The organism is Shewanella sp. ZOR0012 (assembly GCF_000798835.1).
Lineage (GTDB): Bacteria > Pseudomonadota > Gammaproteobacteria > Enterobacterales > Shewanellaceae > Shewanella > Shewanella xiamenensis.
Genome location: NZ_JTLE01000094.1, coordinates 4,146,264 through 4,202,445, shown reverse-complemented (window position 1 = coordinate 4,202,445; position 56,182 = coordinate 4,146,264). Strand labels below are relative to the sequence as shown.

Annotated in this window: 44 protein-coding genes; 25 read left to right on the top strand and 19 right to left on the bottom strand. The window is 46.7% G+C overall.

What is annotated here, in order from left to right:
* Both L976_RS20135 and L976_RS20130 read right to left on the bottom strand, forming a co-directional pair.
* Positions 1 to 1,112: NADPH-dependent assimilatory sulfite reductase hemoprotein subunit (locus L976_RS20135; protein ID WP_047540788.1), on the bottom strand; the 1,112-nt coding region annotated here is incomplete at its 3' end.
* A 74-nt stretch (positions 1,113 to 1,186) separates the two neighbouring features.
* A complete protein-coding gene (locus tag L976_RS20130) occupies positions 1,187 to 3,007 on the bottom strand; it encodes an assimilatory sulfite reductase (NADPH) flavoprotein subunit (protein WP_047539591.1) in 1,821 nt (606 codons plus the stop codon).
* Positions 3,008 to 3,429: 422 nt separating this feature from the next.
* Here L976_RS20130 and L976_RS20125 point away from each other — a divergent pair, with 422 nt between their 5' ends.
* The 3 genes from L976_RS20125 to L976_RS20115 all read left to right on the top strand — a co-directional run bounded on the left by L976_RS20125 (position 3,430) and on the right by L976_RS20115 (position 6,994).
* On the top strand, positions 3,430 to 4,956 hold the full coding sequence (locus L976_RS20125) for a Re/Si-specific NAD(P)(+) transhydrogenase subunit alpha (RefSeq protein WP_047539590.1): 1,527 nt from the start codon (positions 3,430 to 3,432) through the stop codon (positions 4,954 to 4,956).
* 11 nt (positions 4,957 to 4,967) lie between these two features.
* A complete protein-coding gene (gene pntB, locus L976_RS20120) occupies positions 4,968 to 6,452 on the top strand; it encodes a Re/Si-specific NAD(P)(+) transhydrogenase subunit beta (protein WP_047539587.1) in 1,485 nt (494 codons plus the stop codon).
* A 155-nt stretch (positions 6,453 to 6,607) separates the two neighbouring features.
* The gene (locus tag L976_RS20115) at positions 6,608 to 6,994 is read left to right on the top strand and encodes a hypothetical protein (protein ID WP_047539585.1); all 387 of its coding nucleotides are present in this window, start codon (positions 6,608 to 6,610) and stop codon (positions 6,992 to 6,994) included.
* 60 nt (positions 6,995 to 7,054) lie between these two features.
* On the opposite strand, the gene L976_RS20110 is transcribed toward L976_RS20115, so the two are convergent.
* The 3 genes from L976_RS20110 to hldE all read right to left on the bottom strand — a co-directional run bounded on the left by L976_RS20110 (position 7,055) and on the right by hldE (position 9,942).
* The gene (locus tag L976_RS20110; protein WP_037421701.1) at positions 7,055 to 7,534 is read right to left on the bottom strand and encodes a TetR family transcriptional regulator; all 480 of its coding nucleotides are present in this window, start codon (positions 7,532 to 7,534) and stop codon (positions 7,055 to 7,057) included.
* 153 nt (positions 7,535 to 7,687) lie between these two features.
* Positions 7,688 to 8,515: a hypothetical protein gene (locus L976_RS20105; protein WP_047539584.1), complete on the bottom strand. Its 828-nt coding sequence runs from the start codon at positions 8,513 to 8,515 to the stop codon at positions 7,688 to 7,690.
* Positions 8,512 to 9,942 carry a bifunctional D-glycero-beta-D-manno-heptose-7-phosphate kinase/D-glycero-beta-D-manno-heptose 1-phosphate adenylyltransferase HldE gene (gene hldE, locus L976_RS20100; RefSeq protein ID WP_047539582.1) on the bottom strand — a complete coding sequence of 477 codons (1,431 nt, stop codon included), beginning with the start codon at positions 9,940 to 9,942 and terminating at the stop codon, positions 8,512 to 8,514. The genes L976_RS20105 and hldE overlap by 4 nt, the downstream gene beginning before the upstream one ends.
* Positions 9,943 to 10,044: 102 nt before the next feature.
* On the opposite strand from hldE, the gene L976_RS20095 reads away from it, so the two are divergent.
* A complete protein-coding gene (locus L976_RS20095; RefSeq protein WP_037421862.1) occupies positions 10,045 to 10,971 on the top strand; it encodes an LpxL/LpxP family Kdo(2)-lipid IV(A) lauroyl/palmitoleoyl acyltransferase in 927 nt (308 codons plus the stop codon).
* Positions 10,972 to 11,123: 152 nt separating this feature from the next.
* On the opposite strand, the gene L976_RS20090 is transcribed toward L976_RS20095, so the two are convergent.
* Positions 11,124 to 12,848 carry a potassium/proton antiporter gene (locus tag L976_RS20090; protein ID WP_037421709.1) on the bottom strand — a complete coding sequence of 575 codons (1,725 nt, stop codon included), beginning with the start codon at positions 12,846 to 12,848 and terminating at the stop codon, positions 11,124 to 11,126.
* A gap of 620 nt (positions 12,849 to 13,468) precedes the next feature.
* Here L976_RS20090 and L976_RS20085 point away from each other — a divergent pair.
* The 3 genes from L976_RS20085 to L976_RS20075 all read left to right on the top strand — a co-directional run bounded on the left by L976_RS20085 (position 13,469) and on the right by L976_RS20075 (position 18,585).
* Entirely contained in the window at positions 13,469 to 15,754 is a 2,286-nt protein-coding gene (locus L976_RS20085) for a nitric-oxide reductase large subunit (RefSeq protein ID WP_047539581.1), read from the top strand.
* 188 nt (positions 15,755 to 15,942) lie between these two features.
* Positions 15,943 to 17,499 (top strand): nitric oxide reductase transcriptional regulator NorR, encoded by a 1,557-nt coding sequence (gene norR, locus L976_RS20080; protein ID WP_047539579.1) that lies wholly within the window; start codon positions 15,943 to 15,945, stop codon positions 17,497 to 17,499.
* A 171-nt stretch (positions 17,500 to 17,670) separates the two neighbouring features.
* Positions 17,671 to 18,585 carry a L,D-transpeptidase family protein gene (locus L976_RS20075; RefSeq protein WP_047539578.1) on the top strand — a complete coding sequence of 305 codons (915 nt, stop codon included), beginning with the start codon at positions 17,671 to 17,673 and terminating at the stop codon, positions 18,583 to 18,585.
* 91 nt (positions 18,586 to 18,676) lie between these two features.
* Here L976_RS20075 and L976_RS20070 read toward each other — a convergent pair whose 3' ends face one another.
* Positions 18,677 to 19,504: an N-acetyl-ornithine deacetylase gene (locus L976_RS20070; RefSeq protein ID WP_037421721.1), complete on the bottom strand. Its 828-nt coding sequence runs from the start codon at positions 19,502 to 19,504 to the stop codon at positions 18,677 to 18,679.
* Between the two features lie 159 nt (positions 19,505 to 19,663).
* Between L976_RS20070 and L976_RS20065 the strand changes: the two genes are divergently transcribed.
* Together L976_RS20065 and L976_RS20060 are read left to right on the top strand one after the other, a co-directional pair.
* Positions 19,664 to 21,079: a M16 family metallopeptidase gene (locus L976_RS20065; RefSeq protein ID WP_047539576.1), complete on the top strand. Its 1,416-nt coding sequence runs from the start codon at positions 19,664 to 19,666 to the stop codon at positions 21,077 to 21,079.
* Entirely contained in the window at positions 21,076 to 22,584 is a 1,509-nt protein-coding gene (locus tag L976_RS20060) for a M16 family metallopeptidase (protein WP_047539574.1), read from the top strand. The genes L976_RS20065 and L976_RS20060 overlap by 4 nt, the downstream gene beginning before the upstream one ends.
* 5 nt (positions 22,585 to 22,589) lie before the next feature.
* On the opposite strand, the gene L976_RS20055 is transcribed toward L976_RS20060, so the two are convergent.
* Positions 22,590 to 23,441 carry a polymer-forming cytoskeletal protein gene (locus L976_RS20055; protein WP_047539572.1) on the bottom strand — a complete coding sequence of 284 codons (852 nt, stop codon included), beginning with the start codon at positions 23,439 to 23,441 and terminating at the stop codon, positions 22,590 to 22,592.
* Positions 23,442 to 23,646: 205 nt separating this feature from the next.
* Here L976_RS20055 and zapE point away from each other — a divergent pair, with 205 nt between their 5' ends.
* Positions 23,647 to 24,852: a cell division protein ZapE gene (gene zapE / locus L976_RS20050; protein ID WP_047539570.1), complete on the top strand. Its 1,206-nt coding sequence runs from the start codon at positions 23,647 to 23,649 to the stop codon at positions 24,850 to 24,852.
* A 51-nt stretch (positions 24,853 to 24,903) separates the two neighbouring features.
* On the opposite strand, the gene L976_RS20045 is transcribed toward zapE, so the two are convergent.
* Positions 24,904 to 25,896, bottom strand: coding sequence for a LysR family transcriptional regulator (locus L976_RS20045; RefSeq protein ID WP_047539568.1), 993 nt, complete (start codon positions 25,894 to 25,896; stop codon positions 24,904 to 24,906).
* A gap of 136 nt (positions 25,897 to 26,032) precedes the next feature.
* Here L976_RS20045 and L976_RS20040 point away from each other — a divergent pair, with 136 nt between their 5' ends.
* Positions 26,033 to 26,992, top strand: coding sequence for a sodium-dependent bicarbonate transport family permease (locus L976_RS20040; RefSeq protein WP_047539566.1), 960 nt, complete (start codon positions 26,033 to 26,035; stop codon positions 26,990 to 26,992).
* 46 nt (positions 26,993 to 27,038) lie between these two features.
* On the opposite strand, the gene L976_RS20035 is transcribed toward L976_RS20040, so the two are convergent.
* A complete protein-coding gene (locus tag L976_RS20035) occupies positions 27,039 to 28,010 on the bottom strand; it encodes a GGDEF domain-containing protein (protein WP_047539564.1) in 972 nt (323 codons plus the stop codon).
* 57 nt (positions 28,011 to 28,067) lie between these two features.
* Positions 28,068 to 30,932: a bifunctional [glutamate--ammonia ligase]-adenylyl-L-tyrosine phosphorylase/[glutamate--ammonia-ligase] adenylyltransferase gene (gene glnE, locus L976_RS20030; protein WP_047539561.1), complete on the bottom strand. Its 2,865-nt coding sequence runs from the start codon at positions 30,930 to 30,932 to the stop codon at positions 28,068 to 28,070.
* A 254-nt stretch (positions 30,933 to 31,186) separates the two neighbouring features.
* On the opposite strand from glnE, the gene L976_RS20025 reads away from it, so the two are divergent.
* From L976_RS20025 to L976_RS19990, 8 genes are all read left to right on the top strand, one after another.
* Complete coding sequence (locus L976_RS20025; protein WP_047539560.1) at positions 31,187 to 32,176, top strand: hypothetical protein; 990 nt, start codon at positions 31,187 to 31,189, stop codon at positions 32,174 to 32,176.
* 15 nt (positions 32,177 to 32,191) lie between these two features.
* Positions 32,192 to 33,091: a DUF350 domain-containing protein gene (locus L976_RS20020; RefSeq protein WP_037430257.1), complete on the top strand. Its 900-nt coding sequence runs from the start codon at positions 32,192 to 32,194 to the stop codon at positions 33,089 to 33,091.
* 4 nt (positions 33,092 to 33,095) lie between these two features.
* Positions 33,096 to 34,820 (top strand): polyamine aminopropyltransferase, encoded by a 1,725-nt coding sequence (locus L976_RS20015; RefSeq protein WP_047539558.1) that lies wholly within the window; start codon positions 33,096 to 33,098, stop codon positions 34,818 to 34,820.
* A 78-nt stretch (positions 34,821 to 34,898) separates the two neighbouring features.
* Positions 34,899 to 35,312, top strand: coding sequence for a YjfI family protein (locus tag L976_RS20010; RefSeq protein WP_007645549.1), 414 nt, complete (start codon positions 34,899 to 34,901; stop codon positions 35,310 to 35,312).
* A gap of 11 nt (positions 35,313 to 35,323) precedes the next feature.
* On the top strand, positions 35,324 to 36,013 hold the full coding sequence (locus tag L976_RS20005) for a PspA/IM30 family protein (RefSeq protein ID WP_047539556.1): 690 nt from the start codon (positions 35,324 to 35,326) through the stop codon (positions 36,011 to 36,013).
* 146 nt (positions 36,014 to 36,159) lie between these two features.
* Positions 36,160 to 36,813, top strand: a complete 654-nt coding sequence (locus L976_RS20000; protein WP_047539554.1) for a hypothetical protein — start codon at positions 36,160 to 36,162, stop codon at positions 36,811 to 36,813.
* A gap of 107 nt (positions 36,814 to 36,920) precedes the next feature.
* Positions 36,921 to 37,250, top strand: coding sequence for a hypothetical protein (locus L976_RS19995; RefSeq protein ID WP_037421772.1), 330 nt, complete (start codon positions 36,921 to 36,923; stop codon positions 37,248 to 37,250).
* Positions 37,251 to 37,396: 146 nt separating this feature from the next.
* Positions 37,397 to 38,221 carry an ion transporter gene (locus tag L976_RS19990; protein WP_037421864.1) on the top strand — a complete coding sequence of 275 codons (825 nt, stop codon included), beginning with the start codon at positions 37,397 to 37,399 and terminating at the stop codon, positions 38,219 to 38,221.
* Between the two features lie 52 nt (positions 38,222 to 38,273).
* Here the strand turns inward: L976_RS19990 and L976_RS19985 are convergent, their stop codons facing one another.
* Complete coding sequence (locus L976_RS19985) at positions 38,274 to 39,785, bottom strand: CYTH domain-containing protein (protein ID WP_047539552.1); 1,512 nt, start codon at positions 39,783 to 39,785, stop codon at positions 38,274 to 38,276.
* Between the two features lie 231 nt (positions 39,786 to 40,016).
* Here L976_RS19985 and L976_RS19980 point away from each other — a divergent pair, with 231 nt between their 5' ends.
* The 4 genes from L976_RS19980 to putA all read left to right on the top strand — a co-directional run bounded on the left by L976_RS19980 (position 40,017) and on the right by putA (position 46,208).
* Complete coding sequence (locus L976_RS19980) at positions 40,017 to 40,697, top strand: TIGR00153 family protein (protein ID WP_037421779.1); 681 nt, start codon at positions 40,017 to 40,019, stop codon at positions 40,695 to 40,697.
* A gap of 25 nt (positions 40,698 to 40,722) precedes the next feature.
* Entirely contained in the window at positions 40,723 to 42,012 is a 1,290-nt protein-coding gene (locus tag L976_RS19975) for an inorganic phosphate transporter (protein ID WP_080612413.1), read from the top strand.
* A 195-nt stretch (positions 42,013 to 42,207) separates the two neighbouring features.
* Positions 42,208 to 42,756, top strand: coding sequence for a TIGR04211 family SH3 domain-containing protein (locus L976_RS19970; RefSeq protein WP_037421868.1), 549 nt, complete (start codon positions 42,208 to 42,210; stop codon positions 42,754 to 42,756).
* 257 nt (positions 42,757 to 43,013) lie between these two features.
* Positions 43,014 to 46,208 (top strand): bifunctional proline dehydrogenase/L-glutamate gamma-semialdehyde dehydrogenase PutA, encoded by a 3,195-nt coding sequence (putA, locus tag L976_RS19965; RefSeq protein ID WP_173944672.1) that lies wholly within the window; start codon positions 43,014 to 43,016, stop codon positions 46,206 to 46,208.
* A 53-nt stretch (positions 46,209 to 46,261) separates the two neighbouring features.
* Here putA and L976_RS19960 read toward each other — a convergent pair whose 3' ends face one another.
* From L976_RS19960 to L976_RS19945, 4 genes are all read right to left on the bottom strand, one after another.
* A complete protein-coding gene (locus L976_RS19960; protein ID WP_052184040.1) occupies positions 46,262 to 46,987 on the bottom strand; it encodes a LemA family protein in 726 nt (241 codons plus the stop codon).
* Between the two features lie 141 nt (positions 46,988 to 47,128).
* Positions 47,129 to 47,983 carry a hypothetical protein gene (locus tag L976_RS19955; RefSeq protein ID WP_047539548.1) on the bottom strand — a complete coding sequence of 285 codons (855 nt, stop codon included), beginning with the start codon at positions 47,981 to 47,983 and terminating at the stop codon, positions 47,129 to 47,131.
* Entirely contained in the window at positions 47,983 to 49,581 is a 1,599-nt protein-coding gene (locus L976_RS19950; RefSeq protein WP_047539545.1) for a hypothetical protein, read from the bottom strand. Before L976_RS19950 ends, L976_RS19955 begins: the two co-directional genes overlap by 1 nt.
* 22 nt (positions 49,582 to 49,603) lie before the next feature.
* The gene (locus L976_RS19945) at positions 49,604 to 51,163 is read right to left on the bottom strand and encodes an OmpA family protein (protein ID WP_047539543.1); all 1,560 of its coding nucleotides are present in this window, start codon (positions 51,161 to 51,163) and stop codon (positions 49,604 to 49,606) included.
* Between the two features lie 349 nt (positions 51,164 to 51,512).
* On the opposite strand from L976_RS19945, the gene L976_RS19940 reads away from it, so the two are divergent.
* On the top strand, positions 51,513 to 52,247 hold the full coding sequence (locus L976_RS19940) for a DUF599 domain-containing protein (RefSeq protein ID WP_037421785.1): 735 nt from the start codon (positions 51,513 to 51,515) through the stop codon (positions 52,245 to 52,247).
* Positions 52,248 to 52,341: 94 nt separating this feature from the next.
* The gene (locus tag L976_RS19935; RefSeq protein WP_011623867.1) at positions 52,342 to 52,521 is read left to right on the top strand and encodes a helix-turn-helix domain-containing protein; all 180 of its coding nucleotides are present in this window, start codon (positions 52,342 to 52,344) and stop codon (positions 52,519 to 52,521) included.
* 51 nt (positions 52,522 to 52,572) lie between these two features.
* Here L976_RS19935 and cyaB read toward each other — a convergent pair whose 3' ends face one another.
* The 3 genes from cyaB to L976_RS19920 form a co-directional block, all read right to left on the bottom strand.
* Positions 52,573 to 53,172: a class IV adenylate cyclase gene (gene cyaB, locus L976_RS19930; RefSeq protein WP_047539541.1), complete on the bottom strand. Its 600-nt coding sequence runs from the start codon at positions 53,170 to 53,172 to the stop codon at positions 52,573 to 52,575.
* A gap of 52 nt (positions 53,173 to 53,224) precedes the next feature.
* A complete protein-coding gene (gene cydC / locus L976_RS19925; RefSeq protein WP_047539539.1) occupies positions 53,225 to 54,976 on the bottom strand; it encodes a heme ABC transporter ATP-binding protein/permease CydC in 1,752 nt (583 codons plus the stop codon).
* Positions 54,973 to 56,182, bottom strand: a 1,210-nt coding sequence (locus tag L976_RS19920) for an ATP-binding cassette domain-containing protein (protein WP_047540784.1), incomplete at its 5' end; no start/stop codon positions are given. The genes L976_RS19920 and cydC, both read right to left, overlap by 4 nt.

Here is a 56,182-nt window from a genome sequence, read left to right as displayed (position 1 = left end):
GTTTGTAAGCTCTTACCCGGCAAGTCTTTGATACGGCCGCTTTCGATAAACAGGGTTAAATGCCACTTACCATCGACACCTTCGACCCAGCCGTAACGATCGCCGCGATCGCCAATCACTACATCGCGCTTAGGCTCAAATTTAACGCCGGCACGGGCTTCCACTTCGGCTTTAAACTTTTCATAGCCATGATCGACGATAGTGTACTTAAGGCGCGAACGCTTACGGTTGGTACGATTACCCCAGTCACGCTGCACTGTCATCACAGCTTCGGCAAACTTCATCACATCTTCAGTTTTGATAAAACCAAAGTCATCGGCCAAGCGTGGGAAGGTTTCTACCTCTCCGTGGGTCGAGCCCATGCCGCCACCTGCGGTCAGGTTAAAACCGACTAATTCGCCATTTTCAGCCACGGCAATAAAGCCTAAGTCGTTAGTGTAGACATCAACATCGTTATCAGGCGGTACGGCCACGGCCATTTTAAACTTACGTGGTAAGTAGGTTTTGCCGTATACAGGTTCTACGGTTTCGTCTTCGGTGGTCAGTAACTTCTCTTCATCTAACCAAATCTCGGCGTAAGCACGAGTGTGCGGCAGCAGATGATCAGACAGCTTTTTCGCCACTTCATAGGCCTGCGCATGCAGCTTAGATTCCACCGGATTCGGGTTACACATCACGTTACGGTTAACGTCACCACAGGCAGCGATAGAATCCAGAGCCTCACGGTCCAAACCTTGAATAATGGTCTTGAGATTACGCTTTGGAATACCGTGGTATTGGAACGTCTGACGCGTCGTTAAACGAATACTGTTAGAGCTGGTGAGCGTCGAGGCAATTTCATCTACGCCTAACCATTGCTTAGGTGTACACACACCGCCAGGCACGCGGGCACGTAACATAAAGCTATATAAAGGTTCGAGTTTTTGCTCTTTGCGCTCGTTACGCAAATCACGGTCATCCTGCTGATAGAAGCCGTGGAACTTGATCAATTGCTGATCGCCGTCGCTAAAACTGCCCGTCACCGAGGAGTCTAATCCCTCTTTAATGGTGCCACGCAGATAATCACTGTCGGTCTTTAGGTATTCGTTTAATGCTAACTTTTGCTCACTCATGGCAACTGCCTCTTAAAATTCGGTCGGCGGCAGTATCTCAGTGGATACTGCTCTCTATCTTTGGGATCGATTAATTAGTACACGTCTTTTTGGTAACGTTTATGACTGCGCAGGGTCTCGAAATATTCTTCCGCCGCCTCGCTAGACAGTCCGCCAAACTCCACCGCAACCGCTAATAAGGCTTGGTGTACGTCTTTAGCCATACGCTCGGCATCACCACAAATATAAAGATGCGCGCCGTTTTGCAGCCATTGCCACAGGGCTTGCCCCTGCTCTTTAATGCGGTGCTGCACGTAAATCTTATGGGCTTGATCCCGTGAAAATGCCACATCGATACGGGTTAAATCGCCGTTTTTCAGATACTGTTGCCACTCAGTTTGATACAGGAAGTCCTGCTCAAAATGCGTGTTGCCGAAGAATAACCAGTTATCGCCCTCAGCGCCTTGTGCCACGCGCTCCTGCATAAAGGCGCGAAACGGCGCAACCCCGGTGCCAGGACCAATCATGATGACCGGCGTTTGTGGATCTTCAGGTAAACGGAAATGCTTATTCGGTTCAACATACACTTTTACTTCGGCGCCTTCCTGCGCCGAGGCTAAAAAGTGCGATGCACCGCCAAAACGCGTTTGCCCTTGATGTTCATCTTCCACCAATGCCACGGTTAAATGCACTTCCGTATCAACCTCACTCTGGCTCGAGGCGATGGAGTAGAGTCTTGGCGTTAATGGGCGTAATAATTCCACTAACTTGTTTGCATCGAGATTAGCGTCAGGCTTGAGCTTGTAATTAGCCACTAAGTCTGCAAACTGATGATGTAAGATAAACTGACGAACCTGCTCTTTATCTTCGCTAATAGCAAGTAGCTCAGGACTTGCGGACAACTCGGCCCAAGTTTTGACTAAACCAGGATACAACTGCGTCAGTTCTTTCTTCTCGATCAAGGCTTGCTTGAGGCTGATTGACTCATTAGCGACAGTCACCTTGGTATCGGCCGCTAACCCTAAGCCCGCTAAAATCTCATCGACTAAGGTTTCGCTATTGCTAAACCACACCCCAAGGGCATCACCGACTTCATAGCGTAAGCCTGATTCACCTAAATCAATTTCAACGTGGCGCACATCTCTGTCTGAACCGCGTCCGGTGATCTTTTGGCTCACCAACACTTCGGCACTGTAAGGGTTTTGCTTAGTAAATTCGCTCTCGCTGGCAACTTGCGCCGAAGTTGAATTAATTTCATTCAGTGCCACCACATTAGCCGTGGTTTGAATGAGTGGCTTAACCGCAGTAAGCACATCGGCGTGCCACTGTCCGGCCGCAGCATCATAGTCCACATCACACTCAACCAACGGCAATAAGGCTTTAGCGCCTAATGCCGAAAGCCGCGCATCAAAGTCTTTACCGGTTTGGCAGAAGAACTCATAGCTCGAATCACCCAAAGCCAACACTGAGTAATGTAAGTTGTTTAATTGAGGTGCGCGTTTTGATGCTAAAAACTTATGTAATTCAATCGCATCATCCGGCGCTTCACCTTCACCATGGGTACTGACCACCAGCAATAACAAAGTTTCTTGCTTGAGCTGGCGCACATTGTATTCACCCATGGAGGCTAAATTCACGCTATAGCCCTGTGCTTTAGCCTTTTCGGCCAAGGCTTTGGCAATGCCACGACCATTGCCGGTTTGGCTGCCATAGAGAATAGTTACAGTCTGCGCTGCCTGTGTATCAGACACTGGCACTAGCTGGGCTTGATTCCCTCCCGCATTGGCCGTTGCGGCTAAATAACCACTCACCCAAGCAAGTTGCACGGCATTTAATTCCGCGGTGAGTTGTTTCAGCTTGTCGACCTGCGGTTGCGACAGGGGTGAAGCCAGTGATGAAAGTTCTTTTAACAACATGAGACGGCCCTATGACAGTGTAATACCCAGCAGATTAACGTGGATTTGGAAAAGCAAAAAAGAATAAAATTTGATTTTTAATTCCATTTTGGAATATACAAAGTGCAAAAATTAAGCTACAAAAGTGTGCACTGGTTAAAACTTTTTGATACGACCAGTGCAGAATCGACTAGCTTGAGCAATATGCGCTTGTGTCAAACCAAAGTATTGCCACAATGGTACGAGCCTGCAGTACAGTGACCTTTTGTTGCTCGCTAAGAAGTTTGTTTTAAAAAAACAAATTTTATACCAAGTTTGAATGCGCTAACTAACTGCCACAATTGAACAGACGAGTTCATTCTTATCGCGGCCTAGCCCTACCTAGGTTTAGCTCAAGGGAAGCACTCAGGCGGAACGATTATATAAACCATCAGGGAGTAATCATGCAGATTGGAATACCGAGAGAGAGTCTCGTCGGTGAAACTCGGGTCGCCGCGACTCCAGCCACCGTCGAACAGCTTAAAAAGCTCGGCTTTGAAGTTGTTGTTGAGGCCAATGCTGGCTTACTGTCTAGCTTTGACGATGCCGCCTTTGAAGCAGCTGGCGCGAAGATCACGACAGAGGTTTGGCAAGCGGATCTGATTTTTAAAGTCAATGCACCGACCGATGCTGAAATTGCGCAAATTAAAGAAGGCGCGACCTTAATCAGCTTCATCTGGCCCGCTCAAAATGCTGAGTTGGTCGAGAAACTGTCTAAACGCAACATCAATGTGATGGCGATGGACATGGTGCCACGTATTTCCCGTGCCCAATCCCTCGATGCTCTCTCTTCTATGGCAAATATCGGCGGTTATCGCGCCGTAGTTGAAGCCGCGCACCACTTTGGCCGTTTCTTTACCGGACAAATTACCGCCGCAGGTAAAGTCCCTCCGGCCAAAGTGCTGGTGATTGGTGCCGGTGTGGCAGGCCTTGCAGCCATTGGTACCGCAGGTTCTTTAGGGGCTATCGTTCGCGCCTTCGACACGCGTTTAGAAGTGGCCGAACAAATCGAATCCATGGGTGGCCAGTTCCTTAAGCTGGACTTCACCAATGAAGATGGCAGCTCATCGGACGGTTACGCTAAAACCATGTCGGACGAGTTTATCGCTGCCGAAATGGCGCTATTTGCCGAGCAAGCCAAAGAAGTCGATATCATCATTACTACAGCGCTGATCCCAGGCCGTCCTGCACCTAAGCTCATCACCAAAGCCATGGTCGACAGCATGAAGAGCGGCTCTGTGATTGTCGATATGGCAGCACAAGCGGGCGGTAACTGTGAATACACCCAGCCTGGCGAACTCTTTGTCACTGAGAATGGTGTAAAAGTCATCGGCTTTACCGATCTTCCAGGCCGCTTGCCTGCACAATCGTCTCAGCTTTACGGCACTAACTTAGTCAACCTGATGAAGTTAATGTGTAAAGAGAAAAACGGTATTGCCAGCATCAGCTTTGATGATGTGGTCATGCGCAACATGACAGTCGTGAAAGAAGGCGAAGTCACCTTCCCGCCACCACCTATTTCGGTGTCAGCTGCCCCTGCGAAACCTACCGCTAAGGTGGAAGTGAAATCTGCTCAAGCCAAAGCGCCTTCAAAACTCAAGTATATTCTCGCCGCCCTTGGCGCTGCGGGTTTTGCCGCAGTTGCCTCGGTTGCGCCAGCCGAGTTCTTATCCCACTTTACAGTTTTTGTCCTGTCCTGCGTGGTGGGCTATTACGTGGTGTGGAACGTATCCCACTCACTACATACGCCTTTGATGTCAGTGACTAACGCGATTTCAGGCATTATCGTGGTCGGCGCCTTGCTGCAAATAGGCCAAGGTTCAACCTTGGTCACTGTGTTGGCGTTTATCGCCGTGCTGATCGCCAGTATTAACATCTTCGGCGGTTTTACCGTCACTCAGCGCATGCTGAAGATGTTCCGTAAGGATTAAGGGGGTATAACGTGTCTCAAGGACTGGTAACAGCAGCTTACATCATTGCCGCCGTGCTCTTTATCTTCAGTCTCGCTGGATTGTCGAAACAAGAAACGGCCAAACACGGCAATTTATTTGGTATCACAGGTATGGCTATCGCCCTACTGGCGACCATTTTTAATCCAGACACCAGCGGTGTCGCGTGGATTATTGTCGCCATGGTGATTGGTGGTGCCATCGGCGTGCGTTTAGCACTTAAAGTCGAAATGACGGAAATGCCTGAACTCGTCGCGGTGCTCCACAGTTTTGTGGGTATGGCCGCAGTGTTAGTGGGCTTTAACAGCTTTATCGACTTACACCCAGAACAAGTATCACAAGTGGTTGTGGCCGTGGGCGGGGATATGAACTCCACTCTCGCAGCAGTGCAGAATGCGCTGAGCGAAGCGGCAAAAGCGGCTGAAAACGCCCATATGACTGGCGCAATGCTCAACATTCACTTAGTGGAAGTCTTCCTCGGGATCTTTATCGGCGCGGTAACCTTTACCGGTTCTATCGTCGCTTTTGGTAAATTACGCGGATTAATTTCATCTAAACCGTTGATGTTGCCGCATCGCCATAAGCTAAACCTCGTCGCTGTATTAGTATCACTTGCCCTATTGGTGTACTTCGTGCAAACAGGTGGCACTATGCCAGCACTGCTGCTGATGACCTTAATTGCCTTTGCTTTTGGTTGGCACTTAGTGGCTTCTATCGGTGGTGCGGATATGCCGGTTGTGGTGTCCATGCTGAACTCCTACTCAGGTTGGGCTGCAGCGGCAGCAGGCTTTATGTTGTCGAATGACCTCTTGATTGTCGTTGGCGCATTAGTCGGCTCATCGGGTGCGATTCTGTCTTACATCATGTGTAAGGCGATGAACCGCTCGTTTATTTCGGTTATCGCAGGTGGATTTGGTACCGATGGTGTAGCCTCCTCTGGTGATGAAGAAATGGGCGAATACCGCGAAACCAACGCCGAAGATGTGGCGGATATGCTGAAAAATGCCTCTTCCGTTATCATCACCCCTGGCTATGGTATGGCAGTGGCACAGGCGCAATATCCAGTGGCTGAAATCACCCAAAAACTGCGTGACCGCGGCGTAAAAGTACGCTTTGGTATTCATCCGGTAGCGGGTCGTTTACCTGGCCATATGAACGTACTGTTGGCTGAAGCTAAAGTTCCCTACGATATCGTGCTTGAAATGGACGAAATCAACGAAGACTTTAGCGATACCGATGTCGTGCTGGTGATTGGCGCGAACGACACAGTCAATCCTGCGGCGATGGAAGACCCGGGCAGCCCAATTGCGGGCATGCCAGTGCTTGAAGTATGGAAAGCGCAAAACGTGATTGGCTTTAAACGCTCAATGAACACGGGTTATGCGGGTGTACAAAACCCTCTGTTCTTTAAAGACAATACCCAAATGTTGTTCGGCGATGCTAAGGCCAGTGTTGAAGCGATTTTAAAAGCGCTGTAATCCGTTTAAGCACTGAATCACTCGATACAAAACTCAAAGGGAGCCATTGGCTCCCTTTGCTTTTTAGAGGGTTTTATTGCGCTAGGCTTCACATACTTTTAAGCCTGCTCAGCTAGTCTCTGCGCAGTTTATCGCTTCAGGTAAAAGGAGATATCATGCTGCTTGGATTATTTATGCTGTCGGCAATATTAATCAAAACGTCGTTATTAGGGCTGGGTTGGATATCAATTGGTATCGGCGTTGGGGGTTATCTTTTTTGCCGTTTTTACCACATTAATCTTGCAGACCTCCTGGTCAAAAAATTTAGACGGCTTTTTATCAGTGGGGCGATATTACATCTGCTGCTGTATCTCGGCCTTATCGTAAAACTCTTCCTGATCGATAGCCTAGAGGATATTCCAGCCTTTTTAATCAGTCATTTGGTATTCCATCATGCACTCTGCGCACTCATTGCAGCCGCCCTTACCTTTATGGCGATTGGTGTTTACCTTAGCCAACAAAAGCTAAAGCAGGCAAATATCACTTCCCCCATCGCGAACTAATTTAGCCCCTAAAAGCCAAAAGGAGCCACAAGGCTCCTTTTGATAGCAATTCATTTTTGATTATGCTGCTTTAGCAATATCAAAATTAGATAACAACATCACAGCTGTACGGCCGAGTAAATGATTGATGGTACGATCGCCAACCAATCCTAATTCTGCAATGGCTTGCTGACGTGCAGTGCTTACCGCTCTAAACAGAGTGATTTCATTATTGGTGCCGCCACAGAGGCTGAAGAATAATCTTAACACTGCGCGGTAATGCTCTTCTTGCATCGCTTGCATCCAAGAGGTTTCTAGCGCTTCTTGGCTAGAGAAGTCGAGCGCAGCAACAAAAAGATTGCCAATACGGCTGTCTAAGCGAATTAAAAAGTCGTTCTTCCGCGGAAAGTGGTGACTAATACCTGTGCGGCTAATCCCCGTTGCTTCAGATAACGTGGTATAAGACATAGTCTCAAAGCCAATAGTCAAAATTTGTCTTAACGCTTCATCCATAATCTGATTGATGGTCTGCTCAGTCTGTACTCGCGAGCGCTTAGCCATAATAAAGTCTCCCACTGTTCTTTTTGTGGGATAGAGCTTACCAAAGCCTTTCAGGGATTACTGCTGTTTAAAAACGTGAAACAAGTGTATTTCACTTTTGTTCAGCTAGGGTTCAGTTTTAAACAGAGGATTTCATTGCTTTTGTTTACATATTTATAACATTGAATTTTGTACTAACCAGTCGTGTGCTTTTTGCTCCCCCATTAACAATGTTAGGGTAGGCGTTAAATAATGCCCAAGATCGGATTTACGCCAAAACAGGTATTCTGGCAGGGGTTGTAGCACGGTATCACTAAAAGTTCGTTGTATTAAACTCGAATATTCACGCAAAACCTGCGGTTCAATTTGTACCATTTGAGGATAAAAATCGGCTACAAAATCACGATAGTGAGTATATTGAACGATTTGAGTGACCTGATATTTATTTAACACCTGTATCATCATTGGCGCAGTCCAGTGTGACATATATTGCGAACTTGTAAGCGCCGCTAGGTTGCGCCGATGATACTGCTGCCAAGCTAAATCAAAATTGCCTTTAGCATTGGCAATACACCAGATGAGATACAGATCCGCTAACCATTCATGCTGATAAGGTGTTAATTCCTTAGGTAATAAACTCCCCTGCAACGCCAAGTTTTCAAGGTGGCCTAGTTCATGCCAAAGGGTTAATTGTGCTTGTTCTTTTAGATCTAATTGGTAGGTAATACCATCAATATTGGCCAGTTGGATCTCTGGTGTTTCTTGCTCATTGACGAGTATTAGGCCGGAGAAATGACTATCTTCAACAGGTAATACCATGGCACTGCGAAGCCCAAGCTCTGTTTTAAACTGAGCCTCGCTGTGTGGGAGCTGTTCACGAACCTGAGGTGGAAATGTTGCCAGACACTGACTCAATTGCGCTAAAGGACAAAGTAACGCCTGCTTATCGGCAATAGGCACCCAAGTTAAGCTTGATATCAGAGTCAGTGCAATTAAACTCACTGTTTTGCCATGATATTTTGGATAATCGCCGTAGTAGAGATACCGTCTTCAAATCCCAACACTTGCACTTGGCCGCCCGCAGCAATGACCTCGGCGCCACCCGCAATATCTTCAACCTTATAATCACCACCTTTCACTAAAAGATCCGGTAGTAATCTGGCGATGATCCGTTGTGGTGTATCTTCACTAAAAGGCACCACCCAATCGACGGCTGCTAATCCTGCCAACACCGCCATACGTCTATCCACTTGATTAACTGGGCGACCTTCGCCTTTTAAGCGTTTGACTGAGGCATCGTCATTCACGGCCACGATCAATCTGTCGCCTAAGGCTTTGGCTTGCTTGAGGTAACTGACGTGTCCCGCGTGCAAAATATCGAAGCAACCGTTGGTCATCACCACTCGTTCACCACGTAATTTGGCTTGCTCTAGAGCGTAAGCAAGTTGATCTTCACTCACCACCCCAAAACCAGACTCACCGTGATGCAGTGCTAGGGCCTCAATCAACTCAATACGAGAAACCGTAGAAGTACCCAGTTTACCCACCACAACGCCAGCGGCAGTATTGGCTATCGCACAGGCCTGCGGTAACTCAGCACCCGCGGCTAGAGACGTCGCTAAAGCTGAAATCACAGTATCGCCAGCACCCGTTACGTCATACACCTCACGGGCCACCGTGGGAATGTGTAACTCTGGGGCATTGGCCGTCACTAAAGTCATCCCCTTTTCAGAGCGAGTGACTAAGATAGCGTCGAACTGGTACTTGTTCAGTAATCCGCGAGCCTTTTCGAGTAGATCTGCTTCAGAGGTTACCGCGCCAACCACGGCCTCAAATTCACTCATATTCGGTGTGATGAGCGAGGCGCCATGATAACGGCTAAAATCGGAACCCTTAGGGTCAACCAGTACTTTTACGCCTTTGGAACGGGCGAGCGCGATAAAATCACGAGGATTATCGATAGCGCCCTTCGCATAATCAGATAGCACGACCACATCGACCGAATCGAGTAAGGCCTCAGACTGCTTAAGTAAGCGCGCACTGTCCTGCTTATCGAAGGACTCTTCAAAGTCGAGGCGAATAAGCTGTTGATTGCGCGATAAAACTCTAAGCTTGGTAATGGTCGGTTTATCGGCAATTTTCAACCATTGTGGTTCAACCCCAAGTGCTTGTACGCCAAGCGTTAACGCTTTAGACGTATCATCATTGCCCACTAAGCCCGCCAATTGTACTTGGCCACCTAAGGTCGCGATATTTAGCGCCACGTTTGCCGCGCCGCCCGGTCTATCTTCGACTTGGTTAATTTTCACCACGGGCACTGGTGCCTCGGGGGAAATACGTCCCGTAGGCCCAACCCAGTAGCGATCTAACATCACATCGCCGACGACTAACACTTTGGCTTTTTCAAATGCTGGCAGAGAAACCTTCATAGCGCTCTTATCAGTTGCAGAAATTAAACCGTGATTGTACCTAATTTTCAGCAAAAGATGAGTTAGAATAAGCAGTAATTTTCAAAAGTAGTGAGTATTTTTGTGGTCGAGAAAGCTGAGTTTTCATCATCTTTATATCATCCGAAACACTGGCCCATGTGGTTTGGGGTGTTAGTGATGCGGATTACCCAAGTGTTGCCTCTATCATGGCAGATGAAATTAGGCAAAGGCATGGGCCGATTAGTCAAGGCACTTGCGGCCAGTAGAACCCATACCGCGCGCCGAAATTTAACCCTCTGCTTCCCGGATATGCCAGAGGCCGAGCGAGAAGCGCTCCTCACCCGTAACTTTGAAGAAACGGGCAAAGCGATTTTCGATACCATCAATGCCTGGTGGTGGTCCGATGAAAAAATCCAACAACATATGCAGATAACCGGCAAAGAATACGTTCAAGACACCTTGAACGCTGGCCATGGGGTGATTCTGTTTGCAGTGCACTGCTTACCACTGGAAATGGGCGCACGTATTTTTGGTCAATTCCAACCCGGTGTAGGGGTGTACCGCCCACATAACAATCCCGTGATGGAATACCTGCAAGTGAAAGGTCGATTACGTTCGAATAAAGCCTTAGTGCCGAAACGCGATCTACGCCAGATGGTGCGTTGTTTACGTAACCCCGATGTGATTTGGTATACCGCTGATCAAGACTTTGGCCGCTCCAGTGCTGTGTTTATTCCGTTTTATGCCGTGCCCGATGCCGCCACTATTACTGGCGCAACCACGCTGGCAAAGTTAGGTAAGGCCAAGGTATTACCCTTCTTTGTTGAACGCACAGAAGGAGATACAGGCTACCGGATTGAAATCATGCCTCCATTAGATAATTTCCCAGGTGAAGACGAAGTCGCCGATGCCATCCGTGGTAACAAAATTATTGAACAGATTATCGATAAAAATCGTGCTCAATATATGTGGCTCCATCGCCGCTTTAAGACGCGCCCTGATCCAACGGATAAGTCCTTATATAAGTAAGCTTTTGGTTAATCACATCGAGATAAGCGCTTAAAAGAGAATACAAAATGCCAAGCAATCGCTTGGCATTTTGTTTATATCTTTCTGCCTAAGGCATCTTGTAGGGCTCTAAGCGCTTAAACATGGTAGTTAAGCACAACACTTAAACCAGATTAAGCCTCCGCCGGTAAGCGAATACCCACATTGGTGACTTTGCCTTCATAGAGTCCCGCAACGACCCAATGGAGTGATTGCCATTGAAACTGGTCCCCAAGTACTGGATGCGCACCTAGCTCTAAAGCAACTAAATCAGCTACAGTCATACCGCCAGTTTCATCATCTAATGTTAAGCCATAGATAGGTGCAAGATCCGCCAATTTAACCTCGGTATCGATAAAGAAGTCACCAAAGAAACGTGGTACCTCCTTGGTTTCAGGGGCTTGGCTAAAGAGGTTACTCAATGCTTCAAGGCTCTTTTCCTGCCCGAGTACGCACAGAATATCACCCGCCTCTAAGCACGTACTTCCCGAAGGATGCAATAACCTGTTATTGCGAAATACTGCCGCAATGCGAGTACCATCGGGCATTGCTAAGCGTTTTAGCGGTTCACCAATACACCACTTACTTTCACTCAAACGATAGACAAACACTTCCCATTCGCTGCTCGGGTAAATTTCAACCCCCGAACGCGAAACGGGCAAAGGCTTTGGGGGCAATTCTACCTTTGCTAAGCGTGCAGCCGTAGTGAGTGACGCCCCTTGGACTAGCAGAGAGACTAACACCACAAAAAAGGCCAAGTTAAAATACAATTGAGCCCCAGGAAGCCCGGCCATCATTGGGAATACCGCTAAAATAATCGGCACGGCACCACGAAGTCCGACCCAAGAGATAAACCAGCGGTCACGGCTGCTAAAACTCTTAAAGGGCAGCAAACTTAGCCATACCGCTAAAGGTCTGGCAAACAGGATCATCCCAAAGGCCAGTGCTAAGCCCGGCAGCCAAATATCTAATAGATCCGAGGGGGTTAGGAGTAGTCCCAAGACGAGAAACATGCCGATTTGACTCACCCAAGTCATTCCATCCAATACGTTTAATATCGCATGACGTCCACGAGTTGGCTTATTACCGAGGAATAGGCCAACTAAGTAAATCGACAGAATGCCACTGCCACCTAGCTTGTTCGATGCAGCGTAAATAATAAGGCCGCCACTGAGCACGAGAATCGAATATAGACCTTCAGCGAGTTGACTTAAGTTCACCAATTTCCATAGCAGCCAGCCACCACCCAAGCCTAATAAAATTCCCAGCCCAAATTGTTTAATAAAGCTAATCAGCATAAAGCTTGCAGAGAGCTCGGCATCGACATTGCCGAGAATGGCAATCAAGGTGACAGTTAAAAATACCGCCATAGGGTCGTTACTACCCGATTCGATTTCCAGCGTTGCTCCAACCCGCTCATTAAGGCTGCGTCCCTTTAACAGTGAGAATACCGCCGCCGCATCGGTAGAGCCGACAATAGCTCCCACAAGCAAACCTTGTAGCCAATGTAAGTCAAATAGCCACGCAGCCATAATGCCTGTGATACTGGTGGTGATCGCCACCCCAAAGGTTGCCAAGGATAACGCAGGCCACAGTGCGACCCTGAAGCTCGCGACCCGAGTGCGCATACCGCCATCGAGCAAAATAATGGCTAAGGCTAAGTTACTGACAAGATAAGCGGTTGAATAATCATCGAAGAGAATACCGCCGGGACCATCTTCACCAGCAAGAATACCTACGGCGAGGAAAATTAATAAGATAGGAATCCCAAGACGGGATGACATGGGACTAAGCAAAACACTCACGGCAGTAAGTAAGGCACCGATCAGAAAAAAACTATTGATGGAATCTGCATCCACACATGCCTCCTTAAATGCTGCTGGCTCAGCTAAACGATAGCAAAAACACCTAGATTAAAAATGACTCAATTAAAAATTTCAGTGTTTCTATACTAGCATAAAAAATGCAGATTATTGGAGTTTTAAATATTAAATTTCAATAATCTACACTAAAATAATCATCAACAGTAACTTTAGGCTAATTTTCAGATAAAAACACATAAAAAGACAAATACAACCAGAACATCAAACTATAAGCATAAATAAAATAAAGCCTATATTTATCAAGTTCTTTAAAAAATAAATCCGACACAAACTTTCCATTTTTAATCAAAAAAATATCGGTAACCATCTAAAAAGACACTATATCGATAAAAACATACACCTAACTATATTTATCGCCGCAATACCTTGAAAGAGCACATTAAATTGAATAGTTCATTGTGTTATCAACATTGGCCCACCAATGACTGTTATAAAGACAATTAATGTCATTATGACAACCTTTATTGCTATCAAAAAGACACTACTAAGAATTTAAATTAAATTTTTTTCCTTTATTTTCAATAACAAAAATACTTGGCACATATTGCGCAATAGCAAATTACAGGTATCAAAATGACGTTGGATTAAGGGGATTTATGAGCAAACAAAAACTCACCGCTATCGCACTATTATTAGTGTTGATTGCCTCATTTACTGTACTACTGAGCGTAGGCAGTGAAATTTATCGAGAAAAACCACCCATTCCCAGTGCATTTGTCGATGTGAATGGCCAAGTTATCTTTAGTGAACATGATATAGAACAAGGTCAATTAGTATGGCGCTCAATGGGCGGCCATCAACTCGGTTCGATTTGGGGACATGGCTCCTATGTCGCCCCCGATTGGACCGCAGACTGGTTACATAGAGAAGCCCAAGCTTGGCTCGACCTGCGCGCCAAGCAACAATATCAAACGCCTTTCGAGCAACTAGGTTCCCAAGAAAAAGCGGGGCTTGAACAAGCATTAAGGGATGATTTACGCCATAACAGTGTTGAACAACAGATCGATGGTACTCAGCTTATCAGGCTATCGACCACACGGGTAGAAGCAATTCGCACGGTTAATCAACACTATTTATCCTTGTTTGGTGATGACCCTAAACTCAGTTCACTACGCGAACAATACGCCATGAAAGAGGGCACAGTGCCCGATGTTACACGCCGTGAACAACTTAATGCGTTCCTATTTTGGGGGGCTTGGGCTGCCATCACTGAACGCCCCGATGCCCCCTATACATACACCAATAACTGGCCGTTCGATCCTCAATTAGGCAATACTCCCACCTCGGATAATATTGTCTGGTCGATACTCAGTATCGTGACCCTGATAGCGGGTATTGGTGGATTGCTATGGCACCATGCCAGCGGTAAGCACGAAAGCCTGCCTAAGCCGTCGGAACAAGACCCGCTGTTTTTCACTAAACCAACCGCTTCACAAAAAGCCGTCGGCAAATACTTCATTACGGCGATAGGTCTCTTTTTACTGCAAATTTTACTCGGAGGTATTACCGCTCACTATGCGGTAGAAGGCCAAGAGTTTTATGGTTTACCTATTGCGGAAATACTCCCCTATTCAGTAACGCGTACTTGGCACACCCAATTAGCCGTATTTTGGATCGCAACTGCTTGGTTAGGTACAGGGCTGTATATTGCACCTGCGTTATCGGGCTATGAACCCAAATATCAACGAATAGGCGTTAACGTACTCTGGGTAGCCTTAGTGGTGGTTGTGCTCGGTTCAATGGCGGGCGAATGGATTGGGGTACAACAGTATTTTGACCTCGATATGAACTTTCTCTTTGGCCATCAAGGATATGAATACATAGATCTTGGTCGAGTATGGCAAATCTTACTCCTCGTTGGGTTATTGATTTGGCTCGCCCTAGTCACCGCCGCCATCAAACCCGCCCTCAAAGTTCAAGGCGAGATGCGCCCTGTTATTTGGGTACTCTATGCCTCCTGCGTCGCAATTGGTTTGTTCTATGGCGCCGGCCTCTTTATGGGCAAACACTCCAACTTAGCGATTGCAGAATACTGGCGTTGGTGGGTAGTACATCTGTGGGTTGAGGGCTTCTTCGAAACCTTTGCGACTGCCGTTATCGCCTTAATGCTGGTACGTTTGGGCTTAATCCGTGGCCGTAGCGCCAACGGTGCGGTCTTGTTTACAACGGTAATCTTCTTAACCGGTGGTTTAATCGGCACTTTACACCACCTCTATTTTACTGGCACACCAACCTCGGTTATCGCCTGGGGCGCAATTTTCTCGGCCTTAGAAGTGGTGCCTTTAGCCATCATAGGTTTTGAAGCAATGGAAACCTACCGCTTGCGTAAAGCCAGTCCATGGATGCAGCGTTATCACTGGGCGATTATGTTCTTTGTGGCTACCGCGTTTTGGAACTTAGTCGGTGCCGGTATGCTAGGCTTCTTAATCAACCCGCCAATCTCGCTCTATTACATTCAAGGGTTAAATACCACTGCCACACATGGTCACGCCGCCTTTATGGGGGTTTATGGCATGCTCGGCATGGGATTAATGCTTTTCTGTCTGCGCGGTCTAACTGGCAATATGCAGTGGAATGACAAAATGCTCAAAGGCGCCTTCTGGAGCCTCAATATTGGCCTAGCGGCTATGGTGTTTATGTCACTATTACCTGTAGGGATTACGCAGTTTTTTGCGGTCATCGACCACGGCTATTGGTATGCCCGCTCGCCAGAGGTCATTCATAGTCCGCTGGTTGAAAGACTGGTATGGATGCGTATGTTTGGGGATATCATCTTCAGTATCGGCGGATTATTGATGGGCACCTTCTTATTTGACTTAATTAGAAAAGCCCTGAATAAACCTGCAAAGTTACAAGGGGAACAATTACTACCAGACCACTAACACCAGACTAAATACCGGTTAGTCCCACACCAAGGTGCCATTGCTGGCACCTTGGTTGCCTAATCTCTAGCAGCTACGTTGCGGTGAGTCATTCCTGCATACATTTTGCTGTTAGTCGTGTTTAAACTACATGTGTCAATATAACAATCAATGGTATAAATCAGGGTAATCTAGCTGCTGGAGTTTTTATGGCCCTTAGTCAAACCGATCTTACCCGTATCGCCCTCGATATCACCTCAGGTTTAGCCCATAGAGACCGATTCTCACGGCTGCTCAACACCGTTAGAGAAAACTTACACTGTGATGCCGCTGCGCTACTCACGTTTCATGGTCAGTATTTTACCCCACTCGCCATCGATGGTTTGAATGATGACGTACTAGGCAGACGTTTTATCCTTAATGAGCACCCAAGGCTTGAGGCTATTGCCCGTGCGGGGGATATAGTGCGCTTCCCAGCTGACAGCGAACTTGCAGACCCTTACGATGGTTTAATCCCCAATCAAACAGGCGCATTAAAAGTGCATGCCTGTATCGGACTACCGTTATTTGCCGATGAACAGCTTATCGGGGCCGTAACTATCGATGCTTTTAATCCTCTGCAATTTGATCAATTCAGCAATGCCGAGCTACGCAGTTTAAGTGCCATTGCAGCAGCATCTTTAAGTAATGCTTTACTGGTTGAAAAACTTGAACGTATGGCCCTAAACAGCCATTCAACCCATGCACAAGAAAATAGCCCTAACCTGAGCCAGAATGCCGAAATCATTGGCCATTCGCCCTTAATGCAAAGTTTGAACCGAGAGATTGAAGTCGTAGCCCATAGCGATCTGAATGTGCTGATCTTGGGCGAGACCGGTACAGGCAAGGAGTTAGTCGCCCAGGCGATACATCAAAAATCTGCAAGATCCAGTAAACCATTGGTCTATCTAAATTGTGCAGCACTCCCCGAATCGGTTGCCGAAAGCGAACTCTTTGGTCATATCAAAGGTGCGTTTACAGGTGCAATTAGCCATCGCAGTGGCAAATTTGAAATGGCCGACAAAGGGACACTCTTTCTAGACGAGATTGGCGAACTGCCCCTCACACTCCAAGCCAAGTTATTGCGAGTATTACAATATGGCGACATACAAAAGGTAGGTGATGATCGCAGCCTAAAAGTCGATGTTCGCATCATAGCCGCAACCAATAAAGATCTTAAAACAGAAGTGCTTGCAGGTCGTTTTAGGGCAGACCTTTACCATAGGTTAAGTGTTTTTCCGATACTGGTTCCGCCCTTACGGGAGCGCGAACAGGACATCACACTTCTGAGCGGATTCTTTGCTGAACGCTACAGGCAAAAACTCGGGATGAAACAACTTAACTTCAGCAACAGTAGCCTACTCTTGCTCAATCAATATACTTGGCCGGGTAATGTACGCGAACTGGAACACGCTATCCATAGGGCGACAGTTCTAGCACGCGTAACCGCACAGGACGGCTGCTGCACCATTGCGCCACAACATTTCGATTTACCTGTTACACTTAACACCTCAAAAATGAGTTCATTGGCAATCACGTCGTTGAGCTATGCAACGCAAATCCAGCAAGAGTTTGTTAGCTTATCCCTAGCAACCGACACATTTCAGCGCGACTACATCAAACAAGTCTTTACCACACATACTGGCAATTGGGCTGCCACGGCAAGGACATTAGGAGTTGACCCAGGCAATCTGCATCGGCTCGCAAAACGTTTAAAGCTAAAATAAGCAATAAATACGCTTTATGAACCATATTTCAGTTGAAATAATATCCAAAATAAGGAAGGATGCGAGCTTCGCGCGCCAGTGCATTGTGTATTACAATTTGCCGCCCGATTTTGGGAAGAAACTGCCGCGTAAAACAGGTTATTTTATTAACAGGAATCGTAGTATCCGCTTATGAGTATGCTTCGCACCACAGCTTTATTATTGACTTTGGTTTTTCCAAGTCTCTCCGCTTTAGCAACGGAATACCATTTACCGTCTTCTAAGAGCCGGTTAGTTGGCGAGAACCTGTATTACACAGTGCCAGAGGGTAAACATACCCTCGAAGATATTGCCGCTCAGTTCCAACTCGGCCTAAGCAACTTGCTGGAAGCAAACCCTGGTGTTGATCCGTTTCTTCCAAAGCCAGGCAGTAAATTGTTAATTCCTAAACAATTAATTCTGCCCAATGCGCCACGTGAAGGCATAGTAATCAACGTTGCTGAAATGCGTCTGTATTACTATCCAAAAGGCAAAAATACCGTGGAAGTTCTACCTATCGGTATTGGCCAAATTGGTAAAGACACGCCAGAAAACTGGGTAACCAGCGTGCAACGTAAACGTGCTAACCCGACATGGACACCAACGCCACGCATTCGTAAAGAATATGCGGCAAGGGGCGAAATTCTGCCAGCGGTATGGCCAGCAGGTCCAGATAACCCAATGGGACTGTATGCACTCTACATTGGTAACTTGTATGCCATCCATGGTACCAACGCAAGCTTCGGTATTGGTTTACGTGTTAGCCAAGGCTGCGTGCGTTTACGTCACGATGACATTGAACATCTGTTCAAAACCGTGCCAGTTGGAACACGTGTACAATTTGTGAACCAACCGATTAAAGCGACCGAAGAGCCAGATGGAAAGCGTTATTTAGCCGTGCATCAGCCGCTATCACGCACTATTGCTGAGTTTGAGTCAAACGAGCCTGTGGCAATTGCTTTACCAAAAGACATCGCTAAGTTTATTGCCAAAGCTGATACCGACTCCAGCGTGATCAAAAAGCTACTGGACGAGCGCACAGGCGTACCGACAATTATTAATCAATAGTTGTATGGCTAGGGCGTGTTAACGCTGCTTACTCTATAAAAATACCCGCCTTGGCGGGTATTTTTATATTGGTTGCAATGAAGCTTTGTAATCAATCACATAAAGGCGCGCATAACGCTAAGAAGTGGGTCATTGCCGCGCTATTTGCTAACACCCGTTGATCAAAGTTTTGCAACGCTGGCGTTTCGGTACAGGCGCCAACACGCGCGCCACTGCGCACTAAACATGCCTCAAACGACGTATCGAAATGATTGAAAATCAAGCCATCTTTAACCGGGCAACCATCAATCTCACCATCAACAGCAATGGGGAAATATCCTGCCAGCGTATCGCGTAAATCGAGACTAAAACGTCCAGGCACTTGGCTTGGCTCAAAAGAATAAACATAAGCTTCATGACTTAAGACGTCTTCATGGCAGGTTAAAATACCATCACGACTCGCTGCAATCAGTAATTGTGCGTGTTCTAACAGTAATTTACCTTCAACTGAGGTGCTCTCATTTGCCTTAGGTTTACCGTTTTCAAATACAAAGCCTCGGTTAGGGTTTTCACCAAATTTGTTAAATCGGTGGCCGCGTTTAAACCCCGTCGGATTCACCAAAGGCAAAATACTTAAGTTTACCCGTTCGAATAATTCGACTGATGCCTCACTTAAAAAGTGCAGTAATCCCCAAGGACCAGCTGACTCTTCACCGTGAAATCCTGCGCTGATCAATAACGAAGGTAAGCCAGATTTCGCGGCAGGTGACTGATACAGACTGACACTGTATTTACCCACGTCACCGAGTTTTTTCTCAACCATCCCCAAACGGGACATTTCCTGCTCAAGCTGTAGATAAAAATTATCGATATCAGTGCTTTCACAGTTAAAAATATCGCTTTTCCACTGAAAGGATTCGAACGGAGATCTGCTTACCATATCTTGTACTTATGCCAGAAAAAGAACTGTGCCATCATAGCAGCTCTTTACAAAAACTGAATGCTATTCAACTGATTTAGATGAAATCCGACGAGTGTCTGACGCGCCAACACCATCACTGCGTTATGCCATCAATCGGAAATTGAGATGGGATGCCAAATGAACACACACACCCGCCTTGGACTTGCTATATTGGTAATGCTGCTTAGTCCAGCGCTCAAGGCACAATGTCAAATCGAAGGCGCTGCAACGCTATATCAATTAGAATCACGCATCGAAACTTACTCCCTCGCGAATGGCCTTACCGTACACTTATTGCCCCTTGAGGATAAACACACCCTCACCATTGCCAGCCAATTTACTGTGGGGGCGCGCAACGAGACTAAGGGGCAAACGGGATACGCGCATTTGTTCGAGCATATGTTATTCAAGGGCAGTGAACAGGCACCCGGCGACACCTATGCACAACAGCTAAGCGCCTTAGGCGCCCGCTTTAATGCCAGCACCCACTTCGATTACACCAATTACTATGTCACTCTGCCGAGCCAAGCCCTCGCCTTGGGCTTGTTCCTCGAGGCCGATCGTTTTATTCGCCCCGATTTGACCGAAACCACAGTGAAAAATCAGCAAGAAACCGTGCTCCAAGAGATGGCGCAGACCATAGATAATCAACCCTATGTGCGTAGTGCGATGGAATTTCTGCTAGCACAGGTTAAAGATACGCCCTATGGCCACGGTATTATCGGTAGCCGTGAGGATATTACTCAGGCAAGTCCCGAGCGGTTAATCGCCTTTCACCGCGCCCATTATCGTCCCGATGCGATGCAGTTATCTCTGGTCGGCACACTTCCCTCCGACGTCAAGTCGCTTATAGCACAACACTTTAGTGCTTGGCCCACGCCTAATCAGCCGATTGCCAAATTTGACGAGCTAAAAATCAACCCTAAGCCCGTGCATGCGGAGCTTATCGATGAACGTGGTCCTTGGCCCGGCTTACTGCTTGCGTGGCATACGGTAGGTAAAAATCATCCCGATGCTGCCGCTATACGCCTGCTCGAAGGCTATTTATTTCAAAATACTCGCAGCGCCCTCGCACAAATCAGCCAGCACGATCCGGCACAAATGCTGAGTTATTCACTGCCCTTTGAGCTAGAAAATCATGGCATAACCAATCTGGTATTAGTGCCAAGGGCAAAAACCTCCCTTAATGCGCTAACCGACATGATCTTAGCGTTAGTTAAGCAAACCCAACAAACTCGCATAAGTGATGCAACACTTTGTCAGCTCAAACAAACCTGGTTAAACCAGCGTTTGGGGCAGCTCGACAACACTCAATCCCTAGCCACCTTACTATCAGCCACCGACAAACAGGATCAAGCCCATCCCTTAACGGCGCAATGGGAAAGGGTTAACGCAGTAACCACAGCGGATATCCAGCGCGTTGCCCTGCAATACTTTACTCCCAATATGGTCAGGGTTGATCTGTTACCGCCTTGGTATATCCGCTTTGGAAAAACCTTACTCGAATGGTTACCCGCAGGTATTAGCGACGATTTAGAGGATGCAGTGCTATGATGAAAACATTCAGCTACAACTGCTTAATGCCAACATCAAGATTATCTAACGCACTGCAAACCATGAGTATTGGTCTTATTGCTGTCATACTGGGTGCCTGTCAGCAGACACCGCTTAGCTTTACCCCAACTCAAGCGCCCAGTTTGGCAAACTTTGATACCCAACCCAACCTACCTCAAGTCGGGAATATTTATCTTCCCAATGAGCAACCTTTTATTGATGTCACCCCCAATGGCGTCACCCTACCTTACCAGTTACAGCGTACGACTAGCGCGACTCAAAACCTTAGTAACAGAATGAGCCTAGTAGCAATTAGCCCCACTATACCCTTTGATAATCCTGATATTTTACAAGTCGCCTTTCAGGAAAAAGCTCGTAGCCTAGCGCTGACCCAAGCCGATGCTTGCCTTGAAACCTTCGAAACTCGAGTCACGCTGCATAGCATTAATATCAGCTTAACGTGCCCCGCATCAGCTAATCATCTCTACCAGTTACTGATACAGTTTTGGCAACCCGATGCATTTAGTGAAGCGGCGGCAATCGATATCGATAATATTCGTCGTCAATTGAAGCTTAATAAGCATTTAAATGCCTTTAGTGGCGCCGAAATCGATAAAGTCTGGCGGGACAAACTCCTAGGGACAGCACATCCCTACAACAAGAACATCAACAATCAGGCCTTGTTTGACTCACTTAGCCTAAGCGAACTGTCGCGGCTACAGCAGAACACCTTTGCTCAGGCAAACTGGCAGTTATTCTTACCTAATCATGCGCAAACCGAGTTTGATATTAAGCAGAGCCTCAGCCATTGGCCCACTCGCATAAATACGCACTCATCATCACACCTCATCAACACTCAAAAGCCACCACAATCCCGCACGCTGTATTTGATTGATGCACCGGGTAGTGTGCAAACACAAATGCGAATAGGGTATGCCCTCGACGATAAGCATTTGTCAGCGCGGGATATGCCGTTAGCTTGCCGCAGCTTAGCCGCACTCTTAGGACGCAGTTTTTCCGGACGACTCTATTACGATTTGCGAGAAAAGCGCGGTTTGACCTACGGGATCTATGGTCAGTGCGCCAATGCACCACTCTCCACTAGCATCAAGTTTTATGGCAGCACGGCAATAGAACATACGGGCGCCTTTGTGGTGGGGATCTTAGATCATTTGAAACTGCTGGCTTCAACGCCTTCAAGCGAAGGGGAATTAGCCGCCCTAAAAACCTATCTGATTGGCGAAGCCTTGTTAACGCAAGATAATCCTAACCTGAGCGAAACCCAATTTATTCATCAACAGGTGCTTAGATTAGATCCACAATCAATACAAGCCATAAACCTTAAACTGCAGGCGCTATCGCCCAATCAGTTGATGCAATTAGCACAACAAGCGTTTTATGGTGAACCTTTAATCATTTTACGGGGAGATGTCGCCAAGATCTCGGCGGATCTCTCAGCTAAGCTGCCGGGATGGCAACTAGAGGAGGTCAAGGTGAATGATTAATATCGTTATAATTTATCCTTAGGAACATCACTCACGTTGCCTTGCTGTAACATTTGGGCATGGCCTTGTTCCATTTGCGCTAAGTCTTCCATAGCAGCGCCCGAGTCGATATTCGTATGGGCTTGATGATTTTCAGCACTGCTGGTCTCGACCTTATCCGAGGTTATCAATGCAGCATTTTGCGACTCGTTATCGGTAGCGGCCATAACGCCATTCGGCGCTAAAGAGTCATCTTTTACTGGCGATAACAACATAGACTCAGTTGTCACTGACGGACTCTGCTCAGTACTCACTGACGTTGAAGCCGTTTGACCAAGGGTTGTGAACCATGAAGTCAACGGTGTTGGTGCCATCATTCCAGCAACCGCGATGAGCGCAACTGCAGCAGCACCATAGGACAACCATTTGTGTACTCCCTGCCGATGATCTTTAGGCTCGCTGGCATATAAGGCGTTAACGTGAGCGGTTTTCGCATTGGAAGCAATAACGTCTGGCGCTAAGGTCTGAAGTAAGTCGGGCAAATGATCCAATTCAGTATTTTTTAGGCGCTGACCGATAAATTGTCCGCCCTCATAAATCTCTAATTGATGGCTCAACACTTCGCCTTCAACGACACCAGAACTCACAATCACTAACTTATTACAACGCACTTTGCCACGAAAAACCCCGCAAACTCTCAGTTCATCACAACTCACTTCACCCATGATCTCACCGCCAAACTCAATTTTAATCAGTCCAGCACCGCGGATCTTACCTGTTAATGCCCCCGCAACGAATGCCGTGCCCGCCAGTTGCATCTCACCTTCAATTGCGGTTGAAGCACTGATAAATGTGGCACTATGGCCTTTGCTACCCATAGGTTTAGTTCCAGATCATTATTTTTGTGAAAAAGATGTTAGGTTAAAAGTTCTCAATAATAAAGCATTGGATTCCTTTGATATTTAACCAGGCTGTGTTTTAGACAAGATTTTAGCCCTGCAACAATCTATGTTAGGCTGAAGACGATTGGGCTGATATCTCAACCCATATTGGTCCTAGCACCGCCTAAAATTGACTCAATTTATGACAAATTCCATGACCTTCAACCCGTTGTCACCCTCAACTCAAAACCAAACACCATTAGCCATTTATCAAGCCAAAATCGGCGCCGAGCTGATTGAAGATCCCGCGCAGGCGCAGGCAGTGCTCGCCTTAGATAAGTTGTATCAGCAGATTATTGGTCGAACAGACGCTCAGCCACTCAAAGGTTTATATCTATGGGGCGATGTCGGACGAGGTAAAACCTTTCTGATGGATTTGTTCTTTGATGCTCTGCCACAGCAAGAAAAACTGAGATTGCACTTTCACCGCTTTATGGCGCGAGTGCACCAAGCCTTAAAGGAACATGCGGGGCAGCGCGATCCCCTTAAATTGATTGCAAAAAATTTAGCAAAGGAGTGTAAGGTACTCTGCTTCGATGAGTTTTTTGTCTCAGATATTGGCGATGCCATGATCCTCGCAGGTTTGTTTGAAACCTTGTTTGCCCATGGAGTCGTGCTGGTTGCCACATCCAACATTCCCATCGAACGTTTATATGAAAATGGCCTAGCAAGGCACAGATTTTTACCCTGCATTGCCCAGCTCCTAGCCCATACCCAAATGCTGCATCTGAATGGCGAGCAAGACCACAGGTTGCACGCCTTGAATCACGAACCGTCGGCAGAGGCCATCGCCGCCATCTCAAACCATATTGGACTAAGTGGCACACTGGATTTTGATGGTATTTTTACCACACTCACTCAAGGCGCAAACACTGTTCAAACAAGAACTCTGCGAGTCTGCCAGCGGGATATCCCCGTCGTGCGCGCCACAGCTGAAGGCCATCTCCCCTCCGTCGCTTGGTTCGACTTTTATGCCCTGTGTGATGGCCCGCGCTCACAACTCGATTACATCGAAATTGCCAGTCGATTTAAGATCGTATTGCTGAGCGGTGTTCCCAAACTGGGCGGCGAAGTAAAAAGTTGGATCCGCGCCCGCGGCACTGAGGATGGCACTGGTGCAAACCAAGCGGCCACTACCGGAGAGCGGCAACTCTCTTACGCCGCCAACGATGATCCTGCTCGGCGTTTTATCAGCCTTATCGATGAGTTATACGATCAAGATGCCAGTTTATATTTAAGCTGCGACGTCCCACTGATGGATCTCTACCAAGGCGGCGCCCTCAGTTTTGAGTTTCGACGCACCTATAGTCGGCTAATCGAAATGAGCCACAGCACAAAACAATCCTGAACCCTCAACACGCCCGAAGAAGCGGCAGCGGTCAACCTCTACCGTAACCCTTTACCGAGACAAACTTTCAGGCGCAAAGATAGCACTTAACTGCTGAATATCCGCCGCAACCCACTCTGGTTCGATACACTCGGCAAGATGGGTCGCCATAAACGCCACAAGCTGCATTGCGGCATAGGGCAAACGCTTGTCCCGACGGCCAACAAGATACCAATTACTCTCCAGTGGAAATCCGTTCACTGACAAGATTGCGGGTTTTTCACGCCCTTCCTGTAGGGTGTGGGCAGAAATAACCGATAAGCCTAAGCCTGATGCCACGCTCAAGCGGATCGCTTCATTACTCTCAATTTGCATCGTTTCACTCAAGGCGATCCCTTGAGCGCTACACCAAGATTCAAACATCAGCCGAGTTGCCGAGCCGGGCTCGCGGATAATAAAACGCTCTTGCTTCAATTCACTAAAGCGAACTTGTTGACGGCCAACCGCCCAATGATCCTTAGGCGCGATAAGCTGCAGCGGATTTTTAATGATCCTCGCCGATAACACTTGCTCACCACTGGGTGGATGACTGAAGAGATATAAATCATCTTCTTGGCGCTCAAATCGTCCCAAAATATGCGCGCGGTTACCGATATTTAAGGTCACTTTGACCTGCGGAAATTGTCGATAAAACGCCCCTAAAATCCGTGGTACCACATATTTTGCCGTAGTCACTAAACCGATATTGATATGGCCAATGCTGCCACCTCTGGCTTGCTGGATAAAGGCATCGAAATCTTCAAAGCGGCTCAATGTGTCGCAGGCGGCTCGGTAAAGCTCTTGCCCTATTAAGGTTGGCGACATACGGCCATCAATACTGTTCAGCAAAGGTTCGCCCAAAATATCCGCTAACTTTTTAAGTTGCAGTGACACTGTGGGCTGAGTAAGGTGCAGGGTGCGAGCCGCCGCCGAAATATTGCCCAATCGAACCACCTGCACATAAACCTCAAGTAACCGAAAACTCAAATGCCGTAGTTTTAATTGACCTTGAGAAGATTTATCCATAGATAATTATCTATACCTAATTAGCAAATAATTTATTTTTCAATATATCGAATTAGGTTCAGAATCTCCAGCGTTCAATGGTTTTCAAATAAAATGATAGCCTTAAAATATTAATGCCTTTATTAATGAGATACTTATGCCAGATATTGTCATTGCATTTTTCGCCTTAGGTTTGCTCGCAGGCTTAGTCAAATCCGACCTTAAAGTGCCACCTGCCATTTACGAAACCCTATCCATTTTGTTAATGCTGACCTTAGGGTTAAAGGGCGGAATGGCACTGCATGGTCATACTCAACACTTAGAGATCACTGAACTCGTTGCTGTTGTTGCACTGGGTTTGATCATCCCATTAGTACTTTACCCTGTGCTCACGCGCTTAGTTCGGCTCGGACGCACGGATGCTATCAGTATCGCAGCCCATTATGGATCGGTCAGCGCAGGCACATTTGCCGTTGTTATCGCCATGGTGGAAAAATCAGGGATGATATTAAGACCGGAAACCACCTTATATTTGGTGTTACTCGAACTCCCAGCGATTGTGGTTATGCTCTGGTTACACCGATATTTAAGCGCTAAACAGCCGCTAGAAGCTACAGCGCCTAATACTCAGCAATCGAGCATACTGCATGAGGCCTTGACCAGCCGCGGCGTAATACTCCTAGTGGGTGGAGTCGTCATCGGTTGGCTTTATGGTCCGACAGGGCTTGCACCCATTAGTCCTGTATTACTAGGTGGTTTTAAAACGCTACTGGCCTTGTTTTTACTGGAGATGGGATTAGTCACAGCGAAAGTCTGTTTACCACTCCCATTGCAGCAGTGGCGCTTATTAGTTTTTGCCGCCGTCACACCTTTTGTCTTGGCATGGTGTGGGATTGGAGTGGGGTTATGGCTCGAGTTACCTGCCGGAAGCATCTTAGTGCTTGCAGGTTTAAGTGCCAGTGCCTCTTATATTGCCGCACCCGCCGCCATACGAGCCGCCATTCCCGAAGCGAATATCGGACTCGCTATGCTAGCATCCCTCGGGATTACCTTTCCGGTGAACGTGTTAATCGGTTTACCCTTGTACCAACACTGGATAATGCAAATTACCGGATAACAATTTGTCATAAGGGAGACTCAGGTCTCCCTTTTTATATCCACCATTAAGGGTTATTTGAATGATGTTCGGCTTTATCTTGATACATTGCCCTATCGGCAGCATCGAGTAAATCCTCAAGATTGATATCCGAATCAGGCGACCAATGGGCGATACCTATGCTGGTTTTTAAGGGGTTTTGCTGTGGATGTTGTTGATTATATTGGTCAAGTAATAATTGAAATCGTTTGATGGCAAAGCCAACGGTATCGGGCTGCACTAAACTTAATAGCACCACAAACTCATCACCACCTAATCTCGCGATTACATCGGATTCCCGAAATGCCGCCATTAAAATATGGGCAAAATCATAAAGTACCTGATCGCCCTTGCGATGGCCAAAACGGTCATTGACCTCTTTAAAAAAATCCAGATCAAAAAAGACTAACGCTGCCTGAGAATCCATGCGTCGACAACTAGCAAGAGATTGATAAGCAAGGAGTTCAAATCCTCTCCGATTAGAAATCATCGTTAAAGGATCTAAAGTATTCTGCGCAATAGACAACAACTCAGCCTCAACCATCTGCCCCAAATCCGTTAAGGTTTCGATATCATCTTCGCTAAATTCCCTCGGCTCATTATCAATTAAGCACAACGTCCCCACCCGATATTCGCTATGAATAGTCAAAGGATAACCAGCATAAAAACGAATATGGGGAGACTGAGTGACTAAAGGATTATCGTGAAAACGGGGATCCGTTAAGGCATCGTTAACGATAAAAATACCATCGTGATTAATGGCGTGGGCGCAAAACGACACATCCCTTGATGTCTCCGTCACCGCTAATCCTTGCCGGGATTTAAACCATTGACGATTTGCATCAACTAAGGTCACCACGCAAATCGGCAGAGCAAAGATCCGCCGAGTCAGCCGAGTGATCCTGTCAAATCTTTCCTCGGCATCGGTATCGAGTATATTCAATGCCCTTAAGGTGGCTAAACGTTGCAACTCATTCTCTGGGATAGGAGGTAATTGCATAGCTCGCTCCAACTCTATATCAAGCATCGACTCACTACTTGATTCACTTGTTTTTACTTACTCAAGTATCGTCTGATAAATGGCGAGTATCCGCTCCGCATGAGCAGCTACATCGGCGTAAGCCAACTTCCCTGATTTTTGCTGTAGGGTTAGACGATGATTTTCATCCCTTAACCAGCAATAACTTTGGGTTAAATGTTGAGCGCTCATCAGTGGCAAGAGCTCAAGCTCAGCCAACACGCCGAAGATACGCACATTATCTGACCAAATTGACAACTCAGGGTACTCATGGGCATTGGCGAGCACTAAGTATTGTGCAATAAACTCAATATCCGCAATCCCGCCAGGACTCTGTTTTAAATCAAACTCACCTTCGGCAACCTTAAGCAAATGGTCGCGCATCTTCTGCCGCATCTCACGTACCGCTTTTTTAAGCTCGTCTTTGTCCCTTGGCAGCTCTAAGACTGAAGCGCGGATTTGGCTAAACTTGACAGCCAAGCTATTATCACCAAACACAAAACGTGAACGCACTAACGCTTGATGTTCCCACGTCCACGCCTCTTGGGTTTGATATTCACTAAAGCGGGCGATCTCACTCACCATAAGACCCGATGCCCCCGAAGGACGCAGGCGCATATCCACTTCATACAGCTCACCCGAGGTCGTTCGCGTCGAAAATAAGTGCAGAATACGTTGAGCAAGTTTAAGGTAAAAATGACCGACTTCAATCGGTCGATCACCATTGGTTAGGCTATTGGTCATATTTTCCGGCGCTTCATACAGAAAAACCAAATCTAAATCTGAGCCATAGCCCAGCTCAATACCCCCTAACTTGCCGTAACCAATCACCGCAAAGCCCGTATCACTGCTTTCCGCTAGATAACTCGGCACGCCATGGCGCACCGCTATCTGCTGCCATGCCTGCATCACCACTTGTTCGATAATGGCTTCAGCCAAAAAAGTCAAATGGTCACTCACCTGCATCACAGGCAATACACCGGTGACATCGGCGGCGGCAATTTTAAGTTGTTGCGATAACTTAAATTGACGCAGTGCCTCCATTTGCTGCTCCATATCATCCTCTGGTACCCGCAGCAGATACTGGCGCAGCTCACTCGGATAATCATCCAGCGAAGTTGTATCGTATAGATGCGCTGGGTCGATAAGCTCATCAAGCAGCATAGGAAACTTTGCAAGTTGCACCGCAATCCAAGGACTTGCGCAGCACAGACTCACCAGTTGCTGACGGGCGCCGGGGTTTTCGCACAGTAACTCAAGGTAGGTAGTACGCGTTAAAATTTGCTCAAGCACTTTAGACACGGGCTCAAAAGCCGCCGACGGGCTAGGTTGATTAAGCAGCTCGTCGAGCAACCTTGGCATTAATTTATCAAGAGTTTCACGTCCACGCGGGCCAATCGAGCGTTTAGTCACGGTTTCACGCCAACGACTCAGTAAAGGCCAGAGTTTTTCATCATCAATCTGCTGCTCAGCTAACAAGTTGATTGCGTGATCATCCTGCTGTACGTTCCACAACTGCGCTGTCCAATGCTCGGCTTTTTCTTCGCCTTCTTCGCCGCCAACGGTAGCCTTAAAGTGACGATGAATTTTCGCCATCGCCGCCTCGATATGGGTACGAAGATCCGTTTCATTAGCTATCTCTAGCACATAACAAAGCCTCTCCCAATCGAGAGGATTATTCGGCAAGGTTTGCGTTTGTTTATCATCAATCGCTTGCAAAAGATTCTCGACACGGCGCAGCAATAAATAACTGTGTTTTAGCTCATCGACCGCCAGATATTCAAACTGCCCAAGGCTATAAAGGGTGCCCATAGCACCAAACAGACTTTGCTGGCGCAGCGAGGGTTCACGACCACCACGGATCAACTGGAAGCTTTGTACAACGAACTCCACCTCACGAATCCCTCCCGCACCGAGCTTAATATTGTCGGTTAACTGACGACGGCGGACTTCTTGAGCGATAAGTTGTTTCATTTTGCGCAGGGATTCAATCGCCGAAAAATCGATATAACGGCGATAAACAAAGGGGCGCAACAAACTGTGTAGCTCGTCGGAAAAATGATTCCAAGGCCCGAGCGAGCGGGCTTTAACCATGGCATAGCGCTCCCAATCACGCCCTTGCTCTTGGTAATAATCCTCAAGACCACTAAAGCTCACCACTAAAGGCCCGCTCTCGCCATAAGGGCGCAGGCGCATATCGACGCGGAATACAAAACCATCAACAGTAATTTGGTCGAGTAAATTAACGAGCCTCTGTCCCATTCGGATGAAAAACTGTTGATTATCAAGACTACGGCGACCGCCAACGGTTTCACCATGTTCTGGGAAAGTAAAAATCAGATCGATATCAGAAGAGAAGTTCAGCTCTCGGCCACCGAGTTTTCCCATACCCAAAATTAACAGCGGTTGAGGATTACCCGCCTTATCCATTGGTGTCCCGTATTGCGCGCACATCTCTTTATAAAGCCAATCCCTTGCGCCAATAACTAACGCCTCTGCGAGCGCAGAAAGATCGAGCAAAGACTCCTCTAAGCTGGCGTAATCTAAAAAGTCTCGCCATGCTAACCGCACCATTTGATAATTACGGAATCGACGCAATAGGCGTTTTGCCATGTCTTCGGTAGTGGCGCTGGTTAATAGCTCGCGTAACTGGGCATCAAACAATTTTCGTTCGACTTGCTGCAAATCATCGGCAAACAGGGTGTTGATCCATTCAGGAGAACGAGTTAATTGCACCGCGATATAATCGCTTAATCCTAAAACGTTTTTTAGTTCCTGCTGCTGCGCAGGCGTTAAATTTGCCAGTCCTTCTGACCATACTTCAGCGAGACGTGCCCAATGGCGCTCTGCGGCTTGAGTGATGAGGGGAGACAATGACTTATTACTGTCTTTTTGTACGGCCATAATAATCCCTAACAAATTTAAACATCGACATATTATGTCACAAATGATATAGAATGAAATCGCATCAGGTTTAACAAAGTTGCTATGCCTTAACGCGTGTTTCTATAAATGGCAAAACTTAAGTTCCCTCAAGAGAGCAACCCCTCTTTCTTGGCTGTTTAGGGTACTATAACCTGTGAGGCAAACATATTGGGCAAGTTGATTATTATTGTCCGCCCATATTTGAGTTTTATTTCAGCACTTTTGGAGAAAACATGGCAGGAATGCTAATGCGTGTTCTCACGTCGATGCTCATTTTGGCCGCGACCTTATCGCTAACGGGTTGTGGCGATGATCGGCCGGAGAAAATAGAGAAGTATCAACAACTCACAGAGCAGCGTCTCACAACCCTCAATACCATGCTTGATGACGGTCAGGTGCGTAATGCTAATCTGCTCAAGCAATATAGCAGCTTGCTAAAACAGCAAAAGCCCGATTTGGCGCCATTAGTAGATGAATTAGCCAAGGATGCAACCGCCGAAGGGCCCATGTATGCCTCGCTAAAACGCCGCTTAGCTGATGCCAAAAATTCGGCCAACTTTACCGATCTCGACCAACAATTAGCCGAGGTTGAGAATCTCTATCAAGCAGCCGATCCTAGCCTGTATAACGACATGCTATCCGATCCGGTGAACGTGATCGCAGATATGTCAGAGGGTAAGCTTGCCCGTGTCAATGCCATCAGCCGTGAAGCGGCGGCCCTTGCCAATAATGCCGAGGACTATGGCCCTGGTAGTCAACTAGTGGGTAACCCCGCTTATGGAAGTTGGCAGACTGACTCTAGTGGCATGTCTTTCTGGGCTTGGTACGGCATGTATTCCATGTTCTCCAACATTTTTCAGCGTCCAATCTATTACGACCGCTGGTCAGGTAACCGTGGATATAGTTATTACAACGACGTTGGCCGATATCGCTACACCTCGCCAAAACAGGTAGAAGCTCAAGCTAGAGTCTTTGCAGAAACGAAAAAACGTTTTGATTCTCAAGGAAAGCGCTTCGATAGCCCCTATGCAAAATCGCGTACAGGCTCAACCGCACTCTCCCGCGAGAGCACTAGCGCCCCCAAAGCAAATACTGCTGGTTCGAGCTCAGCAAATAAGTCGAGCGCACAATCTGGCAGTAAATTCCGCTCAAATTATTCTAAAGACAGCAGTTTCCGTAATTCCAGCAACCGCACGACCCGCAGTGTGCGCCGAGGCAAGTAACGTAAAGGATCTCCCATGACACTATTTCAGGATTTCGGTATCACACCAGAGCTAGTCACCATACTCGCAATCGACCTCACGATTGCGGTTATCCTATTGACGTTAATGCGTTATTTACAAGGATGGAGCGTAAGAGTAAATAGCAGTAAAGAACTGGCTGAACGCGATAACTTTGCCTTTGGGATCAGCACTGCTGGCGCAGTTGCTGCGTTAGGCATTGTGCTCACAGGCGCCATCACTGGTGCCGCAGCGCCCTCCTATTTAACTGAAGCGATAGGCATGAGTGCCTATGGTTTATTTGGTTTAATACTGATTAAATTTGGGCGCTTTCTACACGATAAAATCGCGTTAAATGAACTCGATAAAAATCAGCAAATTGTTAAAGGTAACGTGTCTGTCGCCATTGTGGATGCCAGTGTTGCTATCGCCACCGCAATCATTATTCGCGCAGTACTGTTATGGGCTGAAGATTTAACAATCGACACTTTTATTGCCATCTTTAGCGCCTTTGCGATTTCACAACTCATGCTGGTGCTTCTCACCCGCTTACGTGAAAAACGTTTCGCAAGCCGTAACCAAGATTCATCAATGCAACAGGCACTCGCTCAAGGCCATACCGCTTTAGCCATCCGCCACGCCGGATTTATGATCGCTATGGCGCTCAGCTTTAATGCTGCGAGTCACTTTATTCTTTTCAATCCAACGGCCTATGTCACTAACATCATTGGTTGGTTGGTGTTTTCAATCATAATGTTAGTCGTACTGACACTGCTGCTGTTTATCATTAAAAAGCTGGTTTTAGCACGTATCAATTTAGCGGATGAAGTCGAAAGACAACATAATATTGGTATCGCAGCCGTGGAAATGGCCATCAGTATTGCAATCGCACTTATCCTCACGGCCCTAATGGCGTAATCCAATGCACGAGTCACAATTAACCACTTCGGCGGCTAAACCTAGCCGCCTAGGCTGGTTCGACGATGTCCTATTACTGGGCATAATGGCCGTGCTCGCTGGGTGCGGTCTTATCTACGAATATCTGCTATCCCACTACGCAGGGCGGATTTTAGGCGCACTTGAGGCCGCCATCTATACCATGATCGGTCTGATGATCGTCTCCATGGGCCTTGGAGCCTTTGCCGCGCGTAAAATTAAGGATGCATTCACTGGCTTTGTGGTGCTCGAACTCACCGTCGCGCTCTGTGGTTCGCTGGCAATTCTAATTACCGCTGCCGTGATAGGTTTTGGCCAACAGCTACCGATGATCATCGCCAGCACCTTGGGCTTGCCGCCGGATCAACTGCCCGAAGGTGGGATGATTGGCACGCTACAAAAGCTTAGCGAATATCTACCTTATGTCTGGGGCGTGCTGCTCGGCTTGATGATCGGGATGGAAATCCCACTGATCGCAAGGGTAAGACAATCCCTTTCAGATGAACACCTACTCCACAATGCGGGCACAATTTACGGCGCAGATTATATTGGCGCAGGAGTTGGCGCGGCCATTTGGGTCGGCTTTATGCTGGCCATCGATATACAACTCTCCGCCGCACTGACCGCCAGCTTTAACTTGTTAGCTGGGTTTGTATTTATCTGGCGCTTTTGGCCAAAGATCCAAAGACCGAAATTACTGTTAGTGGGCCACTTAGTCGTCACTGGCGTATTGTTGCTGCTCGCCATTCGAGGGCCAAGCTGGGAGCAACAGTTCAACAATCTGCTTTACAAAGATAAGGTGGTCTATGCCAAGGCAACGCGTTTTCAACAGCTGACCTTTACAGAGCGCCTACGAGGCAATGGTCTTCCCCCCGTATATGCCTTGTATATCAATGGTCGTTTACAGTTTTCGAGTAGCGATGAACACATTTACCATGCGTTTTTAGTTCATCCAACCCTTGCGGCTAGCGCTCGTCATAACAAGGTATTAATCATTGGCGGCGGTGACGGGCTGGGCCTAAAACAAGTATTGCGCTGGGAACCTGAGCAAGTGACCTTACTCGACCTTGATGCGGCATTGGTGCAACTGTTTAAATCTCCCGATTCTGATATGCCTGCGCGTTTAAGCCAAGCCCTGCTATCACTCAATGGCAATGCGTTTAACGATCCTCGAGTAACGGTCATCCACGATGATGCCTTTAATGGAGTAGATAAACTGATTGCGAAAGGGGATAAATATGATGCGATTATTGTGGATTTACCCGATCCCAGCCATCCAGATCTGAATAAGCTTTACTCGGATTATTTCTATCGAAAACTTAAGGAACTAATGAGCAGTGATGGCGCTCTGACAGTACAGTCAACGTCACCCTATCATGCGCAAAAAGCCTTTATTTCAGTAGCAAAAACCTTGGCATTAGCGGGATTTGATGTAAAACAATATCACCACAATGTCCCTAGTTTTGGCGAATGGGGTTGGAGTATTGCCACCTTAAATGGCAAAGATGCTCAACATCGTTTAGCGCAGCTGACAGAGCTGCCAATTGTGGATGACTGGCTAACCTTAGGTTTAGTTAAAGGCGCGTTTGAATTTCCTGCCAATTTTTATCAGGATGCGACCAATATTAAGCCCAATGAACTGGGGTCATTACAGTTGTACCATTATCATCAACAGGCTTGGTCCGAAACCCAAGGACTGGATCTTTTTTAACGGATGAAGATAGTGCTTGACATATTATGTCTCAGTGCTATCTTTGAATACAGACATAATATGTCAATAAGGACAAATATGAATATCCATACTCTTGCTAATCACCTCAACAGCCTTGGCAATAACAGCCAGACCGGCTTCCAATTCGATTGCTATCCAATTGATGGTGAAGTCGAAGTGTTGCAAGTGAATGTGGTCGGCCGTGAAGAAATCCCGGTATTCGTATCGGTTACGGATAACCAAATTCTCTGCATCAGTTACCTGTGGGGCGAAAATGAAGTAAACCAAGAACGTCGCAGTGAAATGTTTGAAACCATGCTCGAATTAAACATTCCAATGCCACTGTCAGCCTTTGCCAAGATTGATGACAAATACGTGGTTTACGGTGCACTGTCTCTGCAATCTAGCATGCTCGAAATCGAGCAAGAGCTAGCAGTATTATCCGATAACTGTTTAGAAGTTATCGATGAAATGGTCGACTATCTGAAATAAGGAGCCACAACATGGGCATTCTGAATAAAATTTTAACAGCGTTTCGCGGTGGTGCCACCGAAGTTGGCCAAAGCATCGTAGACGCAAACTCGACCCGAATTTTCGAACAGGAAATCCGCGATGCCGAGAAACATTTAACCAACGCCAAGCGCGAACTGACCGATGTCATGGCCAAAGAAATGCAAGCCAGCCGCGAAGTTGACCGCTTAAAACGTTCAATTGCTGAGCACGAAGGCTATGTCACCCAAGCGTTAGACAAAGGCAATGAAGCCTTAGCGATTGAAGTGGCGGAAAAAATTGCCCAATTGGAGCAAGAACTATCTGAGCAGCAGACCGCCAATGATAGCTTCAGCGCCCATGCGGTACGCTTAAAAGATTTGGTGAAGAAAACCGAGCGTCAACTGTCTGATTATCAACGTCAGTTAAGCATGGTAAAAACCACCGAAAGCGTGCAAAAAGCCACGGCAACGATTACCGACTCTTTCGCATCAAGCAACTCTAAGCTACTGAATGCAAAAGACTCTTTAGAGCGTATCAAAGCGCGTCAGCAGCAGTTTGATGACAGATTAAAAGCAGCTGAAGCCTTAGCCGAAGAAGGCAGTGATAAATCATTGCAGGCTAAGTTAGCTGAAGCGGGCATTGGTGAGCAAAAATCCAATGCTAACGCTGTGCTCGAACGTATCAAGGCACGTAAAAGCTAATTAAGATTGACCAAACGCCGAGCACTGATGGGACCATCACCCCCTATTGTGCTCGGCTTTTTTGTTTTAGGTATACCAACATTCACCCAAGTCTAAGCTAACTCATGGGTTAGTTCAGAACATTGGCGCACAGCTTAGGAGCGAATATGGGATTTTTTAACAGTATTTTTGGTAAAAAGGCGCCTCCAGCGCGTGAACTCAATCATCCCTCCGCGCTCAAGATCGGTGACATGATCTCCATCGACAATAGTTTTGCACTGCCACCACAATTGCGCGGCCAACAACTCAAAGTCGAAGCCGTTAATACCTACGAATTTGAACGTAAACAACAAACCGAATGGGTACTCAAAGGGCATGGTAGTGACACCTTGTTTTTAAGCATCGAAGAAGACGATGAAACTTACCTTGCTTTTTCCCTTAAAATTACCCGCTCCCAGGTTGAGCAACTATTCGACCTAGAGCAATTTAGCACCCTGTTCGATGAGCCTGGACACGCCGAGCTCACCACCCAAGAGTTATCACCACCGTTAGCCGAGCAGCTCGAACAATGGTTGGGCAAGCAATACCACCAAGTGAGTTTTGCACTCTTTGGCTACTTCCACCGTGAAGATTATCGAGGACTTAAACCGCCGCAGGATGCCAATGGCGCCAGCGGTGAACCCTTCGAATATTATTTGCTGCTCGATGATGACGAAAGCCGCGCAGTCGAAGTTGAAGTGTATGAGGGTGGCGATACCGATGTGGTACTGACCTTATACCGCCCCTTGTCGGACATTCGCGACTACTGGCCAGGTCAGTAAAATTTGGCAAAAGATAAAGTGCGTGACTCGCACTTTATCGCTTAAGCCATTACAATCCCCATTGAATTGGCTCGCAATATACGGTTGATAGCAACAGGTAAAACCCAATGAGTAAAATGAAACACCCTCTTCCAGAGCAATGGCAGAAGAACCAAGATGCTGCAAAGGCGACTCAAGTGGCTTTCGACCTCGATGAAAAGTTTCAATATTCTATTCGTAAAGCGGCGCTCGATGCGGGCGTTAGCCCTTCCGATCAGATCAGAACGATTTTGGGCTTAAGTGTTTCAAAACGTCCGACTCGCCCCCGTTTAACCGTGTCACTTAACGCTGACGATTATGTGCAACTTGCTGAAAAATACGGCCTAAGTGCTGATGCCCAGCTTGAAATTAAACGTAGAGTGCTTGAAGATCTCGTGCGCTTTGTCGCAAAGGACTAATAATTTCAGCGTTAATCCTGCACAAAAACCGGCGTCAAATGGCCTGACTGGACTAACTCGGGCGATTTATCACAAAGTTAATTTACTCATAGCGTAAACTCTTTTACCTTAAACATTCGCCTTAAAACACAGGGATCATGTTAGGCATGACAGATAAAACCTCTTGGTCACTCCGCGCCGTTGGTAATCCCTCACCGATCGAAGTTGCAATGATGCTGCTATCGCTGCTATCGGTGATCATAGTGCTAGTGATGACCTTTGGCCGTCTCGATACAGAAACCTATCGATTACTCTTTTTCATCGATACCACGATTTGCATGATTTTTATGGTCAACTTTTTTGCTGGCCTATTACGCTCGCGGAATAAACTCTTTTACCTACGCCATCATTGGATCGATTTCATCGCCAGTATTCCTGCTATTGAGGCGCTACGCATTGCACGGGTCTTCCAAATCCTACGGGTGATCCGTTTAATCCGCATGAGCCGCTCCTTCCTTATCCCACTGATAAAACAACGAAAACAAGCCACCCTTGCCAGTTTGCTGGTAGCGATGGTGACCATTTTAACCTTCGCTTCAATTATCATTTTGATTGTCGAAAGCGGCACTGAAGGCGCGAATATCCAAACCGCCGAGCAGGCTATTTGGTGGGCATTAGTGACCATTTCGACCGTAGGTTACGGCGACTTTTATCCCGTCAGCACCGCGGGGCATATTGTGGGTGGCATAGTGATCGTTAGTGGTGTGAGTTTTTTCGGGGTAATTTCGGGCTATATGGCTTCTGTGTTTGTTGCACCAGATGAAAGCGAACGACAGGAGCGCCAAGATGCCCATAAGGCAGAAATCAAGTCAGAACTTGAACTAGCGCTTGCTAGAATGGAAGAAACCCAGCGGCAAATGGAGCAAAATCAGGCACAGATGCTGGCCAAAATTGCTGAGTTAAAACAAGCATTAGAAGCCCAAAAAAATTAGGAAGGCACTGCCTTCCTAAGCTTCGTTCAATATGGCTATTCCAACAGGCCGTTTACCAATAGGTCGTTTGCTCAATCGCGTTTTGTCTCGATGCCTCCATCGCAATAAGTAAGCTTTGCTGCTTGTCCTCAAGCCAATCGGTTAAATCGACACCAAGCGATTTGGCCGCAAGTGTTAATTGTCGATAACAGGCTAAGGTTCGAATGCCTAACACTAAATCCTGCCATGGCGCCCTAAAGGCATCACGGGATTTTGCCTCATATAAAAGCCCATACGCTTGCCCTATTTGAATACTCTCATCCAGTAACGCGGCACACTGCAAATAATCCTCGGCGGTCATTGTCTTATCGCTAGGCATGGCAGCTAAAATCGCCTGCCATGAAGCTTCCTGAGCATGATCAGCATGGTGGGATAATCCAAGCTCTGCGGGCAGTTCGATATTCCCCGCGCTGAGAGCCAATAGGATCTCGACAATCGCTAACTGCAATTGACAGTATTCAACTCTTTGCCAGAGTAAATTTAACCGCCCTGAGATATCCATGGCTTCAAATTGCAGCTGTAGTTGTTGCATCAAAGCTTGACGGGCGTCGTGCCGAGTTAATAAGCCTTTTTGACTACCGAGCAAGGCAGCTAAGGCCTGTGCCTCTTCAATAAACGTTAGTTGTGATTCAATAAGATTAAATTGCTGCATCAAAGTAGCATTAGCGAGACCAAACTGCCTCAGAGTCATCCGTAATAAACGAATACAAGCACGCATCCGCCACCATAGGGCTATCTGAGCTTCGTTATCTTGTTCATCAGCTATCATCGCCTCAAGCAATTGCCAACGTTCAAGTGCCGTTTCAAGTAACACTTGGCAGGTCGCCGTTAAATCCTGTTGATGGGGTTGATGTAGATTCAAATCTTCGGGCACAGGCAGAGGCAAAAACTCCAGCGCACTTAAAGCTAACGGCTTAGATTGCCCCGCGAGTCGATAGCCACGCTGCGCCTTACTGGCTTTACCTAAACGCACAGGAATCGTGCTCGCAACTTGAGTCGCTAGCGCCAATAGCGCACTCGCATCGCCACTTAACAGCTCGAATTCCAGTTCACAGAGCGCCTCGCGCTGGCCATTTGCGGTAATTTCGCCAGTGTCTAAGGCAACCTCTACCATGCTATGTCCTACTTTCACATGCCAAGCACGGCGATAAAAATCAGTATGAAATACACAGCCAAGCTCGGCTTGCACTGCTGCTAAATTGGCATTTATAGGCCAAATGCTTACGGGGAATAGACTTAAATCAGGACTATCGGTTTGAATAGTGACATTATATTCGGGGCGAGAATGGATCCCTCCAATCACTTGCCCTGCTGTTTTGATGGTTTGTTCTTTGTGTCCATCATAGCCACGAACCCGCAATCCCATGTCCCATTGACGCAATTGCAATGTGGGAGTGTCAAAGTAACCGTTGGTTAAACGACGTGTGCCTTGCGGAGCAGCATTTTCTAAGCTATCTAGCTTATTTATCAGGGTTTCTAGAAATTTAGGTAGGAAAAACAGTTTTAATTCAATCTCAGCATTCATTACTGCACCGCTCATTTTGTCATCAAATATTCATTCACGCGTCATTTTTAGTTCATAATGTCACAAATGTGTCATAAAAATCCCGTAGGATTTGGTTTTGAAGTTGGTATATAACCCGTTAGAATAAAGCTGTGATTTTTTCTCAAAAAACACAGTTTCAATACGCGGACGCATAGGGTAACATGCGCCCGCTTTTTCCAATCATGGAACAATCTAAATAGGTAAACGGCAATGCCAGTAAACTCTATTTTGGGCGTGTTTGCAAAATCGCCAATTAAGCCTCTTCAAGAGCACATGGACAAAGTCTACGATTGCGCATCGTTACTGGTCCCCTTTTTCGAAGCCACCATCACAGGTAACTGGGATGCTGCAGTTCAACTACGTAAACAAATTAGTTTAGCGGAAAAGCAAGGGGACTCACTCAAACGTGAAATTCGCCTCACTCTGCCAAGCGGTTTGTTTATGCCTGTTGAGCGTACAGATCTATTGGAACTACTTACACAACAAGACAAAATCGCTAACAAAGCAAAAGATATCTCTGGTCGTGTTATCGGCCGTCAATTACTTATCCCTCAGGTCATGCAAGTCCCCTTTATCGCATACTTACAACGTTGTATCGACGCGGTTGGTCTTGCAAAAGAAGTCATTAACGAACTCGAAGATTTGCTCGAAGCAGGTTTCCGTGGTCGTGAAGTTGACTTAGTGGCCAAAATGATCAACGAACTCGATATCATCGAAGAAGATACTGACGATTTACAAATTCAACTTCGTCGTCAATTATTCGCATTGGAATCAGAATTGAATCCTGTCGATGTGATGTTCCTCTATAAAACGATTGAATGGGTCGGCGGTCTTGCAGATCTGGCCGAACGCGTCGGTTCGCGTCTTGAGCTTATGCTTGCTCGCGTTTAATAAATAAGGTTATCAAGGTATCAATATGGTTGATGCAGGTATGGAGGTGGCTAACGTATTAGCCACTAATGGGCCGTGGCTTATTGCCATTGCGGCTGCGTTTGGTTTTCTAATGGCGTGGGGCATTGGTGCAAACGATGTGGCCAATGCGATGGGAACCTCTGTTGGTTCTAACGCTATTACGATTAAACAAGCGATTATTATCGCTATGATCTTCGAATTTGCAGGTGCTTTTTTGGCCGGCGGCGAAGTGACCAGTACAATCCGTAACGGTATTATTGATTCAAGTTATTTTACCCAAACCCCTGAATTGCTGGTATATGGCATGATTGGCTCATTGTTAGCTGCGGGGATTTGGTTAGTCGTGGCATCGGCATTAGGCTGGCCAGTATCAACGACTCACTCAATTGTAGGCGCGATTATCGGCTTCGCGGCTGTAGGCGTTGGCACTGAGTCTGTCGCTTGGGAAAAAGTAGGCGGTATTGTTGGTTCTTGGGTTATTACACCAGCAATCTCTGGCTTTATGGCGTTCATTCTGTTCCAAAGCACTCAAAAACTGATTTTCAACACCGATAACCCACTTGCTAATGCTAAACGTTATGTACCTTTCTACATGGCGTTCGCAGGCTTTATGATGTCATTAGTCACGATCCTCAAAGGGTTGTCACACGTTGGCATTCATTTAAAAGGTGCCGAAGCTTATATCCTGGCGGGCGTAATAGCATTGGTCGTTGGTATCATAGGTAAAGTGTTTATTTCTCGTCTAAAAATGGATGAGAAAGCAAGCCACAAAACCATGTACGCTAACGTCGAAAAAGTGTTTGCGATCCTGATGGTTTTAACCGCTTGTTGTATGGCATTCGCCCACGGTTCAAACGATGTTGCTAATGCGATTGGTCCTTTAGCTGCGGTGGTATCTGTAGTTAATAGTGGTGGCCAAATTGCATCTAAATCACCGTTAGTATGGTGGATCCTACCTTTAGGTGCTGTGGGTATCGTTATGGGTCTGGCGATTTTCGGTCAGCGCGTGATGCAAACCATTGGTAAAAATATTACTCATTTAACCCCAAGTCGCGGTTTTGCTGCCGAATTAGCCGCAGCCTCTACCGTAGTGATTGCTTCTGGTACTGGTTTACCTATCTCTACCACACAAACGTTAGTCGGTGCGGTATTAGGTGTGGGTATGGCCCGTGGTATTGCGGCAATCAATATTGGTGTGGTGCGTAACATTGTTGTGTCTTGGGTGGTTACTTTACCTGCGGGTGCAGGTCTATCGATCATCTTCTTCTATATGATTAAAGGCATCTTTAACTAAGAAGCACATAACGACTATGGCAAGCTCGCCGTAGAAATGTACTAAACACAGAGGAATTGCTAGCATGGATGCGGCAAAGTTGAGGGAAGTCTATGACTTCCCTCTTGCATTGCAGGCCTCAAATCCCTAGCATGTGGTCACTATTTCGTTGATGAGAATACAAAAGTGTTAAGAATGCTGACTCTGGTGGGAATGATGTTACTCTCCCCTAACCTGCTGGCCGAAGGCCAACCCCGCTATATCTCGGATAACGTGTTTCTTTATATTCTCAACGGCCCAGGTACTGATTATCGTATTTTGGGTTCGATTGAAGCGGGACAACCCGTTACGTTACTTGGCGAAACTCAGGGTGATTATTCAAAAATAATCGACCATAAAGGTCGTGAAGGTTGGGTGCCAACCAACTTAATCAGTTCAACGCCTAGTTTTCGTGAGCAAGTTTCAACACTCACTAATGAGTTAAACGAAACCAAAGCCAAGCTTGCAGAAGTCTTAAGTTCGACGAATAACCATTCCGATGAAGTGGATGAACTCAAAGCCAAGCTAAGCGAAGCCGAAGCTATGCTGAACAAAACCACTCAAGAGCGTGATAACCTCAAAGTAGCGGTTGATCATAGCGCCCAAGAGGCACAATTTGCGCTATGGCGTGAGGGCGGACTTATTGCCGCCGCAGGTTTAGTGGTTGGGGTAATTTTGGTATATCTGCCAAGACCACAACGCCGCAACAAGAAGCGTTGGATGTAAATTTTTACGCAAATAATCGGAAAGTCAAAGCTAAAGCCAGTGTTTTCAAACGCTGGCTTTTTGTCAATCAAGCGTTACAACTCGCGTTTAACAAACCAATCAAACAAGCTTCACATTCTTTCACGCTATAGTGTTGTCCGTCACATTTTGGTTGTATAATCTGCGCGCGCAAAGCTTCATATTGTATACAAAATATCAAATGCGTTTCGCGCCCCCCATTTTTGTTTCAACAACAGAGCCCAAAATAACTGGCCAAGATGGAAGCGATTACTATGTTCAAAGCGAGTGAAGTGCTGGCAGGCCGCTACGATTCTGCCAATCTCGACGAACTGTTCAAAGCCGTCACCGACAACTACATTGTCGATGAAGAACAATACTTGTCAGAGCTAATCAAACTAGTACCCTCCAGTGATGAAGCCATCGAGCGCGTCACTCGTCGTGCCCACGAACTGGTAAACAAAGTTCGTCAATTTGAGAAAAAAGGCTTAATGGTTGGCATCGACGCCTTCCTGCAGCAATACAGCTTAGAAACACAGGAAGGGATTATCCTGATGTGTTTAGCCGAAGCCCTGCTGCGTATTCCCGATGCGGCCACCGCCGACGCCTTGATTGAAGATAAACTTTCAGGTGCTAAGTGGGATGAACACTTAAGCAAGAGCGATTCAGTGCTGGTTAACGCCTCCACTTGGGGCCTAATGCTCACCGGTAAAATTGTTAGCTTAGATAAAAAAATCGACGGCAGCCCGAGTAGCCTATTAGGCCGTTTAGTCAATCGTTTAGGTGAGCCCGTGATCCGCCAAGCCATGATGGCGGCGATGAAGATCATGGGTAAGCAGTTCGTTCTCGGCCGCACTATGAAAGAAGCGCTCAAGAACAGCGAAGACAAGCGTAAGCTAGGCTATACCCACTCCTACGATATGCTGGGCGAAGCCGCGCTGACGCGTAAAGATGCCGAAAAATACTTCAACGATTATGCCAATGCGATTACCGAGTTAGGCGCGCAAAGCTATAACGAAAACGAATCTCCACGCCCAACGATTTCTATCAAACTGTCGGCATTGCACCCACGTTACGAAGTCGCTAACGAAGACCGTGTATTGACCGAGCTATACGACACCGTTATTCGCCTGATTAAACTCGCGCGCGGATTAAATATCGGCATTTCTATCGACGCCGAAGAAGTTGACCGTCTCGAACTGTCATTAAAACTGTTCCAAAAACTGTTTAATTCTGACGCCACTAAAGGCTGGGGATTACTCGGTATCGTGGTGCAAGCTTACTCTAAGCGTGCCCTGCCAGTACTGGTATGGTTAACCCGCCTAGCGAAAGAGCAAGGCGACGAAATCCCCGTTCGCTTAGTGAAAGGCGCTTACTGGGATAGCGAGCTGAAATGGGCACAACAAGCTGGCGAAGCTGCTTACCCACTCTACACCCGCAAAGCCGGTACCGACGTATCTTACTTAGCCTGTGCGCGTTACCTGTTATCCGACGCCACCCGCGGCGCGATTTACCCACAATTTGCCAGCCACAACGCGCAAACAGTGGCGGCCATTTCCGATATGGCGGGCGATCGTAACCACGAGTTCCAACGTCTACACGGTATGGGACAAGAGCTGTACGACACTATTCTGTCGGAAGCTGGCGCGAAAGCGGTACGTATCTATGCCCCAATCGGTGCCCATAAGGATCTGCTGCCCTACCTAGTGCGTCGCCTGCTGGAAAACGGTGCTAACACCTCGTTCGTACACAAGCTGGTCGATCCGAAAACCCCTATCGAGTCTTTAGTGGTTCACCCACTGAAAACCCTGACAGGCTACAAAACCCTGGCTAACAACAAAATCGTTTTACCTACCGACATCTTCGGTAGCGATCGCAAAAATTCCAAGGGACTCAATATGAACATCATTTCAGAAGCAGAGCCATTCTTCGCGGCCTTAGACAAATTCAAATCGACGCAGTGGCAAGCGGGCCCTCTGGTTAATGGTCAAACCTTAACTGGCGAGCACAAAACCGTGGTTAGCCCATTCGATACCACTCAAACCGTGGGCCAAGTGGCCTTTGCCGACAAAGCGGCTATCGAACAAGCCGTGTCTTCTGCTCATGCAGCTTTCGCCTCTTGGACCCGTACGCCTGTTGAAGTGCGCGCCTCTGCCCTGCAAAAGCTGGCGGATCTGTTAGAAGAAAACCGCGAAGAACTGATTGCCCTCTGTACCCGTGAAGCGGGCAAGAGCATTCAAGACGGTATCGACGAAGTGCGTGAAGCCGTAGACTTCTGCCGCTACTACGCGGTACAAGCTAAAAAGCTGATGTCAAAACCTGAACTGCTCCCAGGCCCAACAGGCGAGTTAAACGAACTCTTCCTTCAAGGTCGCGGTGTGTTCGTGTGTATCAGCCCATGGAACTTCCCATTAGCGATCTTCTTAGGCCAAGTATCGGCAGCCCTCGCTGCGGGTAACACTGTGGTCGCAAAACCCGCTGAACAGACGTCTATCATTGGTTACCGCGCAGTGCAGTTAGCACACCAAGCGGGTATTCCAACGGACGTGCTGCAATATCTACCAGGCACTGGCGCTACCGTAGGTAACGCACTGACGGCTGATGAGCGCATCGGTGGCGTATGCTTTACCGGTTCAACGGGCACAGCCAAACTCATCAACCGCACACTGGCAAACCGTGAAGGCGCCATCATTCCGTTAATCGCCGAAACTGGTGGTCAAAACGCTATGGTGGTTGACTCTACTTCTCAGCCCGAACAAGTGGTTAACGATGTAGTGTCTTCATCCTTCACCAGTGCGGGTCAACGCTGCTCGGCGCTGCGCGTACTCTTCCTACAGGAAGATATTGCAGACCGCGTTATCGATGTTCTGCAAGGTGCAATGGATGAGTTAGTGATTGGCAACCCAAGTTCAGTGAAAACCGACGTTGGCCCAGTTATCGATGCGACCGCGAAGGCTAACCTTGACGCCCATATCGACCACATCAAGCAAGTCGGTAAGCTTATCAAGCAAATGCCACTGCCAGCGGGCACTGAGAATGGTCACTTTGTAGCGCCAACTGCCGTTGAAATTGATTCAATTAAAGTGCTTGAAAAAGAACACTTTGGCCCAATCCTGCATGTGATCCGTTATAAAGCCGCGGATCTTGGCAAAGTGATCGATGAAATCAACAGCACAGGTTTTGGATTAACCTTAGGTATCCACAGCCGTAACGAAGGCCATGCCCTCGAAGTCGCTGACAAGGTTAACGTAGGTAATGTGTACATCAACCGTAACCAAATCGGCGCAGTCGTTGGCGTACAACCTTTCGGCGGTCAAGGTCTGTCAGGTACTGGCCCTAAAGCCGGTGGTCCACACTACTTAACTCGCTTCGTGACTGAAAAAACTCGCACTAATAACATCACCGCTATCGGTGGTAATGCGACCCTGCTGTCACTGGGTGATAGCGAAGAATAAGCTCTCTCACCCTTGAGAGTTGAACAAAAGCCAGACTGAGTCTGGCTTTTTTATTATTCTTCTTTCTCTACTGCGGCTGATTCCTTTTTTTCTATCTTTTTTTTAGCAGCTTCAACTACCTTAGTAATGGCTATATCACCTTGGTCAACAACTGACTTAAACGTTTCCGATTGTTTAGCATTCTCGATATGCGTGGTCGCAGAGGCTTTGAGGTATTTTGCAGAGGACTTCAAGGTTTGTGACGAGGTGTTAATCAAATTTTTCACCGCTTCCGAATCATCACGATTGAAAATCGCGAGAGAGCTCAAGGTATCCTCGTTATCAGCATTATAATAAGGTGCTGGATCAAAACTCAGCTTATTTGCCACTAACATAGTGGGAAAGCTAGAGCGGTAACTATTGTAAATATTCACATGCTTATTATAAGTCTCACGCTTCGCCGCAATGTTATCTTCTAAGTCTTCCAACTGCTTCATAAGCTTGGAATAGGTTTCATTTGCTTTCAACTCAGGGAAGCTTTGTGACAACGCGGCCAAAGATTGGGTACTGGCTTGCTGATCTGCTGATATTTTAAGATGTGTTAACTTTTCATGATCGCCGAAACCTTGTGCAATATCGATCACTCTTGATGCCAAATCTCTTCGTTTTTGCAAAGAAACCTGAATATTGGAGGCTTGTTCAACCAGAGATTGCTTTTTAGATTGCAATGAGTTGTAGGTAAAAATTGACCAAACAGCAAATGCGCAAAACAGCACAAATAAGATCAAGATAATGTCCATTAAATATCCTTAAAATAAAATCAACTATGAGGCTATGAAGTCTTAGCCTCATCTTAATAGATTAAATAAGCCATTTTTTTCAAATAACAACATAGCTCTACAATTACACATACTAAAAGCCAGACTGAGTCTGGCTTTTTATTACATATCACTCATTAATACGGGTTGTCCAAATTCCTTTAACTGGGCATTGGATGCCTCAAAATACTGCTGCCAAAACTGTTTCAGCGGGAGCATGACTTGGCCACCTCTAAACCCTTTCGATGTCGCTGGCACCCAACCCGCACCTAATACATAAATGTCCGCCTGCTTAAAATCACTTAACATATTGGCTTTTTGGACTTTCTGTATCTCTTGCTCGGGTGCAATCACTTTCAAGGTGTTTTTACTGTAAAAGCTAGTGACATCGGAATTTTCAACCATATCAGAAACCAATAACAACACCCGTCTTTCTTCCTGATTGACCGCTACTTGCGGGGCAATCACCTGAGATAAATTGGTAATTATTTCTGTTTTAGGCACATCCGCATCGTTAGGTTTAAAAGCATTTTTGATATGAGTGTCGACTTTCGTTTTCACAAATTGAGTCTGTTTCGCCATACAATTATCGAAGGTCATTAAACTCTTTTTGGAAACATCGTCTCTATCTGCAATATCTGTGTCTAATCTTCCGCTGAATAACACATCAGTATAAAAATCCTTCACATAAGCACTGAAGCTGATAATGGTGATTTTATCCCCTGGTTGCAAAAAGAGGTGCACTTTTTCATGGACTAACTTTTTAATATTAATGTCCGGTGAAAACGTACCATCAACGGCAACAAATAAATGACGGCCAGAAACAGCCTTAGCCGTCGACGGTTCGATTTTTGCGAAGTCGTAACAGCTTTTAATGTCATTTCTTTCGGCTGCCACTGCGGGCAAACACCAAGCTAAGGCAAGCGCGCTTAATAAGCCTCCCCGCATAAACCGAGAGAGTTTTGTCATTCGAGCCATTAGCTTAATTCTCCAAGCAACTCTTTGCGTAAACGCTCCCGCATTTGCTCTTCTGTTTCGACAACTTTTTTCTGCTGTGCCATCTCTGCCAGTAACTCCTGACGAATGCGTTGCTCTGCCTGTTCAGGAGTTTCGACTTCCGCGGCCTTTTTAGCTTTCGCATCGGCAATCATTTCGGCTTTTAATCTGGCCTCCATCGCCTCAGGAGTTTCAATATCAGTCACTGTATTTGGTGTCGCAACGGTGGTACTTTTCATCGCTTGGTGGTTAGTGATTGTTTGATGCTCACGTAAACGCACCGATTGATTATATCGATTTTCAGCATTGCCTAAATCTTCCATATAGGTAAGGAATGAACGATTTCCACAACCTTCAAGCATCTCTAACACCTTAGGATCTTGGCAATTAACTTCGGCCTTTTGATTCATTCTTTGCTGTAAGTTAGTGAGGCGTTTTTGTGCTACTCGCGCAACTTGCTGCTTTAAACGAGAATAGTGAGTCTTAAATTCACGCTCACTCTTAAAGTTACCGATTTCCTTACGTGCATCTTTAGAATGCTTACCCGCAAACCCAGTTTTAAAGCCAATTAAAATGCCAAAAATCTGTAGTAAAACAAATAGGAAGGCTAAGAAGATAAATGTTCCCCACCCACCTTTTTGTTCACGTTCCCATAAATCATTACCCACTTTATCATCCGCGTTTTTAGCCTCTTGCACTAACATAGCGGGGGCGGCTTCTGCATATGGATCTTGCTCTTGATAAAGTCCACTTGACTGTTTGAGGTTCACCTCATCAATGTGCATTTTTTCTAATACTTGACCACGGACATAGGTTGCAAGTACTGCAATCACAATAATAGCCACCGCTGTAATAGTCGTAATTAAATAACGCGGCTTTACCTCTGCATTAGTTGAAATTCGGTTAATCAACTGTTTGTATTGAGGCTCGTCGTCATCCTCGAAGGTTTTATCTAAATTAATCCGAGTATTGGGTGCGAGTTCTGGGGTTGATTTATCGCGGTTTTTTGCATTTTTCCACCATACTTTAGCTTTTTTTATTAATGAATTAGCGTGTAACTCATGCCCAGTAAAATGCGTTAAACCAACCAATAAAACTGAGATGATAAAAGCGATACCGACAGCACCTTGCTGTTGCAGTTTTTCAGAAGCACCGGGGATCGTAAAACCAGAAAGTACATAACTGAACCCCATCGCTTCAACAAACACTAAAGCGGCAATGAGTATCCAACCAAAAATATGTAAATTATTGCGCCCATTTTCAGTCACTTTACCTAAGTAATCCTGACTCTTACTAAAGAGTTCCTCGTCTTTATTGACTTTTTCATAGTGGGCAGCGAAATCGGCACATAATGCGACCTCACTATTGAGCCACTCTTTATCGTAATTTTTGACTTGGGTTTCATAGTCTTTTGCCAAGCGACTTTCCTTACCCATTAACGGAAAGGCATACCAGGTATTAAGCCACCAAAAACTCACTTGATCCCACCAAATCGTAATCGTCACTATTAACGCCATCATAGAGAGCAGTAACACAACAAGTGCACGATACTCGTTCAACAACATAGATATAAAATCCATTTCCCACTCCTAAGCGTATTGCTTATAACAATTTAGGTTCAAAATTAGCTTCATACACTGTTTTATTCTTTTCGTAATACAACTTGCCAGCAATCGCGGTCGCAGAACGGTCAATTGGCATCACCACATCCATACAGCGGACTGGAGAATCTTTTTCTGTTGTAAAAACTCTATATAACAAACCTTTATCACCATAATAAGTTTCTACATGGCTAGTGAGTTGATAGCTAGGGGCATCTTTACTTGAACCTTTATAATTCTTCCAAATATTCACTTTAGGTGCAGAAACGGCTGTGCCACTGTCCTTAATCACAGCCACAGGAGTTAAGCCGATATAGTGACCATTCACTTTATTTACCCAAACAGTACCGTTCATCCCAGGCAGGTAATCAGCAGTGTTGTAGTCATTACGGCTATAACTCTCACCAGTGGCTAAACTCTTCACGTCCCCAGTGACTCTCGGTCCCTCAACAGCGCAATTTAAACTAGAGACTTCAGATGCATACGCCTTGCTGAATAATGCAAAACCGCTCTCTTTCTTAACGCCCACTAACTGGGCGAAATTGGTAGATGGATCGAGCATTTCTTTACCACCAAAATCAACTAAGGCTTTTTCTAGCTTCACTGGCTCAAGCAGTTTGACGATTTCCGACTGACTCATTTCTATTTGAGCGGGTTCAGAGATAGATATGCTCGGTTTGGTTGGCTGAGTTTCAGACTGTTTTACTACTTGAGTCGGCTTGACTGTGGCAACTTTATCCTGCGAGCGGCGAGATAAATAACTCAAATTGGCCCTCTGTTTATATGAATAAGCTAGTAATTGATCCGGTTTACCGTCTATTTCAACAATCTCTACTCGACGATTTTTTGCCTTGCCAGAATCATCACTATTAGCGGCAACTGGTTGTGATTCACCCGCGCCTTGGAAAAATAATCTTTCTGTCGGAATGCCTGCCTGGTTAAAAAGCGTGGCAACATAACGCGCGCGAGCTTCGCTTAACCTCTGATTCAACGATTCACTGCCACTTGCATCGGTGTGACCTGTGATAAGGATGTTCTGTTTGGAATCTTTATAGATAGCGGCTAATTTTTGTAATTTCTGTTTTGCCTGTGCTGTCGCTTCCGCAGAGCCTGAGCCAAACATCATTTCATCGGTGCTAGAAATTGTCGCGGCCATACCTACGACTTGATAATCAGAATATTTTTCCTGATCTTCCTTTGACATAGCTTGATTATTAGCACTGATCAATAAGCTATTTTGTTGGTTATCTGCATTGGTTGATGCACTGATTGAAGTAAATTGAATATCGAGATTTTCAGTTTTCGCTAATGCTTCTAGTGCTTCACGCTTCTTTTGAAAATCGTAACCCACAGTACAACCAATCGCAGCACCAGCAGCACCGCCATAAGCCATCCCCTTTTTTCCACCCAAATAATTACCAATGAGTACCCCTAAACCAGTACCGATGGCACAGCCTATAACAGTCTCTTTATTCTCCTCTACAGATTGCGTAATTGCACAACTACTTAATGATAATGCGGTAACGACTGCTACTGCTATGGGCTTGAAATTAGACGTCATAGTCATCCCTAACGTTAAAATTTAAGAATTTGATTTGGTATGTGAAAATTAACTTAAGAATTAGAAGAAATTACCTTTTGAATGTCAATCTAAAGTTGATACTCATGTAACCAAAATATTAATTCAGCGAAGATAGTGTAAACCTGGCGTGCAATAGTTCATCTAAGCCATTTACGATAACCAATAACAAAGTTCATTTTTCCGATTGTGAACAAACAATCACTATTCATAAAAATTATCATTAAAGTGTTTTTCTAAGTTGCGCACAGTATTTCTCTCCCCGCATAATCTGTTAATTGAAATCCACACATACGCATTACTACACTTCTAACCTAACTCTAAGGTAGCTATGACATTCTCGCTATTAGATATTTCTGCATTGACGTGGTTTATCGTTTCTTGGGCTGGCTATACCGCCTTTGCCCGACGTAAGGCGAAGGATACCGACTGTATTGCCCGAGGTTTGCATAAGCACAGGATCTACTGGATGCTTGAGTTGATGACCCGAGGTGTACGGGTAGGCGATGCGGCGTTATTAGCGAACCTTGAACGCAATATTGCCTTTTTTGCCTCGACTACGCTGTTCGTGCTCGCGGGGGTATTAACCTTATTTGCCCAGGTTGAACGCCTCGAGGCCGTGATTGCTACTATTCCCTATGCGACGCCACCAAATCATTCATTGGTACAAGTTAAATTAGCGTTATTAGTGGTCATTTTTGTGATGGCGTTTTTCCAATTTACCTGGTCGATGCGCCAATACGGCTTTGTGAACGTGATGATAGGCGCAGGCCCGATGGATAGCGAAGGCGCCAATGACAACCTCAAAGCCTACGCGCGGCAAATGGCAACGGTGCAAGACCAAGCCGCCCACTCCTATAACTATGGCCTGCGGGCTTACTACTTTTCGATGGCCGTGCTCTGTTGGTTTGTGCACCCAATACTGTTTATTTTGGCGAGTTTGTTTGTGGTGGTCACCCTCTATCGCCGCGAATTTAAATCCCGTGCTGTTATGGCCATTACCGCTGCGAAGGCACATTTAGGAACCGAATACCAAGCGCGAGAAACTCAGCGTCAATCCAAGTAGTCGTCATTTAGCCTAAGACTGCGCCAGTAAAGCGCAGTCTAATTCTTGTTCTATACTCATTGGGTTAATCACCAATCAATAATGGGAGTGAACCATGAGTGATAATCTGTTAACAGTGGATGAAGTGTGCAAGTTGCTGGATAAGAGCCCTGCGACGATTAAACGATATGCGCGGGAAAACCTGCTCAGCAGCGTGAAAGACGGTGAAGAATTGCGATTCCCCGAAGAAGAGGTCAAACGTTACTTAGCCTTTTCGCAGCGCTTAGGAAGATAAGCCGCCGCGCCTTTTATCGATTCATCCCCAAATGGACTTGGGATGCCTCGCTTATCCTTGTATAGCCATCTGTAACTGTTTGTAAGATAAGAGTTCTCGCTGTGATTCCTCTAGCCCAAGTTCTGCGGCTAAGGCGAGGAGCTGCGCCTCATAGATTGGCAGCTTAGCTTCATCATTAGTCATAATAGCAAGCTCGGCAAAGTCTCCTAAACCTTCGAGCCAATCAAGCGTTAAATGAAATTCCCCGAGAAAATACACGCTGCGGCGTTTTTTAATCTCAAGCACACATTGATAGCCTAAAGTCCGTAGCATACTTTTGGCTTTATTGGTATCCGTGATATTGACCGCCTCACAACGGTCTTTCTCGGGCCCTTTTACAATCCACAGCATGATGCCAGAGGGCTGCATCTCGCGAATACACAGGCTTTTATGCTCAGCAGCTAAGGATGCTATAGGTGAATCAAAATAGCAGTCATGCTCAAGATTATCCTCGAGCATCACCTCGGGGGATTTGGCGCTTAGACGTGCCCAAAAGGCTTCACGGTCTGTAAGTCGATACTTAAGCTCTACCTCAAACTTGCCGTTAAAATGAGCGTTAATTTGCGGAGCTAATTCTTTTGGTGCAATGTCTGCTGGCATTGGGTTACTCATATAAAGGCTTCACTCCTGCTGCACGTATTTCTCACCCATTCGACATCCAGCCTCAAGCTAAGCGACGATAGAGCGCCTGATAGGCGGGACAAGTTTGAAGTAACTGCTGATGATCGCCCGATGCCACAATTTGCCCCTCGGCGAGGAGGTGTATTTGGTCCATCTTGGCCATCGCCGTTAAACGATGGCTAATCATGAGCAGAGTTTTATCCTTTGCAAATTCAAGTAGTAAACTTAGAATTTCCCGCTCGGTGCGCTTATCTAAGCCCTCGGTTGGCTCATCTAACAGTAACAAAGGCGCATCACGCAGCAATGCCCTTGCCACGCCGATGCGGCGCTGCTCGCCGCCCGATAATTGCCGGCCGCCCTCACCAATCCACATATCTAATGGCTTGTCGCCTTTGAGTAACTCACCTAAACCAACCTGCTGTAATACTTGGATAAAACGCTCGTCATTGGCGGTACGTTTTTGACCTTCAGGCACAGGCAAGGCAATAGCAAGATTCTCCCGCAGCGTGCCCGCATACAGATAGATCCGCTGGCTCACGACTGTCATCGCCGATCTTAATGTGCCCTCGCTATAGTCACTCAATTGATGACCATCAAGGTAAATCTGACCGCTTTGCGCCTGCCACTCTCGGGTAATTAAGGACAATAAACTGGATTTACCGCAGCCAGTGGAGCCCAATAGCGCCACCTTTTGGCCCGGCTTTATCTCGAGGGATAAGCCCTGAAGCACGGGCTGGCTTTCGCTATAACTAAATTGGATATCGCGGATCAGCAATCCACCAGAGGTCGCCTTAAGATCTGTATCTGTACTAAAACGAATATCGCTTTCTTGCTCAGTGATTTCGTTAATACGCGTTGCCGCCAGCACACAACCGGACAAATGTTGGAAAGCCCCCGCAATCGGCATCATCATTTCCACACAGGCCATAGTGGCAAACACCATCAAGGCAAACATCGGGCCGGGAGGCACGGCATCGCCCACGCCATTGGCGGCTAAAAATAGCATCATGATGAGTGCCGAGCCCGTCGCCAGGATCAGCATGGCTTGGCTTAAGGCGGTGATATTCGCCATCGCCCCTTGGCTAGCAAATAACGCCTGCTCTGCCTCGTCGAGCTTGTGTCTGTATCTGGCGTTTGCTCCAAATAAACTCAACTCCGCTTGGCCTTGTAATATATCGAGTAACTGCACTCGATATTGGCGTTTAGTCTCCAGCATATTGCGGCTAGGCGCATGCCCGAGACGATAAAACAACAGTGGTAGCAGCAGCCAAATCACCACTAAAAACAGGCATAAACTTAAGGCTAGCTTGGCATCAAACCATGCAAGGAATAGATATAACAACGCCGTCATCAGCAAGGAAGCCGCCATCGGCGTCAACAATCGTAAATACAGATGGTCGAGCGTATCTATATCCGCCACGAGGCGGTTGAGCATATCCGCACGGCGCAAACCTTGCAGATTTTTAGCGCTGAGAGGGAAGAGTTTTCGCCAGGCCCAAACTCTGAGTTCAGTCAGTAATTTAAAGGTCGCCTCATGGGTCGCGAGACGCTCACCGTAACGACTGGCTGTACGGGCAATAGATAAGAATCGCACGCCACCCGCGGGGGTAAAAAAGTTAAAGGATTGGGAGCCGATAATAGTTAATCCCGCCACCGCCGTCGCCGATAAAAACCAACCCGACAACGACAATAAGCCAATCCCCGCCATCAAAGTGGTAAGGGTGAGCACTAGCCCAATAACCATCATTAACCATTGGTGCGAGAACAACCGAATGAAGGGAAGGAGTATTCTCATTGTGCACCTCCCTCTGTTGTCCCTAACGCAATATCGACACGAGTATCAGGCATTGGCGATTCAAGCTCAATATCTGCCACCGATTCGATATTTTCATGCAACATGGTTTGGAATAAACCCGCCTGCATAGAAAGAGTCGCAAAGTCGCCTCGCTGGACAATCAATCCCTTATCTAAGACTAAGATCGACTGCATCCGATCGAGCTGATCTAATCGATGGGTCACCATAATGCACATCTTGCCCGCCATCGCACGGTTCAAGGTGAGCGTTAATAGTTGCTCGCTAACACTGTCTAAACTCGCGGAGGGTTCATCAAGGATAAACACCTGCGACGCCTGTGCTAGCGCCCGCGCCAGAGCTATACGTTGTGCCTGCCCGACCGATAGGGTTGATGATTGTTCACCGATAGCTGTCGCTAAACCAAGGGGTTGCATGCGCACAAATTCATGGATATTGGCTTGCTCTAGCAAGTGCCACACCTGCTCGTCTGTAATATTAGAATTGGCTAGGGCTACGTTTTCCCGCACTGTGCCATGGAATAACTGTGGCTCCTGTCCAAGCCACGCTAATTGGCGCCGCCAATAGACAAGATCAATGCTGGAGAGCTCAACACAATTAACCAGTAACTTGCCTTGATAGGGTAAAAATCCTAATAGCGCGTTGAGTAAACTGGTTTTGCCTGCGCCACTTGGGCCAACTAAGGCTAAATGTTCCCCCTGTTTCAGCTCAAAACTGATGGGCCCTAATAAGCGGCTGCCATCAACGCTAAAGACCTCAAGTTCTTCAGCTATCAGGCTTTCAATCTTCTCAAGTCTGGTATCACCAACGACTGAGTCTGTTGGCTGAGGCTCGGGATGCTCAAGCAGAGTCATTAAAGCCTGCGCGGCACCAATCGCCTGCGCTTTGGCATGGTAGTGAGTGCCCATATCCCTTAACGGCTGATAAAACTCCGGCGCTAAAATAAGGATAAACAAACCGACAAACAGGCTAAAAGGTAAACCTTCATTCGTATTAGGCCCAATTTGAGCGTGCGCGCCATAGTAGCCAAAATCGAGGTGACCTAAGTAACTAAAACCAAAGTAAACCGCTAATACAGCAATCGACACCGCCGCAAAAAACTCCAGTACCGCCGAGCTTAAAAAGGCCATGCGCAGCACCGACATGGTTCGGCTGCGAAACTCCTCCGATGCCTTTTCAATCACCTTC

Excerpts from the sequence above, each read along its gene's own strand:
- L976_RS20130 (WP_047539591.1), bottom strand. The coding sequence starts at position 3,007 with ATGTTGTTAAAAGAACTTTCATCACTGGCTTCACCCCTGTCGCAACCG.
- L976_RS20125 (WP_047539590.1), top strand. The coding sequence starts at position 3,430 with ATGCAGATTGGAATACCGAGAGAGAGTCTCGTCGGTGAAACTCGGGTC.
- L976_RS20115 (WP_047539585.1), top strand. The coding sequence starts at position 6,608 with ATGCTGCTTGGATTATTTATGCTGTCGGCAATATTAATCAAAACGTCG.
- L976_RS20110 (WP_037421701.1), bottom strand. The coding sequence starts at position 7,534 with ATGGCTAAGCGCTCGCGAGTACAGACTGAGCAGACCATCAATCAGATT.
- hldE (WP_047539582.1), bottom strand. The coding sequence starts at position 9,942 with ATGAAGGTTTCTCTGCCAGCATTTGAAAAAGCCAAAGTGTTAGTCGTC.
- L976_RS20085 (WP_047539581.1), top strand. The coding sequence starts at position 13,469 with ATGAGCAAACAAAAACTCACCGCTATCGCACTATTATTAGTGTTGATT.
- norR (WP_047539579.1), top strand. The coding sequence starts at position 15,943 with ATGGCCCTTAGTCAAACCGATCTTACCCGTATCGCCCTCGATATCACC.
- L976_RS20075 (WP_047539578.1), top strand. The coding sequence starts at position 17,671 with ATGAGTATGCTTCGCACCACAGCTTTATTATTGACTTTGGTTTTTCCA.
- L976_RS20070 (WP_037421721.1), bottom strand. The coding sequence starts at position 19,504 with ATGGTAAGCAGATCTCCGTTCGAATCCTTTCAGTGGAAAAGCGATATT.
- L976_RS20065 (WP_047539576.1), top strand. The coding sequence starts at position 19,664 with ATGAACACACACACCCGCCTTGGACTTGCTATATTGGTAATGCTGCTT.
- L976_RS20060 (WP_047539574.1), top strand. The coding sequence starts at position 21,076 with ATGATGAAAACATTCAGCTACAACTGCTTAATGCCAACATCAAGATTA.
- L976_RS20055 (WP_047539572.1), bottom strand. The coding sequence starts at position 23,441 with ATGGGTAGCAAAGGCCATAGTGCCACATTTATCAGTGCTTCAACCGCA.
- zapE (WP_047539570.1), top strand. The coding sequence starts at position 23,647 with ATGACAAATTCCATGACCTTCAACCCGTTGTCACCCTCAACTCAAAAC.
- L976_RS20045 (WP_047539568.1), bottom strand. The coding sequence starts at position 25,896 with ATGGATAAATCTTCTCAAGGTCAATTAAAACTACGGCATTTGAGTTTT.
- L976_RS20040 (WP_047539566.1), top strand. The coding sequence starts at position 26,033 with ATGCCAGATATTGTCATTGCATTTTTCGCCTTAGGTTTGCTCGCAGGC.
- L976_RS20035 (WP_047539564.1), bottom strand. The coding sequence starts at position 28,010 with ATGCAATTACCTCCTATCCCAGAGAATGAGTTGCAACGTTTAGCCACC.
- glnE (WP_047539561.1), bottom strand. The coding sequence starts at position 30,932 with ATGGCCGTACAAAAAGACAGTAATAAGTCATTGTCTCCCCTCATCACT.
- L976_RS20025 (WP_047539560.1), top strand. The coding sequence starts at position 31,187 with ATGGCAGGAATGCTAATGCGTGTTCTCACGTCGATGCTCATTTTGGCC.
- L976_RS20020 (WP_037430257.1), top strand. The coding sequence starts at position 32,192 with ATGACACTATTTCAGGATTTCGGTATCACACCAGAGCTAGTCACCATA.
- L976_RS20015 (WP_047539558.1), top strand. The coding sequence starts at position 33,096 with ATGCACGAGTCACAATTAACCACTTCGGCGGCTAAACCTAGCCGCCTA.
- L976_RS20010 (WP_007645549.1), top strand. The coding sequence starts at position 34,899 with ATGAATATCCATACTCTTGCTAATCACCTCAACAGCCTTGGCAATAAC.
- L976_RS20005 (WP_047539556.1), top strand. The coding sequence starts at position 35,324 with ATGGGCATTCTGAATAAAATTTTAACAGCGTTTCGCGGTGGTGCCACC.
- L976_RS20000 (WP_047539554.1), top strand. The coding sequence starts at position 36,160 with ATGGGATTTTTTAACAGTATTTTTGGTAAAAAGGCGCCTCCAGCGCGT.
- L976_RS19995 (WP_037421772.1), top strand. The coding sequence starts at position 36,921 with ATGAGTAAAATGAAACACCCTCTTCCAGAGCAATGGCAGAAGAACCAA.
- L976_RS19990 (WP_037421864.1), top strand. The coding sequence starts at position 37,397 with ATGACAGATAAAACCTCTTGGTCACTCCGCGCCGTTGGTAATCCCTCA.
- L976_RS19985 (WP_047539552.1), bottom strand. The coding sequence starts at position 39,785 with ATGAATGCTGAGATTGAATTAAAACTGTTTTTCCTACCTAAATTTCTA.
- L976_RS19980 (WP_037421779.1), top strand. The coding sequence starts at position 40,017 with ATGCCAGTAAACTCTATTTTGGGCGTGTTTGCAAAATCGCCAATTAAG.
- L976_RS19975 (WP_080612413.1), top strand. The coding sequence starts at position 40,723 with ATGGTTGATGCAGGTATGGAGGTGGCTAACGTATTAGCCACTAATGGG.
- L976_RS19970 (WP_037421868.1), top strand. The coding sequence starts at position 42,208 with ATGTTACTCTCCCCTAACCTGCTGGCCGAAGGCCAACCCCGCTATATC.
- putA (WP_173944672.1), top strand. The coding sequence starts at position 43,014 with ATGGAAGCGATTACTATGTTCAAAGCGAGTGAAGTGCTGGCAGGCCGC.
- L976_RS19960 (WP_052184040.1), bottom strand. The coding sequence starts at position 46,987 with ATGGACATTATCTTGATCTTATTTGTGCTGTTTTGCGCATTTGCTGTT.
- L976_RS19955 (WP_047539548.1), bottom strand. The coding sequence starts at position 47,983 with ATGGCTCGAATGACAAAACTCTCTCGGTTTATGCGGGGAGGCTTATTA.
- L976_RS19950 (WP_047539545.1), bottom strand. The coding sequence starts at position 49,581 with ATGGATTTTATATCTATGTTGTTGAACGAGTATCGTGCACTTGTTGTG.
- L976_RS19945 (WP_047539543.1), bottom strand. The coding sequence starts at position 51,163 with ATGACGTCTAATTTCAAGCCCATAGCAGTAGCAGTCGTTACCGCATTA.
- L976_RS19940 (WP_037421785.1), top strand. The coding sequence starts at position 51,513 with ATGACATTCTCGCTATTAGATATTTCTGCATTGACGTGGTTTATCGTT.
- L976_RS19935 (WP_011623867.1), top strand. The coding sequence starts at position 52,342 with ATGAGTGATAATCTGTTAACAGTGGATGAAGTGTGCAAGTTGCTGGAT.
- cyaB (WP_047539541.1), bottom strand. The coding sequence starts at position 53,172 with ATGAGTAACCCAATGCCAGCAGACATTGCACCAAAAGAATTAGCTCCG.
- cydC (WP_047539539.1), bottom strand. The coding sequence starts at position 54,976 with ATGAGAATACTCCTTCCCTTCATTCGGTTGTTCTCGCACCAATGGTTA.